Raw genomic sequence first — 57,671 nt, 5'->3', positions numbered from 1 at the left:
GGCGTCGCGCCCGACCGTCTCGGCGCGTTCGGCGGCGGCGCGGCCGGCGCTCCAGAACGAGAACGCGGCGGCGCCGAAGATCATCAACAAGATCAAGGTAGGCATGACAGGGTTCTGGCGACGGTCGGGCGCAAAGCCAAGGGGGTCAACCCGGCGGCGGCCCGAGTTTCAACGAAAGATCGATGGCGCGCACATGTTTGGTCAGCGCGCCGATGGAAATGCAGTCGACGCCGTCCTCGGCGATCGCGCGCAGGCCGGCCAGGTCGACGCCGCCGGAGACTTCCAGCGGGATGCGTCCATCGAACGGAGCGGCGCGGGCGATGCGCACGGCTTCGCGCCGGGTCGGCGCGTCGAAGTCGTCGATCAGGATGCGGTCGCAGCCGGCGCCGAGCGCTTCGCGCAATTGCTCCAGCGATTCGACTTCGACGATCAGCGGCAGTTGCGGATGCTTGGCGCGGGCGCCTGCGATCGCGGCGCTGATCGAGCCGGCCGCGCGGACGTGGTTTTCCTTGAGCATGACCGTGTCGTACAGGCCGATACGGTGGTTGACCCCGCCGCCGACACGCACCGCGTACTTCTGCGCCAGGCGCAGCCCGGGCAGAGTCTTGCGGGTGTCGAGGATGCGCGTGCCGGTGCCGCGCACCGCCTCGACGTAGCTCGCGGTGACCGTGGCCGTGCCCGACAGGGTCTGCATGAAATTGAGCGAGGCGCGTTCGGCGCTGACCAGGGCGCGGGCGCGGCCGTGCAGCAGGGCGAGCACGGTGCCTTTGCTCACGCGCTCGCCTTCGGCCACGCGCCAGTCGATGCGCACGTCCGGGTCGAGGGCGCGATGGCAGGCCTCGAACCAGGGGCGGCCGCAGACGACGGCGTCTTCCTTGCACAGCAGATAGGCGCTGTCGGCGATGTCGGGCAGCAGGTCGGCGGTGACGTCGCCGCTGCCGAGATCCTCGGCCAGCGCGTCGGCGACGTCGGCTTCGATCTCGGCGGCCGGCGGAGGGCTGAGGTCGCGGGCGGGCGCGCTCATGCGGGCGGGAAGCCTTCGACCTGGGCCGTGGCGAGGGCGTTTTCGGCGTCGAGCAGCGGAATGCCGTCGTCGACGATGTAGACGATCTTGCGGTCGCGGGTCACCAGGGCCTCGCGCAGGGGCTCGGACTGGGCGTCGCCGCTGCCGCGGACGATGCCGCCGGCGCCGATGGCGGCGTTCAGGGCCTGCAGGCCGCGGCTCTCGAGGGGGAACAGGGGTTGGCGCGTGGAGGGGCAGACGAGCAGGTCGAGCAGTTTGCGATCCATACGGTGCGGTGCCGATACGACGGGACAGGGCGTTAGAATACGTCTTTGCGCCAAGGCACGCCCCATGTCTCCAGCTTCCGCAACGCCCGTCACCCCTCCTGCGCTCGTCGGCATCGTCATGGGCTCGCGCTCTGACTGGGAAACGATGCAGCACGCTGCCGCCAAGCTGGAAGCGCTCGGCGTTCCGCACGAGGTCCGGGTGGTCTCGGCGCACCGCACGCCCGACGTGCTGTTCGAATATGCCGACACGGCGGCGGCGCGCGGTCTGCGCGCGATCATCGCCGGCGCCGGCGGCGCGGCGCATCTGCCGGGCATGCTGGCGGCCAAGACCGCGGTGCCGGTGCTCGGCGTGCCGGTGCAGTCCAAGGCCCTCAACGGAATGGATTCGCTGCTCTCGATCGTGCAGATGCCGGCCGGCATTCCGGTGGCGACCTTCGCCATCGGCAACGCCGGCGCCGCCAATGCGGCCTTGTTCGCCGCGGCGCTGCTGTCGGCGGAATACCCGGCGATCGGCGCGGCGCTGACCGCGTTCCGCACCCGTCAGACCGACGAGGTGCTCGCCAACGACGATCCGCGCCAATGACCACCGTCGGCATTCTCGGAGGCGGGCAGCTGGCCCGCATGCTCGCGCTTTCCGGCGCGCCCCTGGGGCTGCGTTTTCTGGTGCTCGACAGCGCCGCCGATGCCTGCGCGGGCCAGTTCGCGCCGATGGTGGTCGGCGATTACACCGACCAGGCCGCGCTCGACGAATTCGCCTCGAAGATCGACGTCGCCACGTTCGATTTCGAGAACGTGCCGGCCGAGTCCGCGCACTGGCTGGCCGAACGCAGGCCGGTGTTCCCGAGCCCGCGCGCGCTGGCCGTGGCCCAGGACCGCCTGGCCGAAAAGACCCTGTTTCGCGAACTCGATATCCCGGTGCCGGATTTCGCCGCGATCGATACCCGCGCCGCGCTCGACGAGGCGATCGCGACCATCGGCACGCCGTGCATCCTCAAGACCCGGCGCCTGGGTTACGACGGCAAGGGCCAGTTCCGGATCAAGACGCCGGCCGATGCCGACGCCGCCTGGGCCGCGCTCGGCCCGCAGGCCGACAAGGTCGGCCTGATCCTCGAAGGTTTCGTGCGTTTCGAGCGCGAGTTGTCGGTGGTCGCGGTGCGCGGCCGCGACGGCGAGTTCCGCGCCTGGCCGATCACCGAAAACTGGCATGTCGACGGCGTGCTGTCGGCCAGCCTGGCGCCGGCGCGCACCGACGAGGCGCTCGCTGCGACCGCGATTTCGTATGCGCGCAAGCTCGCCGAGGCGCTGGATTACGTCGGTGTGTTCGCGCTTGAGTTGTTCTGCCGCGACGGCGTGCTGCTGGCCAACGAACTGGCGCCGCGCGTGCACAACTCCGGGCACTGGACCATCGAAGGCAGCGAGACCTCGCAGTTCCAGAACCATCTGCGTGCTGTGCTCGGTCTGCCCTTGGGCGATACGCGCATGCTCGGCGTGGCTTGCATGCTCAACTGGATCGGCGCCATGCCCGATGCCGGGCCGGTGCTGAGCGAGGCCGGCGGGCATTGGCACGATTACGGCAAGTCTTCGCGCGAGGGCCGCAAGGTCGGCCACGCGACGCTGCGCGCCGACAGCGCCGGCGAACTCGCCCTGGCCCTGCAGCGGGTCGGCGAGCGTTTGCAGCGACAGGACCAGGTCGCGCCGGTGATCGAGCGACTGGGGTGATCCCCTTGGCTTGCGCTGGTCCGGCCTGAGCGGGCCAACGAAAACGGCCGGGTTTCCCCGGCCGTTTGGTATTGCGATGAGGCTTGCGCTTACTTCAGGTTGGAAGCGACGAAGTCCCAGTTGACCAGGTTCCAGAACGCCTCGACGTACTTCGGACGGGCGTTGCGGTAGTCGATGTAGTAGGCGTGTTCCCAGACGTCGCAGGTCAGCAGGGCGGTGTCATCGCCGGTCAGCGGGGTCGCCGCGTTGGGCGTGCTGACCAGGGCGAGCGAGCCGTCCGGACGCTGCACCAGCCAGCCCCAGCCCGAGCCGAAGGTGCCGACGGCGGTCTTGGTGAACTCTTCCTTGAACTTGGCGAAGTCGCCGAAGGCCTTGTTGATCAGCTCGGCCAGCTTGCCGGTCGGCTCGCCGCCACCCTTGGGCGACAGGCAGTTCCAGTAGAAGGTGTGGTTCCAGATCTGCGCGGCGTTGTTGAACATGCCGCCCTGCGACTTCTTGATGATCTCTTCCAGCGACAGCGCGGCGAACTCGGTGCCCTCGATCATCTTGTTGAGATTGTCGACGTAGGCCTTGTGGTGCTTGCCGTAGTGGAAGTCGATGGTCTCGGCGGAGATGGTGGGCTCGAGCGCGGTGCGGTCGTAGGGCAGGGCGGGCAATTCGATGGCCATTGGCGGGCTCCTTGCAGAATTCGGGGGGCTGGCTAGCAGGGACGCCGCCGGCGGCAGTCCGTTCCGGGCATGAAACCATTCCCGGACGGACGCGTCGGCGGCGCCATGTAGGCTTACAATTCATATTCTATCCCCACGTTTCGTTGCTGAACCGTCAAAGTCGGCAACAAACCATCGCAGGAGCAGTACCCATGTCCGTTATGGAACGGATCCAGGCCGAAGTCGAAGCCCACCCGATCGTGTTGTTCATGAAGGGCACCGCGCAGTTCCCGATGTGCGGTTTTTCCAGCCGTGCCGTGCAGGCGCTCAAGGCTGCCGGCGCGACCACGCTGCATACGGTCAATGTGCTGGAAGACCCGGAAGTGCGCGCGAATCTGCCGCGTTACTCGAACTGGCCGACCTTCCCGCAGCTCTTCATCCACGGCGAGCTGATCGGCGGTTGCGACATCACCATGGAGCTGTACGAGTCCGGCGAGCTGGCGCGCATGATCAGCGAGACCCAGGCGCAGTGAGTTCGACGGCAGCCACGACGGCGACGACGCAGCAGGCCCTGGCCGGCCGTGTCGTCCTGGTGACCGGGGCGGCCGGCGGACTCGGCGCGGCCGCGGCCGCCGCCTGCGCGAGCGCCGGCGCGACCCTGGTCCTGCTCGGGCGCAAGCTGCCAAAGTTGAACCGGGTCTACGACGCGGTCGCCCAACTCGGCCCGGAGCCGCTGCTGTATCCGCTCGACCTGGAAGGCGCGCAGCCTGACGACTACGCCGAAATGGCCGCGCGCATCGAAAGCGAGCTCGGCCGCCTCGACGGGGTGCTGCATTGCGCCGCCGATTTCCCCGGCCTGACGCCGCTGGCGCAGACCGACCCGGCCGCGTTCGCGCGCGCCGTGCACGTCAATCTCACCGCGCCGTGGTGGCTGTCGCAGGCCTGCTTGCCGCTGATGGCCAAGTCGGCCGATGCGGCGCTGGTGTTCGCGCTCGACGACCCGCAGCGCGTCGGCCAGGCTTATTGGGGCGGCTACGGCGCGGCCCAGCACGGCCTGGCGGCACTGGTCGGCATGTTGCACGCCGAACTGGTCAATTCGAGCATCCGCGTAGCCGGCCTGCGTCCCGGACCGATGCGCACCGGCCTGCGTTCGCGCGCCTATGTCGAAGACAGCGACCGCAGTGCCCGCGATCCCGCGGCCTATGCCTCGGCCTGCGTGACCTTGCTGGCGCCCGAAGGCGCCGTGCATCGCGGCCAGGTCTGGGCGCCGACCCCATGACGGCCAACCGCCCATGACGATTGCCTCGGCCGCGCTGCTGCTGTTCATCATTCTCGACCCGCTCGGGAACATCCCGGTGTTCCTGAGCCTGCTGCGCGGCCTGCCGCCCAAGCGCCAGCGGATCGTGCTTGCGCGCGAGCTGCTGATCGCGCTCGGCGTGCTGATGCTGTTCCTGTGGGGCGGCAAGTACGCCCTGGACCTGATGCACCTGCGCCAGGAGTCGGTCTCGATCGCCGGCGGCATCGTCCTGTTCCTGATCGGCATCCGCATGATCTTCCCACCGCCGGAAGGGCTGATGGGCGAGCTGCCCGACGGCGAGCCCTTCATCGTGCCGATGGCGATCCCGTTGGTGGCCGGCCCCTCGGGCATGGCCGCGGTCATGCTGATGGGCAGCAACGACCCCTCGCGCCTGACCGACTGGAGCCTGGCCCTGCTGATCGCCTGGGGCGCGACCGCGGCGATCCTGTTCTCGGCCACCTTGTTGTACAAGCTGCTCGGCCGCCGCGCCCTGATCGCGATCGAGCGACTGATGGGCATGCTGCTGGTCGCGATCTCGGTGCAGATGGTCCTCGACGGCCTGGGCACCTACCTGCAGATCTCGCCGCCCTGAGGGGCTGGGAGTGAGTGGGGAGGAGTGAGCAGTGAGTGGCTCGGCTCCGTTTCAAGGCTGCCCCGGACCTCAGCAGGCTGAGCCCTGGGGCTACCGCCTTCTCCCTGGCTCTTCACTTCTCACTTCTCACTTCTCACTCCTGCTTTGCCGGACGTGCCCGTTCAGCTTTGACTGCGGTCACCGTGTGACAAGCCATGAACGGCGTCACGTCTCTGTCACACCTCCCCCCTAGCCTGTTAAACTGCTGTTAACCCAGCGGCCACGCGCCGTCCGGGTAGGGGCTAGCCAATCCAACTTAGAGCACGGCAGCGGCGCAGAGCCGCGCCTGCCCAACTCCGCCACGCATTCCACATCCCGAGGTCACCGTAATGACTCATCCGAACCGCGTCCGGTTGTCCAAGCTCACGCTTGGCCTGCTTGCCGTTCTCGCCACTGCGCCGGTCTTCGCGCAGAGCACTTCCGCAGGCCTCGCCGGCCGCGTCCTCGGCGCCGACGGCCAGCCGGTCGCGGGTGCCGAAGTCACCATCACCCACTCCGAGTCGGGCACGGTCAGCCGCGCCACGACCGGCGCCGACGGCCGCTACAACGCGCGCGGTCTGCGCGTCGGCGGTCCGTACACGGTCGTCATCAACAAGGAAGGCTCCGGCACCGCCAGCCAGGACGGCGTGTTCCTGAACCTGGACAAGGTCAACGAAGTCGACGTCGCACTGAACAACCAGGTCACCACCCTGGATGCCGTACAGGCCGTCGCCGCCCTCGGTTCGGAAGTGTTCTCGTCCAACAAGATGGGCGCCGGCTCGATCCTCACCCGCGATCAGCTGGAGTCGATGCCGACCATCAACCGCAACCTGCAGGACTTCGTCCGCCTCGACCCGCGCGTCGTCGTCACCGACAAGTCGCGCAACGAGATCTCGGTCGGCGGCCAGAACCCGCGCTACAACGTGATCCGCGTCGACGGCATCAGCACCAACGACTCCTTCGGCCTTGGCGGCAACGGCCTGCCGACCCCGCGCCAGCCGTTCTCGATGGACGTGATCGACGAAGTGGCGGTCGACGTCGCCAACTACGACGTGACCATCTCCGGCGGCACCGGCGGCGTGATCAACGCCGTGACCAAGTCGGGCACCAACGAATTCCACGGTTCGATCTACGGCGTCTACCGCGACAACGACTGGTCGGGCAAGAACCAGAACGACGTGCGTCCGCAGTTGTTCGACAGCGAAAGCACCTTCGGCGCCACCTTCGGCGGCCCGCTGGTCAAGGACAAGCTGTTCTTCTTCGCCAACTACGAGAAGTACACCGGTAAGGAAGTATTCACCGGCAACTCCAGCTTCGGTCCTGCGGGCTCCGGCGCCAACAACATCGTCAACATCACCCAGGCGCAGATCGACGAGGTGATCTCGGCCTCGAAGAGCCTGTACGGCTTCGACCCGGGCAGCCTGGCACTGCCGGCGCTGGACACCGATACCGAAGAGTACGGCATCAAGTTCGACTGGAACATCAGCGACAAGCACCGCGCCAACTTCCGCTACGCCAAGAGCGAGCAGAGCACCGCCTTCCTGCAGGGCTTCGGCACCAACTCGTTGGCGCTGAACTCGTACCACTACGTCAACGACTTCGAGTTCAAGACCTACACCGCGCAGCTGTTCAGCGACTGGACCGACGTCTTCTCGACCGAAGCCAAGGTCTCGTACCGCGACTACTCGGCCGTGCGCAGCCCGCGCTTCGACCTGCCGGCCATCGCCATCCGTTTCGGCAGCAACACACTGAACCTGGGTACCGAAGAGAACACCCACGTCAACGTCCTCGAGACCAAGACCTGGAACGGTTTCTTCGCCGGTAACCTGTTCCTCGGCGACCACACCGTCAAGTTCGGCGCCGACTACGAGTCGAACGAGGTCTACAACCTGTTCGGCCGTCGCGTGAACGGCGTCTACACCTTCAACAGCGTCGCCGATTACAAGGCCCGTCGTTCCAGCCGCTACCAGCTGTTCTACCCGCGCGGCGGCGACCTCGACAACATGGCCGCGACCTTCACTCAGAAGAACGTCGGCGTGTTCCTGCAGGACACCTGGGCGGTCAACGACAAGTTGAGCCTGACCTTCGGCCTGCGCTACGACCGCGCCATCGTCGACGACCGCCCGGTCTTCAACCCGGCGGCTTCGGCGTTGTTCGGCACCCGCAACGACAACAACATCGACGGCACCGACCTGATCGCGCCGCGCTTCGGCTTCAACTACACCTTCGACAGCGAGCGTCCGACCCAGCTGCGCGGCGGCATCGGCCTGTTCCGCGGCGGCACCCCGACCGTGTGGCTGGCCAACCCGTACTCGAACAACGGCGTGTCGTACACCGACTACGTGTTCACCAACGGCATCAACGATTTCAGCCCGAACCCGGACGCCCAGCTGGGCCTGGTCAACGCCGCCGGCGGCGCCGCCGGCGCGACCCAGTCGGTCGACTTCATCGAAAAGGACATGAGCCTGCCGTCGGTATGGAAGGCCAACCTGGCGTTCGATACCGAACTGCCGTGGTACGGCATCGTCGCCGCCGCCGAAGCGGTGGTGACCTCGGTCAACGACGCGCTGTACTACCAGCAGCTCAACCTGGGCGGCGTCACCAAGGTCGGCCAGGACGGCCGCAACATCTATTGGGACGCGAACGGCCTGGCCGCGGCCAGCTGGAACGCCGACGGCACCGCCTGCCTGCGCGAAACCGGCCTGAACGGTTCGGCCTGCACCAACAGCCGCACCAATGCCCGCGCGCGGCGTGCGACGGCTTATAACGACGCGATCATCGCCCGCCAGACCGGCAAGGGCGAAAGCCAGCAGTTCACCCTGTCGTTGAACAAGCCGTTCAACAACAGCGACTGGAGCTGGAGCGTCGCCTACACCTACACGCATGCCGACGAAGTCAGCCCGCTGACCAGCTCGACCTCGAGCTCGCAGCTCGGCAACGTCGCCGTGTTCCAGGCCAACGAAGAAGTCAGCGCGCGTTCCAGCTACGAAGTCCGCGACCGCTTCACCGCTTCGCTGAACTGGAAGCACGCCTTCTTCGGCGACAACAACACCATCGTCTCGCTGTTCTACGAAGGCCGTTCGGGTCGTCCGTACAGCTATGCGTTCGACAACGACGCCAACGGCGACGGCCGCTTCAACGACCTGATGTACATCCCGAAGGGCCCGGGCGACGTCCTGTTCCGCAATGCCGCCGAAGAGGCAGCGTTCTGGCAGTTCTACAACAGCGACGAGTACCTGCGCAGCCACGGCGGCCAGGTCGCCCAGCGCAACGCAGTGCGCGGCAAGTGGGTCAACCAGTTCGACCTGCACATCGCCCAGGAATTCCCGGGCTTCTGGGAAGGCCACAAGGCCGAGCTCGCGCTCGACATCCTCAACGTCGGCAACCTGTTGAACAAGGACTGGGGACAGATCGAAGAGGTCGCGTTCCCGGGCATGCGCGGTATCGTCGATTACGGCGGTATCGACCCGGCGACCGGCAAGTACATCTACCGCTTCACCAAGCCCGATCCGGAACAGATCTACGACGAGAAGGGCATCTCGCGCTGGGCGGCTCAGCTGAGCTTCCACTACCGCTTCTGATTCTTGCGGTATCTGGCGACAACGGAAACGGCCGGGGGCGACCCCGGCCGTTTCCTTTTTATGGGGCCGCAGCATTCGCGGCCGGACAGGGTGGGGCGGCACGGCCGCGGACCGGTCCGGCGGACGGGGCGGCCGCCGCAGCCCGACCCCGAACTGCTAGAGTCCTTTCCCACTAATCGATGAAAAAAGCAGAGAAAAACGCAATGACCGCAACCCCCATAGCGGCCGTCCTGCCGACGGTCAACGCCCGCATCTATCCCAAGGGCGGGCTCGATGTCCTGTCCCGCGACGAGGTCGCGCGCCTGCGCGACGCCTCCACCGGCATGCACGACCTGCTGCGCCGTTGCGCCCTGGCGGTGCTGACCAGCGGCAGCGCCTCCGACGATCCGCGCGCCGCGCGTGAGCTGTATCCCGATTTCGATATCGAAGTGCACCAGCAGGACCGCGGCGTGCGCATCGACCTGCGCCATGCGCCGGCGATGGCCTTCGTCGACGGCGAGATCATCCGCGGCGTCGCCGAACTGCTGTTCGCCGTGGTCCGCGACCTGGCCTATACCGCCATGGAGCTCGACAAGGGCGGTGGCCGCGACCTCGACAGCAGCGACGGCCTCACCGACTCGGTGTTCGGCCTGCTGCGCAACGCGCGCATCCTGCACCCGGCCGACCCTAACCTGGTCGTGTGCTGGGGCGGCCACTCGATCTCGCGCGACGAATACATCTACACCAAGCAAGTCGGCTACGAGCTTGGCCTGCGCGGCCTGGATATCTGCACCGGCTGCGGCCCGGGCGCGATGAAGGGGCCGATGAAGGGCGCCACCATCGCCCACGCCAAGCAGCGCAAGCGCCGCGTGCGCTACATCGGCATCACCGAGCCGGGCATCATCGCCGCCGAGTCGCCGAACCCGATCGTCAACCACCTGGTGATCATGCCGGACATCGAGAAGCGCCTGGAGGCCTTCGTCCGCATGGGCCACGGCATCATCGTGTTCCCGGGCGGCGTCGGCACGGCCGAGGAAATCCTGTACCTGCTGGGCATCCTGCTGCGCGAGGAAAACGCCGAGCTGCCGTTCCCGCTGATCCTCACCGGCCCGACCGCCTCGGCCCCGTATTTCGAGCAGATCGACCGTTTCCTGCGCCTGACCCTGGGCGAGGCGGCGACCTCGCGCTACGAGATCATCGTCGGCGACCCCGAGCGCGTGGCCAAGCGCATGGCCGCCGGCATCCGCCGGGTCCGCGAGAACCGCATCGAGCACAAGGATTCGTTCTTCTTCAACTGGTCGATCGACATCCCGCTGACCTTCCAGAAGCCGTTCATTCCGACCCACGAGGCGATGGCGGCGCTGGACCTGCACCACGGCCGCAAGCCGCACGAACTGGCGGCCGACCTGCGCAGAGCGTTTTCGGGCATCGTCGCCGGCAACGTCAAGGAGGACGGCATGCGCCGCATCGAGGAATTCGGCCCGTTCGAGATCCACGGCGACCACGACATGATGCAGTCGCTGGATGCCTTGCTGCGGGCCTTCGTCGAGCAGCGCCGGATGAAGATCGCCGGTGAATACCGCCCCTGCTACCGCGTCGTGACCTGAGTTAATTTCGCTCCGAAGTGTTGACGAAGGGCGGGGCATTGAGCATCATATGCAGCCCCGCCCGAATAGCTCAGCCGGTTAGAGCACTTGACTGTTAATCAGGGGGTCGTTGGTTCGAGTCCAACTTCGGGCGCCAAATACCGGAAGGCCTCGCAGAAATGCGAGGCCTTTTTTTGTTGGTTCGCTTCCTGTGCGGTTCTCCAGGAAAGCCCGGCGTTCAGCGAGCCTGTCGACGAATGCGCCGAAGCTCGGCTCGCAAGTCATCTCGCGACGATCGCGATGGAGTGAGCGCAGATTCGGCGCGTATGCCTCGATGCCTGAGCATGCGATAGACGGCGGAGTGCAGTGTCGCTTCGCCCGTGGGCCGATGCGCTCGGCAAACCGCGCGGTGGTCCGGAAGGAGTCGCCGACCGCTCCGGATGCCGGTCGCACGAAGGGATAAGGCAGGGGCGGCTGTGTCGGCCAACCCTAGGGACCCAGCCGCCACACCGTCCCAAGGCGCTGGCCGAGCCGCCCGGCCCGGCTCGGCCCGTCCGGATTTCGCGCATCGGCTGCCGGGAAGCCGCTTGCGGCGTGACGCAGGTCGGGATATTTCCAGCCCCGAAACCACTGGCCAACCCAGCCCGACCGCTCGTCGGTAGTGTGCCATTTGGGGCCAGGAGCCGCTGTTAGCATCCCTCATGTCCTCTGGGGAAGAGAACCGCTCATGCCAATGCGTCGGGCTGCCGGCTTCACACTGATCGAGCTCATGGTCACGATCGGGATCGCTGCGATCCTGTTGGCCCTGGCGCTGCCTACGTTTACCGAATCGATCCGCTCCAACCGCGTGTCGACGGCGACCAACCAGATGCTGGCGACGATCAATCTTGCCCGCGCGGAGGCTGTGCGCAGCAAGAGTCAATCCTGGGTTTGCCCGAGCAACGACACCAGGACCGATTGCGGGACGAGCTGGGCCGACGGCATGCTGGTGTGGACCGACGAGGACGGCAACGGCGCGCGCACCACGGCGGAAATCAAGCGCGTGATCGAGCCGCAGGAAGGAATCGCTCTCAGCATGGGCACCATCAGCGCGATCGGTTTCGACGACCGCGGGCGCGCGATCGAAAAGAAGCCCACCGGCGCGGTTGTTTCCAATTTTGCTTTCAGCATGAAGGCGGCCACCTGCAAGGTCGGCGCCGGCAACGTGCGTTCGTTCGACATCAACCGCATCGGCCGCGTCAGCGTGACCAAGGGGTATTGCCCATGAGCCGTCGACTTTCGCCCGGCATGACGTCCGTGAGGGCGCAGCGCGGCCTCAGTCTGATCGAGGTCCTGATCGCAGTACTTGTGCTGGGATTGGGCTTGCTCGGCCTGGCGATGCTGCAAACGACCAATCTGCGCCTATCGCAGAGCGCAAACCAGCGCACCATCGCGACCAACCTCTCCAGCGATCTGCTCGACGATATCCGTTCGAACCGCCTGCTGGCGGCCAAATACAGCGGGACCTACCTCGCTTCGTCGGCGACCGCGAACGCGAGTTGCGCCAAAATCAATAAGGTGACGCCGGACGACCGCAAGGCGGCCTTCACTTGCCGGATGCGCGAGGCCTTGGGCGAGAGCGGCAAGGCGGTCGTTCAAGTCAACCCCGACAAGACCGTCAGCATCTTAATAACTTGGGACGACGACAAGCGTTGGAGAGGCGTCAGCGGCACTGGAACCGAATTCCTGATGGAGAGCGCACTGTGAGCCGTCGACCGCAACTGGGTTTGTCGCTGATCGAGCTGATGGTGGCTTTGCTGCTGAGCGGCCTGCTGATGCTAGGTCTGGTGGAGATCTTCTCGGCCTCTCGCGCCTCCTACCAGATGGCGCAGGGCCTGGCACGAGCCCAGGAAAGCTCGCGTTTCGCGATCGATGCGCTGCAGCGCGATGCGCGCATGAGCGGGCATTTCGGCTGTGTCTCCGATCAGGCGCACTTCTATGCCGGAAACGGGATGTTTGGGGAACTGTTCCTCAGCGATCGCAGCAATTACACGACTGTCCCCGTCGATCGCCTGCCGCTGCGTTTCGATTACTCGGTACGTGGGTACGAAGCTGCCAATAGTGGGCCCACGGATACCTTGAATCTGTCGGCTAACCCGGTCGAAGGCAGCGCTGGTGACTGGGTGCCCACAGTGGAGAGTCAGTTTTTTGCCGCCTTGAACCCGAAGCCGATCCGCGGCAGCGATATCCTGGTGCTGCGTTTCTTGTCGCCCGAGAGCGCCGAGGTCACGGGCTTTACCACCGGTAATCCCGCGACCATCCGAGTCAATTCGACACAATGGGGCGTGCTGACGAAGGCCGTCGAAAATCCCGGTTTGTTCGGCATCGCAGACTGTCGGTCGGTGGTGCTGTTCCAAGCCAGTGCGCTCGCCGACGTTACCGGCGCCAAGGTCGTTACCGTGGGCAGCAGCGGCGTCAATCAAATCAGTTTCGACGGGTCGGATACGTTCGCTTCCGGCCAGGCGCGTCTGTATCGCGCCGAGAGCCTCGTCTACTACATCGGCTTGAAGGTTCGGCCCGATGGTATGAAGGAACCGACCTTGTTCCGGGCCCGCTTCAACGCGGCCCCGGGTGCCGCGGCGGTATCGCTGGACGGCGGTATCGCGGAGGAAATCGTCGAGAGCGTCGAGAACATGCAGTTGCTGTTTGCGCAGGACGCGATTACCGATCCGGCGCAGCCTCCGACCGGCGTCATCGACGGCGTCCGTACGGCGGCGGGACTCTTGCCGGCCAGCGACAGCAGCGGCGGCTGGCAGCGTGTCGGCGGGATGCAGGTCGGCCTGTTGATCCGCAGCACCGACCCGGCTTCGGCGCAGCAACGCACGACCGCGCCGCGCTCGCTCGGTACCCAGCTGACATTGCCGAACGACCAGCGCTACCGCACCGTGTACGAAACCAATATCGCCTTGCGCAATCGGCTGTACGGAAATTGAGGCCCGCCATGAATACGATCCGTCCTCGACCGTTTACCGGGGCCCGCACTCAGCGGGGCGCGGTGCTGTACGTAGCCTTGATCATGCTGATCCTGCTCGCGTTGATCGGCATCACCGCAATGCAGGTTACCGGACTGCAGGAGCGCATGACCGCCAGCTATCGCTCGACCAATATGGCGTTCCAGAACGCCGAGGGCCGTGCGCGCGGCAAAGAGAGCGACCTGCAGCGCCAGGTGCAGAGCGGCGGCGGCGAGTCCATCGAGTTGGACGAATCGGTCTGCACCGCCGGCTTCGACCCCTCGGCGTGGGCGGAGACGCTCAAGTACGCCAACCCGCTGCCGGCCAAGCTCAGCTATACCCGTCGCATCGACGAGTGCGTCTCCGGCGGCACCGGCATCGGCATGGGCACCGCACCGATCAGCGAAAATACCAATCTGATTTTCCAAGTCACGGCCTACGCCGTGGATCGCGGCGCTAATCCGGGTTCGGACGCCGTCATCGACACCATTTTCGTGCCCTGAGGGTATCGCCATGACTTCCCCGCGCGTATACATCGCCGTTCCGCTCGTGCTGGCGCTTGCCGGCGGCGGCTACTGGCTCTACAACGCCAACGCCATCCAGGCCGGCGGCTCGCTGGCACAGGTGCCGTTGAATTCTTCGATCACGGTGCCGCCGGCCTTCATCATGGCGGTCGACGATTCGGGCTCGATGAGGTTCCAGACCCTGTTCCCGGGCAAGGACGGCGCGGCGTTCTGGGAGAACGATGCGGCGGCGACCAACGGCTATTTCATCGGCACCGGGGCCAGCGCCCGCCCGCGCACTCAGAGCGATAGCTTCGACCTCGACAATTTCCACCACAACATCCCGTCGGCCGGCTACCGCATCGGTACCGCCGAACGCCGCGCGATCGCGCCGATCGATAACTTCGGTTTTGCACGTTCGCCGGACGTCAATCCTGCCTACTTCAATCCGCTGGTGACCTATACGCCTTGGAAGCGGCCAAACGGCGCCAATGAGATCGTCGACTATCCGCAGGCCAGTACGGCCGCTACCCGTGTCGATCCCGACCTCGCCAGCCCGACGATCAGTCTTGCCTCGAATTGGCGTTCGAACGCGACCCGCGACGATTACTTCTATATTCCGCGAGGCACGACCTTGCCTACTGGCACGGTCTATCGGACCTGGCAGGACAATAACTGCGGCGGGCTGACCGGCGGAGGGGCGTGGCGCACGTTGAATTCGGCGTTGACCATGACCGGCAACTGCGAAGTTGCGATGGAGTATTACCCGGCGGTGGTTTATCTCAAGTCTGCTACGGCCGGTGCCGCGTGGGGTTATACCGGCGCTGCTCCAGAGGCGGTGAATGCTTGCGGTAGTGGGTGCAGCCTGTACCGCTATAAGATCCATAAAGATAATTTCTCTTCTCAGACCAAGTTCGACGCGGCGCTGCAGAACTTCGCCAATTGGTTCAGTTTCTACGGCAACCGCAATCGCGCGATGAAAGCCGCAATGACGCAATCTCTCGAGAGGACCGAGAAGATGCGCGTCGGCATGTTCACGATCAACAGCGATCTGGATACGCGAAACTATCCGAAAGTCACCATGCGCGATATGTCGGTCGCGACGGATAAGGCGGCGCTCTATACGACCGATTTGTTGACCTTGAAGGCGGACGGTAATACGCCGAACCGTTGGGCTGTCCAGCATATCGGCGAGCAATTCATGCGCGGAAAGGAGCGGGACCCGCAAGACCCGGACAATCCCCTCAAGGACAAGGCTCCGATCAGGTTCGGCTGCCAGATCAATGCTGGCATGCTGTTCACCGACGGCTACAGCAACGACGGCGGCCCGAGCGTAGGTAGTCTGGATGCCGATATGCCGGCGCCGCTCGCCGACGGCCACGCCGATACGCTGGCGGATATCGCGGCCAAGTATTACAAAGCAAGGTTGCGCAGCGATTTGGGCTTGGGCATGGTGCCGGTGCCTGAGGCCTGCAAGACCACGCCGAACGATCCCAAGCTCGATTGTCGTACCGATCCCCACATGAATTTCTATGGGATCACGCTTGGCGCCAAGGGCGACATCTACGGGAAGACCTACAACCCGGTCACGAACACGCCGGATCCGTACACGCCGGCCGGATACCCTGCCTGGCGCGCCTATCAGAACGACGCCCCGAGCACCGTGGACGAGATCTGGCATGCGACGATGAACGCGCGTGGCAAATTTATCAATGCCAGCACCCCCGCCGACATTACCTCGGCCATGCGCGAGATCCTGGCTTCGGTCGGCGGCGGCGCGACGCCTTCGGGCACGATCGGTCTGAGCGGTTCCCGTGTCGGTAGCAATACCTTATCGGTCGAACCGACTTATGAGTCGGCGAACAGCGGCACCGACTGGTTCAGCCGCTTGACCGCGTATACCGCGCAGAACAATCCCATCACCGGCACCATCACCTTCACCACCAAGTGGGAAGCTGCCAGTCAGATCAATTCGGCGGGTCGTACGGTCAGGTTCGGAACGACCGCGGGCGGCAACGTCAAGCCGACCGTAGTCGATTTCGCCGCGTCCGCATTGGGCGCTACCGATGCCGCGGTACAGACCGCGTTGTGCGCCGATGCATTGCAGAATTGTGCGGGCAAGTTCAACCGTATCGTCGGCGGCGTGACCGGCGCCGAGGCGGTGGCCTACCTGCGCGGCGACAGGGCCAATGACGGCGGCAAGTTGCGCAAGCGTACGACCCTGCTCGGCGACATCGTCAATTCGACTCCGATTATCTCCGCGAAGGGCGACGATTACGGTTATCGCGGCTTGCGCAGCGCGGACGGTGCGACCGGCGACGTGCTGAACTACGCCAATTATTTGACGACCAAGCGCACCAGCACTCGCGAGCCGTTCGTCTATGTCGGCGCGAACGACGGCATGTTCCACGCTTTCGACGGTTCCAACGGTAAGGAGGCTTTCGCCTACATCCCGGCTACGTCGGTGGGCCATATGGGCAATCTGTTGTTCCCTTATGTCGCCGCGGACCGTAACGACCAGGTGTTCCAGCACCGTTACTACGTCGACGGCCTGGTGACGGTATCCGACGCGCACGACGGCAGTGCCTGGAAGACCGTGGTGGCAGCCAGTGTCGGCGCCGGTGGCCGTGGCGTGTTCGCACTGGATGTGACGAACCAGACCTCCTTGAACGTGCTGTGGGAGATCAACGACAAGGTTAGCGACGCCAACGGCGGCAAGGACATCGGCAGCGTGCTCGGCAAGATCGCGATCGTGCCGGTCAAGGAAGCCGGCGGTGCGATCAAGTGGAAGGCGATCTTCGGCAACGGTTACGACAGCGTCAACGGCAAGGCCGTGCTGTTCCTGGTCGACATCGCCGACGGCAAGGTGACCCGGATCACCGCCACCGAGACCAGCGGTACCCTGCCGACCCGGACTAAGAATGGTCTCGGCAATGTCGTCGTGATCGACCGCTATCAAGGTACCGGTACCACTCAGGTTCGCGACGGTTTCGCAGACACCGTGTATGCCGGCGATCTCAACGGTGCGGTCTGGAAGTTCGACCTGCGCGACAATTCGGTCGCCCTCGGCGGCAAGCCGCTGTTCATCGCGCGCTACAAGGACGACTATGCCTTGCGCCAGCCGATCCTCGGCGGCCTCGAAGTCACCACGGTCGGCAACGACGTCATGGTGCTGTTCGGTACCGGCAGCTTCTCGTTCAGCGACGACCCCAGCGACAAGGCGATGCAGAGCGTTTACGGCATTATCGACCGGGGCGCGGTCGTCGCCGGCCGCAGCGAATTGCAGGCGCAGTTCATCAAAGAGGAGAGGGACTCCTCTGGTGCGATGCTGCGCTATATGACGGACAGTCGTCTGGATGCCACCAAGAAGGGGTGGTACATCAATCTCGGCGTGGACAGCGCGGGCACCGGCAATCCGGTCGCGAAAGGCGAGCGCTTCATTGGCAATCCACGCCTGCAGAACGGCATCTTGTTCTTCCCGACCTACGATCCGAACAGCGCCGACGGTTGTTCGACCGACGGCAACAACTGGCTGTACGGCTTGGATGCACTCAGCGGCGCGGGCGGTTTGGCCAATGCGCGCGTCGGCTCGGCGACTGGCAATCGTTTCGGCGACAAGGTCGGCGCGGTCAAGCTGAAGGGCCAGGCGAGCGGCAAGGGTTCGGCGCCGGTCAAGGACATCGCAGTGGTGGCGACGCCTAAGACCGATATCCTGCCGGTTACTGCGACCGACGAGCAGATCGCTCAAGCGGTTGCTTCGAAGTGCTCGGTGATGGTGCAGACCTCCGGGTCACAGCCTATCTATCTGCCCCGACCCTGCGGCCGCCAGTCCTGGCGCCAGATCCGATAACGAGGAACCGACATGAAGCAGCAGTTTGCGAAAGCGGCACAGCGCCTGCAGCGGGGTTTCACGCTGATCGAGTTGATGGTCGTGGTGGCCATCGTCGCCATCCTGGCCGGCATCGCGGTGCCGGCCTATCAGGACAGCGTGCGCAAGAGCCGTCGCGGCCAAGCCAAGGCCGACTTGGCCGAAGCGGCTCAGGCAATGGAACGTTTCTACACGATGCGAAATACCTATGTCGGAGCGGATTTGGCCGTGATCGGCGCACCGACCAAGTCTCCACAAGGGGCGGATACGCCCCAATACACGATTTCTTTGAACGGGGCGCCCAGCGCCAGTGCATTCAGCTTACAGGCCGTGCCGAGCGCCAGTACCGGCCAGGACAAGGACAAGTGCGGCACACTCGGGCTTACCAATACCGGTGTGAAAACGCCAAACGATGCTCCGCGGAAAGAATGCTGGAACCTGAATTGATCTTCGAGTGCCGGTAGTTCGGACGCCCTCGAAGGCCCGCTCCTGGAGCGGGCCTTCGCCGTTGGGGGCACCGGTCGCACCCGCTGCGACCGACTTGGCTAAACTGGACGACTCGCAACGCTCGGGTCGCATGATGGACGACAGTCAGCAGTCCCCCGGTTTCCAGCTGGTCGCGCCTTATTCGCCCGCGGGCGATCAGCCGCAGGCCATCGAGCGCCTGATCCAGGGGTTCGACAACGGCCTGGCCCAGCAGACCCTGCTCGGCGTGACCGGCTCGGGCAAGACCTATACGGTCGCCAACGTGATCCAGGCGGTGCAGAAGCCGACCCTGGTCATGGCCCCGAACAAGACCCTCGCCGCGCAGCTGTACGGCGAGTTCAAGGCGTTCTTTCCGCACAACGCGGTCGAGTACTTCGTCAGCTACTACGATTACTACCAGCCCGAGGCCTACGTGCCCTCGAGCGACACCTTCATCGAGAAGGACAGCTCGGTCAACGAGCACATCGAGCAGATGCGTCTGTCGGCGACCAAGGCCCTGCTCGAGCGGCGCGACGCGATCATCGTCTGCACCGTGTCGGCGATCTACGGCCTCGGCGACCCGAACGAATACTTCCGCATGGTCCTGCACATGGTCCGTGGCGAGCGTATCGACCAGCGCGAGCTGATCCGTCGCCTCACCGAAATGCAGTACACCCGCAACGACACCGAGTTGCGCCGTGCGACCTACCGCGTGCGCGGCGAGGTCATCGACGTGCACCCGGCCGAAAGCGACTCGGAGGCCCTGCGGGTCGAGCTGTTCGACGGCGAGATCGAGAACCTGACCCTATTCGACCCGCTGACCGGCGAAACCTTGAGCAAGGTCCCGCGGTACACGATCTATCCCGGCTCGCATTACGTGACGACGCGGCGCACGGTGCTCGATGCGATCGAAACGATCAAGGACGAGCTGCGCGAACGGCTGGAGCTGCTCTACGCCCAGAACCGGTTGGTCGAAGCCCAGCGCTTGGCCCAGCGCACCCAGTTCGACCTGGAGATGCTGGCCGAGGTCGGCTATTGCAACGGCATCGAGAACTACTCGCGGCACTTGAGCGGGCACATGCCGGGCGAACCGCCGCCGTGCCTGTTCGATTATCTGCCGCCGGACGCTCTGCTGGTCATCGACGAGTCCCACGTGACCATTCCGCAGATCGGCGCGATGTATAAAGGCGACCGCTCGCGCAAGGAAACCCTGGTCGAGTTCGGTTTCCGCCTGCCGTCGGCGCTCGACAATCGGCCCTTGAAGTTCGAAGAGTGGGAAGGCCGCTCGCCGCGCTCGATCTTCGTCTCGGCGACGCCGGGGCCGTACGAGCTGCGCAAGTCGGAAGGGCAGGTGACCGAACTGGTCGTGCGCCCGACCGGCTTGATCGATCCCCAGGTCGAGATCCGCCCGGTCGCGACCCAGGTCGACGACGTGCTCGGCGAGATTCGCGAGCGGGTCGCGATGGGCGACCGCGTGCTGATCACCACCCTGACCAAGCGGATGTCGGAGAACCTCACCGAGTATCTCGCCGAGCACGGGGTCAAGGTGCGCTACCTGCATTCGGATATCGACACCGTCGAGCGCGTCGAGATCATCCGCGACCTGCGCCTGGGCAAGTTCGACGTGCTGGTCGGCATCAACCTGCTGCGCGAGGGCTTGGACATGCCCGAGGTATCGCTGGTAGCGATCCTCGACGCGGACAAGGAAGGCTTCCTGCGTTCGGCCGGTTCGCTGATCCAGACCATCGGCCGCGCCGCGCGCAACCTGCGCGGCAAGGCGATCCTGTACGCCGATCGCGTCACCAACTCGATGCAGAAGGCGATCGAGGAGACCGACCGCCGTCGCCACAAGCAGGTCGAGTACAACACCGAGCACGGCATCACCCCAAAGTCGGTCAGCAGGACCATCGTCGACGTCATGGAAGGCGCGCGCGTCGATCCGGACGGCCTCAAAGCCCGCGGCAAGGGGCGCAAGGTCGCCGACGAGGCCGCCGATTACGCCGCGCTCAGCCCGTCCCAGTTCGCCGCCCGGATCAAGGCCCTGGAGCAGCAGATGTACCAGCACGCCCGCGATCTGGAGTTCGAGGAGGCCGCGGCGGTGCGCGACCAGTTGCGCCGGCTCAAGGACGCCGGGTTCGCGGCATGAGGGCGGCCTGCTCGGCCGAAACGAAAAACGGTTGCTCGCCGTCGCAGGCTGGGCTACACTGCGCGCCCCTCGCCGGGGAGTTTGCAGAAGGTTTCGGGCAATACGGCGACGGGCGGTTAGCTCAGCGGTAGAGCACTACCTTGACATGGTAGGGGTCACAGGTTCGAACCCTGTACCGCCCACCAATTCGGTGACGAAAGGCCCGGCGCAAGCCGGGCCTTTCTGTTTTTGGGCGCGGCCGGGCGTGCGGCGATAGGATGTGTGCGCCACGCATTGCCGCGTGGCTCATGGGGAATCCGGCCGGCCGGTCTGGCCGTGGCAATCGCGAAACTCGGGAGCTCCGGCGCGGTCCGGGGCGGGGCTGGTCATGGCGAATTCGACGAACTGATGGGTATGAGAGCGGATCGCCATCCGGGTCCGGGCATGCCGGCCTATCGTCCGGAAATCGATGGTCTGCGTGCGATCGCGGTGATCGGCGTAGTGCTCTATCACGCCGGGGTGCCGCTGCTCGACAACGGCTTCGTCGGAGTCGATATCTTTTTCGCGATATCGGGTTACCTGATCACCCGCCTGTTGTTGCGCGAATGGGACGAGCGGAAGCGCCTGGACTTTCTCGGATTCTATGCGCGCAGAGCGCGGCGGCTGCTGCCGGCGCTGATCGTCGTATGCATCGCGACCGTCGTCGCGACGGCGCTGTATGTGCCATCTCCGGACGATCAGCGCACCGTGGCGCAATCGGGCGCGGCCAGCTTGCTCTTCGTCGGGAATTTCTTCTTCCAGTCGCGAACCGGCGGCTACTTCGACGCCGACTCCGGCGCCATGCCTTTGCTGCATTTGTGGTCGCTGGGCGTGGAGGAGCAGTTCTACCTGCTTTGGCCGCTGCTGTTGCTGGGCCTGCTGCGGCTGCGGCGGCCGTGGATGATCGCACTGACCTTGTGCCTGGCGACGGCCTCCTTGGTCGCGGCCGAGCGCCTCATCGGCGCCGGCAACGACGCGGCCTTCTATCAGATGCCGACGCGATTCTGGGAGCTGGCGGCCGGCGGTCTGGTCGCGATGTCGCCGATGCGAACGGGCAGGGGAGCGCTGCTTGCCTGTTACGCGGGCGTGGCCCTGGCGGTGATCTCGTTGTTCGTGGCGTTTCTGCCGGGGCGCTTCCCTGGGCTCGGCGCGCTGCCCGCCGTCGCCGGCGCAGCCTTGATCCTGTGGAGCATCCATGTCGATGGCCGTTTGGGGGCTGCGGGTGCCCTGTTGCGCGCACGCCCGATGGTATTCGTCGGCTTGATCTCGTATTCGCTGTACCTGTGGCATTGGCCGTTGTTGGCGATCGCCAAGGCTGGAAGCATCGGAGCGATGTCGCCCGAGCTGAAGGCAGGGCTGGTCTTCGCCGCCATCGTCTTGGCCTGGCTCAGTTATCGCTGGATCGAACGGCCCTTTCGCGGCATGGTCGGCGCCGGCCCGGTCCGGACGATTAGTGCAGGTACTGCGATATCGGCCGCGCTCGCCATGGGGCTATTAGGGTTAGTCGGCTATATCGATAACGGCAAGGGCGCCGGTGCGCGCGCGTCGCGCGACCGCCCCGAGAATATGGCGACTTGCCATGCCAGCAGTTCGTCGCCGGTGCCGGCGGCTCCCGATCCGGTGTGCGCCTCGTCCGGCGAGGCGATCGATACGGTGATATGGGGCGATTCTCATGCCTTGGCATGGCAGCCGTTCGCCTGGGAGATCGCCGATCGCGCCGCCATCAACATCACTCGCGATTCTTGCGGTCCGGCATTGGGGTTCGCCGGCGTCAAGGGATACGAGTCGAAGGCGCCGGCTTGCGAGGCCTCGAATCGAATGGCGCTGGCGTATCTCGGGCGGTCCCGGCCGCACACGTTGATCGTCGCCGCGCGATGGTCGTCGTTCCTCGGCGATGCGCGCGCGGCGGAATTCGAGAGCGCGTTCATGAAAACCATGGCGATCGCGAGCGGGCTGGCCGAGCGCGTTTTGATCATGGGCCCGACTCCCGAGCTCGCCGCACGCGCGCAGCAGTGCATCGATCTCGGCAAGCTGCAATCCTGCGCCGAACCCAGGGCGCACTATGCGGCGCGCACCAAGCGGTCGCGCAGGTTGCTCTATGCCGTGGCGGCGACTTACCCGAACGTGCAGGTGGTCGACCCGGAGGCCTACTTCTGCAGCGCAGAGTCCTGCGGCGTCCTGCGAGACGGGTTCTCGCTGTATTGGGACGACGACCATATTTCCTCCACGGCGGCACGCCGCTTCGCGGAGCAGTGGCAGGATTCCCGGCGTTGATTCACCGGCGCCGGCCCGGCTGGGCTCGGATCTGCTGAGCCGGCCGGCCTGTCGCCGTTGACTTGGCTGCCCGCGTCCCCAACTATTGCTGTCTGGATCGGCACTGGGCCGTTCCCGAACCCGAGGTGGCCCGCGCGAACCGCCGGCCTAGCGTGCGACATGGACACTACCCGCGCCCATCGCTGAATCGCCCGAGGCCCCGCAGATGCAGGCGCCTTCGTGGCGCTTTTTTCTTGCCGCCGGCTTGTCGGCGTCTCCACTGGCGCTGCCCGATCCGGGGTTGCCCGTCGGGCGATCCCACCGGTTTCGCCGCTCCCCGCTGTTTGTTTCGCACCGACTCCCGATTCCGGGTCGCTGCCGCCGCCGCAGATCCGCCCTCGCAAGGGGCGCTGCCGGCTGGGGCGGTCACTCACCAACGCTCGAGCCTACGAAGACCCCGCCATGATCGCCATTACGCTCCCCGACGGCAGCCGCCGCGAATTCGAACATCCCGTGTCCGTCATGGACGTCGCCGCCTCGATCGGCGCCGGCCTGGCCAAGGCCACCGTGGCCGGCGAGGTCGACGGCAAGTTGGTCGACGCCAGCGACCGCATCGATCACGACGCCAAGCTGCGCATCATCACCCCCAAGGACCCGGAAGGCGTCGAGATCATCCGCCATTCCTGCGCCCACCTGGTCGGGCACGCGGTCAAGCAGCTGTACCCGACCGCCAAGATGGTGATCGGCCCGGTCATCGACGAAGGCTTCTATTACGACATCTGGTACGAGCGTCCGTTCACGCCCGAGGACCTGGCCGCGATCGAGCAGCGCATGGTCCAGCTGATCGACAAGGATTACGACGTGATCAAGAAGGTCACGCCGCGCGAGGAGGTCATCTCGGTGTTCCAGTCGCGCGGCGAGGACTACAAGCTGCGCCTGGTCGAGGACATGCCCGACGAGCAGGCGATGGGCCTGTACTACCACGAGGAATACGTCGACATGTGCCGCGGCCCGCACGTGCCGAACACGCGTTTCCTCAAGGCCTTCAAGCTGACCCGCATTTCCGGCGCGTACTGGCGCGGCGACTCCAAGAACGAGCAGTTGCAGCGCGTCTACGGCACTGCCTGGGCCGACAAGAAGCAGCTGGCGGCCTACATCCAGCGTATCGAGGAAGCCGAGAAGCGCGACCACCGCCGCATCGGCAAGCAGCAGGACCTGTTCCACCTGCAGGAAGAGGCGCCGGGCCTGGTGTTCTGGCACCCGAAGGGCTGGTCGATCTGGCAGGTCGTCGAGCAGTACATGCGCCGCGTCTACCGCGACAGCGGCTACGGCGAAGTGCGTTGCCCGCAGATCCTCGACGTGTCGCTGTGGCAGAAGTCCGGCCACTGGGACAACTACAAGGAGAACATGTTCTTCACCGAGTCGGAGAAGCGCACCTACGCGGTCAAGCCGATGAACTGCCCGGGCCACGTCCAGGTGTTCAACCAGGGCCTGCACAGCTACCGCGACCTGCCGATCCGCTACGGCGAGTTCGGCTCCTGCCATCGCAACGAGCCCTCCGGCGCGCTGCACGGCATCCTGCGCGTGCGCGGCTTCACCCAGGACGACGGCCACGTGTTCTGCCTGGAAGACCAGATCGAGTCCGAGGTCACCGCGTTCCACCGCCAGGCCCTGGCGGTGTACGGCGATTTCGGCTTCGAGGACATCCAGATCAAGATCGCCCTGCGCCCGGACTCGCGCCTGGGCGACGACGCCACCTGGGACAAGGCCGAGGCGGCCCTGCGCAGCGCCCTGGGCGCCTGCGGGGTCGAATGGCAGGAACTGCTGGGCGAGGGCGCCTTCTACGGCCCCAAGATCGAATACCACCTCAAGGACGCGATCGGCCGGACCTGGCAGCTGGGCACGATGCAGGTCGACTTCATGATGCCGGGCCGGCTGGGCGCGGAATACGTCGACGAGAACAGCCAGCGCCGCACCCCGGTCATGCTGCACCGGGCCATCGTCGGCTCGATGGAGCGTTTCATCGGCATCCTGATCGAGCACCACGCCGGCCAGTTCCCGGCCTGGCTGGCCCCGGTTCAGGCCACCGTGATGAACATCACCGACGCCCAGGCCGATTATGTGGACGAAGTCCGGAAACTCCTTGCAAATCAAGGGTTCCGGGTCCAGTCGGATTTGCGGAACGAAAAGATCGGCTATAAGATTCGCGAGCACACGCTGCAGCGCGTGCCGTACCTGCTTGTGGCCGGCGACCGCGAGAAGGACAATGGCATGATTGCGGTGCGTACGCGGGGTGGGGAGGACCTGGGGACGATGACCGTCGCCGAGTTCGCTTCGCGTTTGAACGGCGAGAACGTCGGCTAACCGCGCGCAGCTCGTACAGATCCCGTCCCGGTCCGAGCCCGGGACGGCCCGATGCGCAAACAGCGTATCCACTTTGGAGATTGCAACAATCAGTACCCCCGAGAAGCCGAATCGTAAGAACAACGAGATCCGCGTACCGCGCGTACGCGTGATCGGCAGCGATGGCGAAATGATCGGCGTGCTTACGCGCGACGAAGCCTTGCGCATGGCCGAGGACGAGGCGCTGGATCTTGTCGAGATTCAGCCGAATGCCGATCCGCCGGTCTGCCGCATCATGGACTTCGGCAAGTACAAGTTCGAACTGCAGAAGAAGGCCAATGCGGCCAAAAAGAAGCAGAAGCAGGTCGAAATCAAGGAACTCAAGTTCCGTCCGGTGACCGACGAAGGCGACTACCAGATCAAGCTGCGCAACATGCGCCGTTTTCTGGAAGAGGGCGACAAGGTCAAGGTCAACATCCGTTTCCGTGGCCGCGAGATGAGCCATCAGGAACTCGGTCGCGAGATGGCGGCCCGGATCGAGGCCGACCTGGGCGAGGACATCGTCGTCGAGTCGCGTCCGCGACTGGAAGGGCGGCAGATGGTCATGATGATCGCGCCGAAGAAAAAGCAGTAAGCCTGCACAGGGCCGCGAAAGCGGCCCTTCTTCGTAGCGCCGCGAACCGGCGCTGCGAACCGTGTCGATCGCCCCCGCACAGCGGCTGCGGCGCTCGCCGCACGACGGCCCGCATCGACGGCCGCATCGAAGATCGGGCCGCGGGCCGGCGCGGAGGTTTCGCGCATTCGGCCCTGGCCGGGCCCCGTCCCGGCCCTGTGGCCAGGCATCGCCGGCCTGCCGGCCCGGCCGCGAACCGAGCCTCGTAAGCCGCTGATTTGCGTAAGCTTCCGGCCTCGCGCATACTATGCGGCCCGGTTCGCCGGGGTTGTTGTATGCAGCATCACGGACCTGTCGTAGATTCGTTTCAGATCAACGACTTACAAGCCGGCAAGGGCAGGACGGAAAGAGTGGCCAGCGCATTGCGCGCATCGGTGCCACCGCCCAGGCCAGTGACATAAACCTCCGAAAGGACATCGCAATGCCCAAGATCAAGACCAATCGGGCGGCAGCCAAGCGCTTCCGGAAGACCGCTTCCGGCAAGTACAAGTGCGGCCACGCCAACAAGAGCCACATCCTCACCAAGAAAGCGACCAAGCGTAAGCGCAACCTGCGGCAGACGAACCACGTTCGTGCCGAGGACGCTGGCCGTCTGGACCGCATGCTTCCGTATTTGTGAGGAGAATAGAAAATGGCACGAGTTAAGCGTGGTGTAACGGCACGAGCCCGTCACAAGAAAATCCTGAAGCAGGCCAAGGGCTACTACAACGCCCGCCGCAAGGTCTTCCGCGTCGCCAAGCAGGCGGTCACGAAGGCTCTGCAGTACGCCTACATCGGTCGTAAGCAGAAGAAGCGCAATTTCCGTTCGCTGTGGATCACCCGCATCAATGCGGCGGCCCGCATCAACGGCTTGAGCTACAGCCGTTTCATCAACGGCATGCTGAAGGCCGGCATCACCCTCGACCGTAAGGTGCTGGCGGATATCGCCGTGCACGACGCGAAGGGTTTTGCGGCGCTGGCCGAAAAGGCGAAGAGCGCGCTCGCGGCGTAACCTGCTTCATTCCCCGTCCGAGCCGAGTGCCGATGCACGAGGTTCGCGACGTGGGCACAAGGTTAAGGCATGGGGAAGGGCGCAAGTCCTTCCCCATTGTCGTTTCTGGGCCCCGTTCCCAGGCCCTGCTTTCGGATCCATCGTCGGATTCCGCGGCGGGTTTCCGGCGGGGTCGTTCGATCCGGTCGCTACCGCGGTTTGTTCGCGGCAACGGCAGGCTGCTGTACCGCTCGTCGCTCGGTCAAAGCCGAATCCATCCGTTCTTGCGGTCGCCGCGCTTCGGTTCCCGACAGCGCCACCGCCAGCGGGGTCCGGTTGTTCGCCGCAGCGACGGTCCGAGGACGATGCCCGGCGACATCCGCGTCGGGCGCTAAGAGATTGGAAAGGCGATGAGTGGAATCGAAGCACTGACCCGACAGGCGCTGGACGAGATCGCCGCGGCGGCGTCTTCCGATGCGATCGAAGCGCTGCGCGTTTCGCTGCTCGGCAAGTCCGGCAGCGTCACCGCCCAGCTCAAGCAGCTCGGCACCCTGCCGGCCGAAGAACGCAAGGCTGCCGGCGAAGCGATCAACAAGGCGCGCGACGCGCTGACCGCCGCGTTGGGCGAGCGCAAGATCGCGCTCGACGATGCCGCGCTCGATGCGCGGCTGGCGTCGGAAACCATCGACGTGACCCTGCCCGGCGTCGACGCCGCGCGCGGCGGCCTGCACCCGGTCAGCCGCACCATGGAGCGCATGGCGGACATCTTCGGCCGCCTCGGTTTCGAGCTCGCCGACGGTCCCGAGATCGAGGACGACTGGCATAACTTCGAAGCCCTGAACTTCCCGCCGCATCACCCGGCGCGGGCGATGCACGACACGTTCTATTTCGCACCCGACGAGGCCGGCGTCGCGCGCCTGTTGCGCACCCATACCTCGGGCATGCAGGTGCGCTACATGCTGCAGAACAAACCGCCGCTGCGCATGATCGCGCTCGGCAAGGTGTATCGCAGCGACAGCGACCAGACCCACACGCCGATGTTCCACCAGTGCGAAGGCCTGTTGATCGACGAACACTCCAGCTTCGCCGACCTCAAGGGCACCCTGGCCGAATTCGTGCGCGCGTTCTTCGAGCGCGATTTCGAGATGCGCTTCCGCCCGAGCTATTTCCCCTTCACCGAGCCCTCGGCCGAAGTCGACATCGCCTGGCAGCAGCCCGACGGCAGCACCCGCTGGCTGGAAGTGCTGGGCTGCGGCATGGTCCATCCGAACGTGCTGCGCAATGTCGGCATCGACCCGGAGCGCTACACCGGCTATGCCTTCGGCATGGGCGTGGAGCGCCTGACCATGCTGCGCTACGGCGTCGACGACCTGCGCAGTTTCTTCGAGAACGATGTCAGGTTTCTCAAGCAGTTTGCTTGAGGCGGGAATCGGGAATGGGGAATAGGGAATCGTAAGAGCGAGAGCTCCGATTCCCACACTCCCACCCCGACCCGCGTAGCGCCGTCCGATTCCCCATTCCCTATTCCCGATTCCCGGCCTCCCATGAAATTCTCCGAAAACTGGCTGCGCCAGCATGTGCCGACCACCGCCACGCGTGAGCAGCTCGCTGCGACGTTGACCGCGATCGGCCTCGAAGTCGAAGAAGTCGTCGCCCTGGGCGAATCGCTGGACGGCGTGGTCGTCGCCCGCATCGTCAGCGCCGAGAAGCATCCCGAAGCCGACCGCCTGCAGGTCTGCCAGGTCGATACCGGCCACGGCATCGTGCAGATCGTCTGCGGCGCGCCCAATGCGCGCGCCGGCCTGATCGCGCCCTTGGCCACGGTGGGCGCCTCGCTGCCCGGCGGCCTGGCGATCAAGGCGGCCAAGCTGCGCGGCGTCGAGTCCTTCGGCATGTTGTGTTCGGCCAAGGAACTCGGCGTCGACCCGGATGCTTCGGGCCTGCTCGAACTGCCGTCCGACGCCCCGGTCGGCACGCCGCTGGCGCAATATCTCGCGCTGCCCGATGCCAGCATCGAGATCAAGCTGACCCCGAACCGCGCCGATTGCTTCAGCGTGCGCGGCATCGCTTACGACGTCGCCGCGGCCACCAGCAGTGCGGTGAGCCCGTTGCAGGTCGCGCCGATCGAGGCCGCCATCGCCGCGAGCCTGCAGGTCGAGCTCGACGCCGGCGCCGACGTGCCGCGCTATTGCGGCCGCGTGATCGAAGGCCTCGACGCGACCACGCCGACCCCGGTGTGGATGGCCGAGCGCCTGCGCCGCAGCGGCGTGCGTCCGGTCTCGCTGCTGGTCGACGTCACCCAGTACGTGATGCTCGAAATCGGCCAGCCCATGCATGCCTTCGACCGCGACACCCTGCAGGGGCCGGTCGGCGTGCGCCATGCCCGTGCCGGCGAGACCACCCAGTTGCTCAACGGCCAGACCGTGAGCCTCGACGAGTCGTTCCTGGCGATCACCGACGGCAGCGGCGACGCGCAGCGCGTAATCGCCCTCGGCGGCATCATGGGCGGCTTCGACAGCCGGGTCACCGATGCGACCCGCAACGTGTTCCTGGAGGCCGCGCATTTCGCCCCGGCCGCGATCATTGGCCGCGGCCGCAAGCTCGGCCTGCACACCGATGCCGGCCACCGCTTCGAGCGCGGCGTCGATCCCGAGTTGCCGCGCATCGCCATCGAATACGCGACCCGTCTGATCCTCGACATCGCCGGCGGCACCCCGGGGCCGCTGAGCGAGTCGGCGCTGCCGGAGCATTTGCCGCATCCGCAACCGGTCAGGCTGCGACGCGCGCGCCTGGCGCGTGTGCTGGGGCTGACCGTGGCCGACGCCGAAGTCGAGCGCATCCTCGGTGCGCTCGGCCTGACCGTCGAAGCCAGCGACGACGGCTGGCGGGTGACGCCGCCGAGCCGACGCTTCGATATCGCGATCGAGGAAGACCTGATCGAGGAAATCGCCCGCATCCACGGTTACGACCGGATCCCGACCACCTTGCCGGCCGGTTCCGCGCGCCTGGTCGCTCCGAGCGAGACCCGCGTCGATGCCGCGACCGTGCGCCGCCAGTTGGCCGCGCGCGATTATCTGGAAGCAGTCAACTACGCCTTCGTCGACGCCGCCTGGCTGGCGCTGTGGCAGGCCGGCGAGGGCGCGGTGCCGCTGGCCAACCCGCTCAGCGCCGAACTCGGCGTGATGCGCACCCTGCTGCTGCCGGGGCTGGTCGCAGCCCTGGCCCGCAACGCCTCGCGCCAGCAGGCGCGCGTGCGCCTGTTCGAGCTCGGCAACGTGTTCCGTGCCAATCCGGCCGCTTCGCCGCTGGAAACCCAGCGCATCGCCGCGGCGGTCTGCGGCGATGTCCAGGCCGAGCAATGGGGCGCCAGCGCGCGCCCGGTCGGTTTCCACGACCTGCGCGGCGACCTCGACAGCCTGGCCGCCGCCGCCGGTGCGCGCCTGGACTACCGTCCGTCGCAGCAGCCCTGGGCCCACCCGGGCCGCTCGGCCGATGTCTACCGGGTCGACGGCGGCGCCGAGCGCCGCCTGGGCTGGATCGGCCAGCTGCATCCGCGTCTGCTCAAGGCACTGGACCTCGACCAGGACGTGGTCGCGTTCGAGCTGGACCTGGCGCCGCTGGTCGAGCGCGCCATCCCCAGGGCCGCGGCGCTGTCCAAGTACCCCTCGGTGCGCCGCGATCGGGCCTTCATCGTCGCCGAATCGGTGGCGTGGTCGGCCATCCAGGCCACCGTTCAGGCGGCCGCCGGCCCCAGCCTGCGCGAGCTGGTCCTGTTCGACCGCTACCAGGGCAAGGGCGTGGAAACCGGATTCAAGAGTCTCGCTATGGGCTTGATTCTGCAGGATGAATCGCGCACCCTGACCGATCGGGATGTGGACGCGGTCGTGGCCGAAGTGACGGCAGCGGTGGAACGCGAACACGGCGCCCGGTTGCGCACGTGAGTACTCGCGAGGCGTGTGGCGATTGCGGCCCCGGTCCCAGCCCGGGCGTCGCGCAGAGGACAAAATGGCACTAACGAAAGCGGAAATGGCGGAGCGGTTGTTCGACGAAGTCGGGCTGAACAAGCGCGAGGCCAAGGAGTTCGTCGACGCATTCTTCGATGCGTTGCGCGAGGCTCTGGAGCAGGGACGGCAGGTCAAGCTGTCGGGGTTCGGCAATTTCGATCTGCGCCGCAAGAACCAGCGGCCCGGTCGCAACCCGAAGACCGGCGAGGAGATCCCGATTTCGGCGCGTACGGTGGTGACCTTCCGTCCGGGCCAGAAACTGAAGGAACGCGTCGAAGCGTACAGCGGAGGCGAGCATGCTTGACCCGGGCAGTAACCGAGAACTTCCGCCGATCCCGGCGAAGCGCTACTTCACCATCGGTGAGGTCAGCGAGCTGTGCGACGTCAAGCCGCACGTGCTGCGTTACTGGGAGACCGAGTTTCCCACGCTCAATCCGGTCAAGCGCCGCGGCAACCGCCGCTACTACCAGCGCCACGAGGTGTTGATGGTGCGCCAGATCCGCGGCCTGCTGTACGAGCAGGGCTATACGATCGGCGGCGCGCGCCTGCGCCTGGAAGGCGACTCGGCGAAAGACGAATCGGCGCTGAGCTCGCAGATCGTCAAGCAAGTGCGCATGGAGCTGGAAGAAGTCCTGCAACTGCTGCGCCGCTGAAGGGCCGCCGGGATTCGGGCATCGGGAGTGGGGGATCGGACGCGGCACCGCGGTCCATCGATTCTCCACTCCCGATTCCCCATTGCCGGCGGCAACGGCTATACTTGCCGCCCGTTCGCAAGAGCGGATTTCGCGAGAACGGATTTCGCGGGAAAAGATCTAGCAACACGTCGGGGCGTAGCGCAGCCTGGTAGCGCATCTGCCTGGGGGGCAGAGGGTCGTCGGTTCAAATCCGGCCGTCCCGACCACTAGATTCTAAAGACCGGCTGCCTCACGCAGGGCGCGCGGTCCTCCATCCCAGCGGGATGGACGCTGCCGATATTCATCGGCGTTCGAGGCCAAGGCCTTTCCCAGACTCAACGTCCTGCCGGGTAACGATGCCGGAGCTATCGCATGTCCGCGCTCCGCCGTATGGCGAATGCGGCCGAGCGCACGCGTTTTGTGCCGGGGTATGGGCGGGTGACGGTCGAGCCTGGGTTGAACTCCTGGCCAGCCGCCCTTCGAGCGGATTCCCTACGCGTCGCAGGACTCGCGCACGAGGCAGGCGCTGGGAGGTCGGCTTCTGTCCCTCGTGGGCGAGCAGCGCTTTTGCGACCAACAGGCGGCCTGCCTGGACCGGGTCTTGGCGGACGGTCGAGAGTGTGGGGCGGGTGTAGGTGGAGATCTCGACGTCGTCGTAGCCGACCACCGCCACATCCTCGGGAATGCGCAGGCCGTGGCGCTTCAGCCTGCGCATCGCGCCGATCGCGAGCATGTCGCTGGCGGCATTGGCCGGCATCGAGCGAGCGCGCCGGCGGCCGGGCGCGGCGTGCCGGGCATGCTGGGTCAGGCTGATCATCATCAGGCGGGTTTCGGCATTCACGCGCGCGCCGCCGTTCGAAGTGCGCGAAACCGTCGAAATCGAAACACCGGCCTTCTTGGCGATGTCTTCCAGGCGCAATTTCTTGTCCCCTGGCGCGGCATCGTCGGAGTGATTCAAGGACGGAGTCTGCGGCGCGGAGAGGGCAGCGCGGCGGTTCGACGGCAGCGATCGCAGTCCGGCGACTGCGTTGTACCGCGCCCACGAACGAAGCGACGGGCCGTGGCCGCATTCGCGCGTCCGTCGGCTGCGTCAAAGTGTGTGTTTGCGCAAGCGGATTGTGCGCTTGCAGCAATTCGCCGCCGTGTGCCGGTGAGCGTGGCCGTCCTTTGCCCGACAAGCTCCGGCCGTTGTGGCAGCGGATGCAAGCACGAGTGCGCCCGCATCCGCCGCAGATGCCGGGCCCCGATTCGACGCTTGCGCGAATTGCCAGACGGACCACGACTGGGGGCCAAACGTTTGATTCGGCATAAGAAACCAAGGGCGATGCGGGATTCCTGCAGCGCTGTGCTGCTGCGCGAGCGCGGATCGATCTTGGCCAGTCTCAGCCGTTACGAATGCAATCGCATGGTTTCTCGCGGGTCGGCGCATCGATCTAAGGAATGTGCTTAGTTTTAAGGTGTTTTGTCATGGAAGAACACACTGGTTTGCAGCAATTGCATGGCACAAATTTTCTGCACTAGTGTCCGCTATGACAGCGCTGTCATGTCGGCGGCGGGAGGTGACACCGATGAGCGAGACACCGAAGTTGGCGGCCTTGGCCGCTGCCTGCCTGCTGGGCATCGCATCCATGAGTCAGCGGGCGCACGCGCAGAACGCGCCCGTCGAGGCCGCTGCCGGCAAAGCGACCGAACCGAATGCGGTTCCGGAGGTCACCGACCTGGACAGGATCGAAGTGGTCGGTATCCGCGGCAGCCTGGAGCGTTCGTCCGATCGCAAGAAGGAAGAAAAATCCATCAGCGACACGATTAGCGCCGAAGACGTCGGCAAGTTTCCCGACGCCAACATCGCCGATGCGCTGCAACGCGTGACCGGCGTGCAGATCACCCGCACCTCCGGCGGCGAAGGCCGTTTCGTTTCGATCCGCGGCTTGAACAGTCAGTTCAACCTGGCCACCTTCAACGGCCGCGTCCTCGCCACCGACAACGCCGGTCGCGATTTCAGTTTCGACGTGATGCCGGCGGAAGCCTTGAGCCGGGTGACGGTCTACAAGTCGCCGACCGCATCGCAGATCGAAGGCAGCATCGGCGGACTGGTCGAGCTGTCGACTTTCGACCCGATGTCGCGGCCGGGGTTGCACTTCAACGGCTCGTTCAGCGGTCTGTACGACGAGGCCTCGTCGGATACGACTCCGCGCCTGGGTTTCGTCGCCAGCAACACCTTGAAGGACAACACCGTCGGCGTCTTCGGCGGGCTGTACTACTACAAGCGCAAGTGGCGCTCGGACACGTTCGAGAGTTTCGCGCGCAGCACCGAGACCACCGATTCCAACGGCGACGGCGTGCGCAACGATCGGGTCGACGGGCGCGGCGCGTTCCCCGGGATCATTTCCTATCAGGTCAAGACCGGCGACCGAGAGCGCCTGAGCTGGGTTGGGGGGCTGACCTGGGAGCCGAACGATCGCCTGAAGAGCACCGTCGATGCGTTCTATTCGCGCTACGACACGCCCGAGACCAGTTACTCCTACAACGTCAATTTCTACAGCAACGACGGTTGGGGACGCTTCGCCAATGCGACCCTGGCGCCGTGGAACGGCGGCGGCGTCAATCGCTATCTGATCACTTCCTTCGATCTCGACAACACCCCGCTCGAGATCGGCACCGACAGCAAGGAGCGCAAGGTCGACCTGTACCAGCTGGGCTGGAACACCCGCTTCCATGCGACCGACAAGCTGACCGCCGTGTTCGACCTGGCCTACTCGGTCGCGGACCGCCCGAACAGCGGCAAGAGCTATTTCACCGTCGCCGGCGTCAATGGCGGCCGCTATCGTTACGAGGCGACCAGCCCGGTGCCGAGCGTGACTTGCGTATTGCCGGACGCGCGCAGCTGCCTGGACGTCGGCAACGACGAAATTGGCCTGCACTTCATGGAGCCGAAGGGCGAGTCGACCCGCGACGAGGCGTTCTCGACGCGCGTGGATCTCGACTACACCACTTATTTCGGCGATGTGATGGCGGTCCTGGAAGGCGGCTTGTTCTACTCGAGCCGGCAGAAGGACAAGCAGTACTACGCTTCGCCGAGCGGCTGCGGTTATTGCGGCTTCGGCGATACCCTCGGCGAAGCCGGTATCGACGCCGTCGTGCCGTTCCCGGACGGCGGATACCGCGCCGGCCTGGTGGGCGGGCGCAACCGGTGGCCGGCCCTGGACGCGAACGCCTTGTTCGCGGCGGCGATCAAGTTGCGAGGGCAGGACTACTTCAACGCGACCATCGCCCCGCGCTTGCAGCAGCGTTCGTCGTCGCAGATCGAAGAGGATCAATACGGTACCTATCTGCAGGCCAATTTCAGCGGCGACCGCTGGGACGGCAACGTCGGCGTGCGTTATGTGCGTACCGACCTGGTCTCGAAGGGGCATACCCAGGAACTGCTGGCCTTGGTGCCGATCCCGAACAGCACCAACTACACGCCGACCTTCTCGGACGTGCGCCCGGTCGACGTCGATCACAACTACGACGACTGGCTGCCGTCGGCCAATTTCACTTATCGCTTCAACGACCACCTGCAATTGCGCGCCGCCGCTTCCCGCGCCATCACCCGGCCGACCTTCCTGCAACTCGGCGTGGACGTGAACTACGAGATCAACAGCTATCCGCCGCGGGTGACCCGCAACGGCAACCCGAAGCTGGAGGCGATCCGCTCCGATGCCTTCGACCTCTCGCTGGAGTGGTACGGCGACGAGGGCGCGGCGGCTTCGGTCGCGGCGTTCTACAAGAACATCGACGGCTTCATCACCTCCGGCCTGTTCCCGGAAACGATCCTGGGCCAGACCTTCCAGGTGACCGCGCCGCTCAACGGCGACACGGCCAAACTCAAGGGCCTGGAAGCGGCCTACCAGTACATGTTCCCCAGCGGTTTTGGCGGGCAGATCAACTACACCTACGTCGACAGCAAGGCCGAGGTGACGATCAACGGCGCGCGCAAGACCACCACGCTGGACGGCGTGTCGAGGAATACCCTCAACCTGCAGGCCATCTACGAGAAGGGGCCGATCGCGGCGCGGCTGTCGTACTCGTACCGCGACAAGTACGTCGCCTGCTCGGTGTGCGGGCCGGTCAACACGCCGGCCACCACCGCCGCCTCGGGCTTCCTGGACTTCAGCGGCAGCTATCAGTTCAATGATGCGGTCACCGCTTTCCTGCAGATCTACAACATCACCGAGGAAGAGGAGCACGCCTACGCGATGGACAAGCGCTTTACCACCTTCTACGAGCCCTATGCGCGGCGTTTCGAGCTGGGCGTGCGAGTTGCCTTTTGACCGTCGAGTGGAGTTTTCCGATGAAAACCGTGTTCGTTTCATTCTGGCGGCAGCGTTGCGCGATGGCGGCTGCGCTGTCGTTGTTTGGAGGCTTGTTGGCGCCCTTCGAGCCCGCGCGCGCAGCGACCGTCGCCGAGGCGCAATCGCCCGACGGCAGTCTGAAGGTCAGCGTCGTCGTCGAAGACGAGGGCAAACTCAGTTATCGCGTCGACCGCAAGGGTGTCGCGTTGATCGGCGACTCGCGTCTGGGCATGTTGCTCGGCAGCGGGCGTCTGGAGCGGAACCTCGCCTTCGTGAGTAAAAGCACGAGCCCGCACGACGACACCTGGGAGCAGCCCTGGGGCGAGCGTCAGTTCGTGCGCAACCGCTACAACGAACTGCGCGTCGCGATCGGCGAAACCCTGGGGGCGAAACGCAGGTTCGATGTGGTTTTCCGCTTGTACGAAGACGGACTGGGGTTTCGTTACGAGTTCCCCGAGCAGGGGCCGGAGCCGGTCGTGATCGAGGAGGAACTGACCGAGTTCAACCTGGCTCAAGCAGGCACCGCCTGGTGGATCCCCGCGGGCGAATGGAATCGCGAGGAGTACCTGTATCACCGCACGCCCATCGAGGCGGTCGGCTTCGCCCAGACCCCGATCACGGCGAAGTTGGCCGACGCGACCCATGTCTCGATCCACGAGGCGGCCCTGGTCGACTACTCGGGCATGAACCTGGTACGGGTGGACGGTCGCCGGCTCAAGAGCGTGCTGACACCGGGCGAAGGTGTGGGCAAAGTCGTGCGCCTGGCCCCGTTCCATACCCCGTGGCGTACGCTCCAGGTGGCCGACGATGCCGGTGGCCTGGCGATGTCGAGCCTGATCCTCAACCTCAACGAGCCGAACAAGCTCGGCGACGTGTCCTGGTTCAAGCCGATGAAGTACGCCGGGGTCTGGTGGGAGATGCATCTCGACAGCAAGACCTGGTCCTCCGGGCTGCGCCATGGCGCGACCGACGAGAACGTGATCCGCCATATCGATTTCGCCGCGAAGAACGGCTTCAAGGGCGTGCTGGTGGAAGGTTGGAATCTGGGCTGGGACGGGCACTGGTTCGGCGACGGCGGCGAGTTCGATTTCACCCGTTCCTATCCCGACTTCGATCTGCCCAAGCTCAGCGCGTACGCGAAGTCCAAGGGCGTGCAGCTGATCGGCCATCACGAAACCGCCGGTAACGTCGCCCGTTACGAATCGCAGTTGGAGGCGGCGCTGGCCTTGTATCAGCGCATGGGCGTGAACGCGGTCAAGACCGGCTATGTCGCCGATGCCGGCGATATCCAACTGCGCGGCGCCGATGGCCGCTTGCATCGCGCCTGGCACGAAGGCCAGGACATGGCGCGCCACCATCTGAAGGTCGTATCGGAAGCGGCCAGGCACCAGATTGCAATCAACGCGCACGAACCGATCAAGAGCACCGGCCTGCGCAGGACCTACCCAAACTGGATTTCCAACGAAGGCGCGCGCGGCATGGAGTACAACGCCTGGGGCAAGCCGCCGAATCCCCCCGAGCACGAAGCCAATCTGGTGTTCACCCGGCTGCTCGCCGGGCCGATGGATTTCACCCCGGGCATCCTCAGCCTGACCGGCGCCAAGGGCATGCCGATCCAGAGCACCCTGGCCAAGCAACTGGCGCTGTACGTCGTGCTGTACAGCCCGATCCAGATGGTGCCGGACTTGCCCGAGCACTATGAGCGTTATCCGGAGGCGTTCCAGTTCATCAAGGACGTGGCGGTGGATTGGTCGGATACGCGCGTGCTCAACGGCGAAGTAGGCGACTACGCGACCGTGGCGCGCAAGCAACGCGGAGGCGACGACTGGTTCCTCGGCAGCATTTCCGACGAGAACGCGCGGACCTTGAAGGTGCCGCTGGACTTCCTCGATGCCGGCAAGACCTATCGCGCCGAGATCTACCGCGACGGCGCCGATGCCGACTGGAAGGGCGAGCGTTTTTCGTTCGCGCGCGAGAGCCGGGACGTGCGTCGGGGCGAGGTGCTGTCGATCCGCCTGGCGCCGGGCGGCGGGCAGGCCATCCGTTTCACACCGGCCGGCGGGCGCTGATGTCCCCGAATATCCTGCTGGCCGATATCGGTGGAACCAATGCCCGATTCGCGCTGTGCGATGCGGACCGATCGGCGGCCGTGCGGCTCGAAAGCGTGCGCGAGTATGCGGTCGTCGACTTTCCTTCGCTCGGCCACGCGGCCCAGCACTATCTGGCGCAGATCGAGGCGAGCGCCGGCAGCGGCGTGTTCGCGGTCGCCGGCCGCGTCGCCGGGCAAGAGGCGCGCATCACCAACCATCCCTGGGTGATTTCCACCGAACGCACCCGGGCGATGCTGGGCTTCGAGCGTTTGTCGTTGATCAACGATTTCACCGCGCAGGCGATGGCGATCCGGTTGTTCCAGCCCGAGGACGTGGTCAGCGTCGGTGGTGCCGATTGGCGGCCCGACGAGCCGCGACAGGCGCGCAACTACGCCGTGCTCGGGCCGGGCACCGGGCTCGGCGTGGGTGGGTTGATCGTGCGCGAGGGATGCTGTCACCCGCTCGAGACCGAAGGCGGCCACATCAGCTTCGCGCCGGGAACGCCGGAGGAAATCCAGATCCTCAAATATCTGTCTAAGGAGTTCGGTCGGGTGTCGAACGAAAGGCTGATCTCGGGCCCAGGCCTGGTCAACATTCATCGCGCCCTGAGCCAGATCGCCAAGACCGATCCCGGTCCGCTGCAGCCGTGCGACATCACCGCGATGGCGGCCGAGGGCGATGCGCGCTGTCTGCGCGCAATCGACATCTTCTGCGCGGTGTTCGGCGCCGTTGCCGGCGACCTGGTGCTGACCCTGGGCGCCTGGGACGGCGTGTTCCTGGCCGGAGGGCTGGTGCCGAAGATGCTGCACTCGTTGCAACGCTCCGGGTTCAGGCAACGCTTCGAGCACAAGGGGCGCTTCTCGCCGGTCATGGCGGCCGTGCCGGTGCTGGCGATCACCCACCCGCATGCCGGCTTGCTCGGTGCGGCGAGTTACGCCCGCCATGCGCTGCCGGACGAGTATCGGGCGGCGAGTTAGGCGGACGGGCGCTGCCGGACGAGTATCGGGCGGCGAGTTAGGCGGACGGGCGCGGAACGAGCCGCATCGCCGCGCGCGAGCGATAATGCAGGCCGTCGCGATTCGCCGGCGCGGTTGTGCAGAGGGCCGAATGCCTGTCGCTTATCTCCGTAACCTGACCGGCAAGGAACGCCGTCCGGGCGCCGACCGCCACCTCGCGTATTACCTGGCCTTCGTCGCCGGCGCGGTCAACGCCGGCGGTTTTCTGGCGGTGAAGCAATACACCTCGCACATGTCCGGCATCCTGTCGGCGATGGCCGACGACCTCGCGCTCGGCAGCCTGGGCCTGATGCTCGACGGCCTCGGCGCCTTGCTGTCTTTCCTCGCCGGCGCCGCGTGTTCGGCGATCCTGATCAATTGGGCGCGCCGACGCCGGCTACACAGTGAGTTCGCTCTGCCGTTGTTGATCGAGGCCGGCCTCTTGCTCGCGTTCGGTCTGCTGGGCGCCAGCCTGCAAGGGCGGCAACTGTTGTTCGTGTCGGTCACGGTGATGGTGCTGTGTTTCATCATGGGCCTGCAGAACGCGATGATCACCAAACTGTCGCGCGCCGAAATCCGCACGACCCACGTCACCGGCATGATCACCGACCTCGGCATCGAGCTCGGCAAGCTCGCCTATTGGAATCGCACCCCCGACAGCGAAAGCGTGCCGCGGGTGGCGGCGAATCCCCGCAAGCTCAGGACCTTGGCCATTCTGGTCGCCGCGTTCTTCGTCGGCGGCGTGACCGGGGCGGTCGGGTTCGGCCGGATCGGTTTCAGCGCCACGATCCCGCTCGCCGCCCTGCTGATGACCTTGGCCCTGGTGCCGGTGCTGGACGACGTGCGCTCGCGTCGTTGAGCGAGGCGTCCGGCGGGTTGCCGGCCTGTCGTCCTGGCGCCGCGGCCAGGGCTTGTCATTAAAATTGAACGATGTATAAAATTGTCCTTAGTTCACCAAGGTCAAGGCCATGCCCGTTCCCAGACTGCAGCCCGAACCCGTGCGCGAACCTGCAGCGGAGCCCGGCCGCCGCGAGCGCAAGCGCAACCAGACCCTCGACCATCTCGCCGCGACCGCGTTCGGTTTGTTCGAGGCGCGCGGCTTCGAAGCGGTGACGATGGAGCAGATCGCCGACGCCGCCGACGTGGCCAAGGGCACGCTTTACAACCACTTTCCGGTCAAAGAGGCCTTGCTGGCGCATCAGTTCCATGGCGAGCTGGCCTCGGCCATGGGCGCCATGGAGGGGCCGAGCGACAGCGTCCGCGAGCCCGCCGGCTTCGTTTCGCGCCTGTCGCGCTGGCTGGAGGCCTCGGCGCAGTGGTACCAGGGGCGGCGCGCGTATCTGCCGCATTACCTGCGCTTCCGTTTCCGGCAGGTCGACGCCGCGGCGCGTGCGCGCGACGACGAGGGCGAACGCAGCGGCATGGAGCGTTTGTTCGAGGCCTTGATCGCCGCCGGGCAGGGCCGCGGCGAACTGCGCGACGATTTGTCGCCGGCGCACCTGGCGAGCTTGCTGCAGCATCTGCATCTCGCCGCGCTGATGCGCTGGCTGGCGAGCGCGGACGGCGATCTGGAAAACGAATTCGCCGCGATCGTCGATGTCTTCGTGCATGGTGCGAGCCGTCCGGTCGGCGTGCGGAAATCGCGATGAGCGCCGCGTTGCTGGACTGGCCGGCCGCGGCCGAGGCCGGGCCTGCGCAGGCCGGCGGCAAAGGCTGGCAACTCGGCCGGATGGCGACGTTGGGATTGCCGGTGCCGGAGGGCCTGGTGATCGCTGCCGCGGCCAGCCGCGAACGGGCCGAGGACGGCTCGGTGCCGCCGGAATTGCTGGCATCCATTCTTGAGGAAATACACGCCCGCGGTTGGGGCGAGCGCGCACTCGCGGTGCGTTCGTCGGCGCCGCAGGAGGATTCGGCGCGCGCTTCGTTCGCCGGCCTGCATCGCTCCTGCCTCAACGTCCGCGGCGCGCAGGCGCTCGCCACCGCGATCGTCTCGGTATGGGATTCGGCGCGCGAGCCTGCAGCGGTCGCTTATCGCGAACGTTTCGGCTTCGCGGCCGACGACACGGCGATGGCGGTGGTGATCATGCCGCTGTTGCCTGCGGTCGCTTCCGGGGTGGTCTTCACCTGCGACCCGCTGTCCGGCCGCGACGACCGCGTGCTGATCAATGCGCATTGGGGGCTCGGCGAGGCCCTGGTCGGCGGTCATGCCGACGTCGACGAATACCGCCTGCAAGTGCGGCGCATCGACGACGGCCTGGAGCCGATCGAGCAACGCATCGGCGCCAAGCGCCAACAAACGCGCGAACGCGCCGACGGCGGCACGGAACTGGCCGAGACCCCGCGCGAGTTGGCCCAGCGCGCGGTGCTGACCGCGGCGGGCGCCCTGGAGATCGCCGCGCTTGCACGCGATGCCGCGGCAGCGCTGGATTTCGCCCGGCCGCGCTTCGACGTCGAGTGGGTCTGGGATGGCGAACGTTTCTGGATCGTGCAGGCACGACCGGTCACAGCGAGCGCGCGCCATACCTATCCGGCGCTGTCGCAGCAGCCGAGCCTGTGGACGCGCGGCAACACCAAGGAAATCCTGCCCGAGCCGCTGTCGGCGATGGACTGGTCGTTGTATGCGATCGCTGCCGATCGCATGTTGACGCTCGGTTACGAACTCGGCGGTTATCGGGTACTGCCCGGCGTCGCCCACGCCAGCCTGCATCACGGCCGGGTCTATCTGGAGGCGTCGTTGATCCAATGGGAGGGCCATGACGCCTACGGCATCGCGCCCGCGGCGATCAACGCCTTGCTCGGCGGCAGCCAGGGGACGATTGCGGTGCCGGCGCCGTCGTGGCGCGCACGCGCGCAACGCGGCGGACGTTTGTTGCGCTTCATGCGGCGCTCGCTGAAGAAACGCCGCGACGCGGCGGCGGACCTGGCCCGTGCGCGCGAGCAGGCGCGCGCCTGGCGCGAACAGGACTTGTCGCAGGGCAATCGCGGGCTCGCCGCGCTATTGCGCCACCAGGTCGCGCAGGTGCGCGCCTCGGACGAACTGTTCTTCCTGCAAGGTTCGGCGGGCGGCACCTTGACCACCCTCGTCGACCTGGTCGACAAACGTTGTCCCGGCGAAGGGCAGGCGCTGACGGCGGCGTTGATGGCCGGCGGCGAGGCGAGCGTGACCGCGCAACAAGGCTACGACCTGATCGCGTTGGCGCAGGTCGCGGCCGGAGACGAAGCCGCATTGGCGTGGCTGCGCGGCGCTGGGCGCGACAGTGGGCAGTGGTCGGTGCAGTTGCCGGAGAACAGCGCATTCCGCCGCGAATTCGCCGGCTTTCTCGAACGCTACGGCCACCGCGCGGTGGCCGAGAGTTATCTGCGCCAGCCGCGTTGGCGCGAGCAACCGGATTATCTGCTCGACATGGTGGCGTCCCTGGTCGGACGCGACGCCGAGGCCTTGCGACAGCGCCAGCGCGAGATTTCGGCGCAGGCCTGGCAGCGTCTGAGCGCGTGCACACCGGCCTGGCTGCGGCCGTTGATCCGTCACCTGTTGCGCAGCGCCATCGTCGATTGCAACCAGCGCGAGGCCGCACGCAGCGCCTTGATGGCTTACTTCGAGGCGATACGCCGTCTCGCCATGAAGCTGGGCGAGCGCCTGTGCAGCGACGGTGGTTTCGGACAGGCCGACGAAGTCTTCGATCTGACCGCCGAGGAGCTGTGCGCCGTAGCCGAAGGCCGGCTCGGCCTACGTCATGCCAAGGCCCGCGCCGACGAACGTCGTGCGATGCGCCTGCGCTGGGCAGCGACGGCCGAACCCGAAGTGGTGGTCGAACACGGCGAATTCGCGGCGATTGCGGCGCAGAGCACTGCGAGGGCGGTGTACGAGGCGGAGGACGGGGCCTGGTTCGGCACGCCGATCGGCGCCGGGCGCGCCAGCGGGCGGGCGCGCATCGTCCGCGACCCGCGCGAGGCGGGTGCGCTCGAAACCGGCGATGTGCTGATCGCGCCCAGTACCGATCCGGCCTGGACGCCGTTGTTCCTCAAGGCCGGCGCGCTGGTGATGGAGACCGGCGGCTACTTGTCCCACGGCGCGATCGTCGCGCGCGAGTTCGGCATTCCGGCGGTAGCGAACCTGCCCGGCATTCTCGGCGAGCTGAGCGAAGGCGAGCGCATCGAAGTCGACGGCCATCGAGGCCGGGTGCGCCGCCTGCGCGATTGACCGCGTAGGCGGCGCAAGGGTTCGATTGCTGCCGCTCAGGGATCTTCGACGGTATAGCCCTGTTCGCGCAGACGGTCGAGCAGGCCGCCGCGTTCGAGCAGGTCCGACACCGGCAAGGTCGCGAAGGTGCTGCGGTTCTTCGCCAGCGAGTCTTGCGCGCGTTCGAGCCAGGTCGCGGTGACGCGCTCGCGCAGATCGCCGAACCCCAGGCGTTTGGCGACGCCGGTGGTGGCCAGGGCTTCCAGGCAGGTGCGGTATTGATCGCCTTGCGGCAGGGTGCGCAGGCTGGCGATGTCGCCGACCGCCCAGGCGTTGCCGCGTGCGCGCATCGACTCCAGGTCGCCTTCGATGCGCGACAAGGTCTTGGCGAAGCACTCGCGGTCGTCGAGCGCGCTGGCCGAGAACTCCTTGAGCGCAGCCTTCGGGTCTTCGATCTTGACCGTGACCCGGGCCTCGACGATCGGCACGCCATGTTGCTTCGCTGTCTTCTCGACCACCGGCTGGACCACGCCTTTGAGCGTCATCCCGGACTGGCGGATCGCCGCTTCGTAGAGTTCCTGCGCGGCGAAGATCGGCCGCCATTTCTCGACGCCGCCGTCGCGGCCGATGTAGCGCGCCTTGAGCGTCAGCCAGCGCGCATAGAGGTCGGCCGGGACGATTTCCTGCAAGGTCTTGCCGTCGGGATTCTTGCGCGCCTTCAGCGCGGTCGGGATCAGCATCATCGTGCGCAGCATGCCGAGCTCGGTGCCGAAGTTGACCGAGGGCGGGGCGATCACTTCCTCCGACTCGGCGATCGCCGCTTCGACATCGCGCGACAGCCAGGTCATGTCCTTCGGCAGCGGGCTCAGGGTGCCGAGGATCCAAAGCACGTGGCCGCCGCGCACGACCTTCCACATGCCCGGCCCGGGCTGCTCGCCGGTGACGACCAGGGTGTCGAGATCGCGGATGTCGCCGGCCGGCGGCGCGGCCTGCTGGGCGTGGGCAGCGGGCTGGGCGAGGGCGGTGGAGGCCAACAGCAGTACGGCAAAAAGGGCACGACGCATCCGTGACGCTCCTGAGCGGGGGATGGGACTCAGCGGAAGCCGGGATCGTAGCCGGTCCCGGGGGCGGACTGTGGGTCAGAGTTGTATTGGACTTGTACGGACTGTGCGCCGGTGCGCGACTGCGCCGGTTCGCAAGCTCGGTCGAGCGACCGCTCGGCCACGGCGCGGCCATGACTTGGTCACGACTTGCCAGCACGGCGGGGTGGAGCGCCCGGCAGGATGCGGCGCGATGCGAGTGGTTTGCAAATGAGAACCATTGCCAATTAGACTGGCAGCTCGCCCCATTACAAGCACGCTCCGAGCACGCTTCGCCATCCATCCGGCCGGAGTGCCGCGGGGACCGGCCAGGCCATGATCCGCGTATGACCCAGACCTTCGCTCCTGCGGCTTCCGTGCCCGCCCGCAAGCCACGCCCGACCTTGTCGTGGCGCTATCGCGGCGAAGTCGCGGTGCGCGCATTCGCCGCCTTCGCGATCGGCTACGCCGTCGCCTACGCCTCGACCGCCTTCCTGACCCTGGTGTTGCCGCTGGGGCGTAACGATCGGGTCGTTACCGCAAGCCTGCTGTGTTTCTTCGTCTGGTGCGGCGTCGCGATGTACGCCTTCGCCGCGCGCACGCCCTGGCGTGCGTGCTGGGCGCCGGCGCTATGGGCGATCGCCTTGTACGGCATCGCCGCGTTGTTCCCCGAATTCGGTGCCCGACCGTGAGCCCGCGCGCATGAAGAACACCTTCTCGCAGGCGATGGCCTGGCTGCATACCTGGGCCGGTCTGGTGATCGGCTGGCTGCTGTTCGTGATTTTCGTCGGCGGCACCATCGCCTGCTTCGACAAAGAACTGACGCACTGGATGCAGCCGGCGCTGCACGGCAAGACCCCGGTCGCGAACATCGACCTGAGCCGGACTATCGAAGGCCTGCAGGGCATCGCCAAGCCGCATCCGCACGCCTATTACGTGACCTTGCCGAGCGAGCGCAGCCCGGCGCTGCAATCGGCGGTGTATTACGACGCCGGCCCGCACGACGCGATCAGCATCGACACCAGCACCGGCCAGGCGATACCGGAAACCGCCGGCGGCGAGTTCTTCTTCACCTTGCACTACAACCTGCATTCGGAAACCTGGGGCATGTACATCGTCGGCATCGCCGGCATGTTCATGCTGATCGCGATCCTGACCGGCATCGTGATCCACAAGCGCATCTTCAAGGATTTTTTCACCTTCCGCCCCGCCAGCGGCGGACAGCGCGCCTGGCTCGACGGCCACAACCTCACCGGCGTGCTCGGCCTGCCGTTCCATCTGATGATCGCCTACACCGGCGTGGCGATCTTCGTCGCCAACTACATGCCGGCCGGGCTGCTCGCGGCCTACGACGGCGACGTCGAGAAGTTCTATGTCGAAGCCAGCGACAGTTACGAGCGCCCGGAAACGCACCAGCCGCTGAAGTCGATCTATCCGATCGACAAGTTGATCGCCGACGCGCGCGAACGCCTGGGCCAGCCGATCTCCTGGGTCAGCGTGCACCACCCGGACGACACCAGCGCGACGATCTCGTTCGGCGGCGATCACAGCCGTGCGGTGGCGTGGAATTTCGACCAGGTCTTTTACGACGCCAACGACGGCAAGCTGTTGCACGAGTCGGGCGCGTTCAAGTCCGGCTATAAGACCTATACCTTCCTCGGCGGCCTGCACATGGCGCAGTGGGGCGGTAGCGCCTTGCGTTGGCTGTACTTCGTGCTCGGCCTGGCCGGTTGCGTGATGATCGCCAGCGGTATGCAAGTCTGGGTCGCCAAGCGCGCGAAGAAGGTCGCCGAAGCCGGCGGCTGGTCGGGCTATGGGCTGGTGCAGGCGCTGAATCTCGGCGTGGTCGGCGGCATGCCGCTGGCGAGCGCGGCGATGTTGATCGCCAATCGCTTGATCCCGGCCACGACGGCGGAACGCGCAAGCTGGGAGATCGGCGTGTTCTGCGCGGTCTGGATCCTGGCCTCGTTGTACGCCGCGATCCCGGCGGTGCGCAGCCGTGGCTGGGGCCATTTCTTCGCCCTCAACGCCGTCGCCTGCGCGCTGATTCCGCTGGTCAACCTGGCGACGTCGCCACGGAGCCATGTGTTCGCGACGATCGCGCGCGGCGACTGGGCCCTGGCCGGCGTCGACCTGACCGCGCTCGGTTTGTGCCTCGGTTTCGCCTGGCTCGCCCGGCATTCGTTCGCCAAGGCGCGCCAGCCGGCGCCGGCGCGTCCGGGGCGCGGCCGCGCGGCGCGTGGCGATGCCGTGGTCGACGAAACGGCCGTGGCCGATCACTGAGGAGCGTCGCATGCTGTGGTTGGGTTTCAGTCTCGGTGTCGCGGCCTGGTGTCTGCTCAGTCTCGGACTCGAGAAGCATCACCGGCAGTTGTTCGCGCGTGCGTTCGACCCGCGCCGCGGCCGTTGGCTGCGCGCGGCCGGTTGGTGTTTGCTCGTGCTCGACTTCGCCCTGTTCGTTACCGGCTGGGGCTGGTCGCAGGGGCCGGTATTCTGGTGCGCGGCGCTGATGCTGTCGGCGCTGGCCTGGACCTTGTTGATGACGCTCGCGCCGCGCGCGAGCACCCGCATCGCCATCGCCAGCGTGCTCAGCGCGCTGGTGCTGATGCCGGTTTGGATGGGGTAGGTCGGCTGCGGTCGACTACTTTGCCGGATGATCCTGGCAGCACTGTGAATACCGGGCACGGCGTGCCGAAGCGGCGGCGTGCGGGGACATACAGTTCAATCGAAGGCCCGTGTACGACGACGTTGTGAACTCGGTGCTCGAACTGCGGCGGCCCGGGATAAGTCGATGGCATGGGGAAATCGATCTTGATCAGGACCGGAATCTTGCTCAAGTCGTCGAAGCCGACGTACTCGAACGAATAACGCAATTCGACCTCGCCCGATAACGAACTGCGTGCGGGAATGACCTCGCCGTCGGTGCGCATCGGGTCGTCGATGATCCTTATGACAGGCAGGCGCTTCGCAGCTTGTCCACGCTGTACTTCATAGCCGCGGATGCGAATGTGGTTCGCATTCGTGGACCAGGGCAAGCCGCCCGGCATCACTTGGATATCGTTCTTGCCTGGGTTGCTCAGGGTGACCTGAAGCGAATAGGGCGCATCGCAGGAATGCGAGACGCGCGCGTACAAATGGTCGTAATCGGATGTCGCGCCCGAGGCCGATGAGGTGCAGACAGCTGCGAGGCTCACCAGAGACAAGCCAGCTTTAGCGCTACGCACCAAGCTGGCTCTGTTCGACGCGATCACCCGATCGCCGTCTGCACTGGTGCCGCGCTCATCTGCGGCCAGCGGCGCAGGATCGAGGCGCGGATCGAGGCCGCATCCAGTCCCGCTTCGGCGAGCAGTTGCTCGCGGCTGGCGTGGTGCTGGAATTCGTCGGGCAGGCCCAGGTGGAGGATCGGCAGGACGATGCCTTCGGCTGCGAGCAATTCGGCCACGCCGCTGCCGGCGCCGCCGGCGACCACGTTGTCCTCGAGGGTGACGAAGCCTTCGTGGGTCTTGGCCAGTTCCAGGATCAGGGCGCGGTCGAGCGGTTTGACGAAGCGCATGTTGACCACGGTCAGGCCGAGTTCGGCGCCGACCTGTTCGGCCGCTGGCACGATCGCGCCGAACGCGAGCAGGGCGACGCGCGAGCCGCTGCGGCGCAGGTCGGCCTTGCCGATCGGCAAGGTGTCGAGGCTCGGCTGGATCGCCACGCCGGGGCCGGTGCCGCGCGGATAACGCACCGCCGCCGGGCCTTCGTAACGATGCCCGGTGCTGAGCATCTTGCGGCACTCGTCTTCGTCGGCCGGCGCCATCACCACCATGTTCGGCACGCAGCGCAGGTAGGACAGGTCGAGGTTGCCGGCGTGGGTCGCGCCGTCCGGCCCGACCACGCCGCCGCGGTCGATCGCGAACAGCACGTCGAGGTTCTGGATGGCGACGTCGTGCACCAATTGGTCGTAGCCGCGCTGCAGGAAGGTGGAGTAGATCGCCACCACCGGCTTGGCGCCTTCGCAGGCCATGCCGGCCGCCAGCGTCACCGCGTGCTGCTCGGCGATGGCGACGTCGAAGTAACGCTTCGGATATTCCTTGCTGAAGCGCACCAGGCCGGAGCCTTCGCGCATCGCCGGAGTGATGCCGAGCAGGCGTTCGTCGGCGGCGGCCATGTCGCACAGCCACTCGCTGAAAATATCGGTATAGCTCGGCTTCTTCGCGCCGGGCTTGCTGATCAGGCCCTTCTCGGGGTCGAACGGGCCGACCGCGTGATAGCCGATCTGATCGTCCTCGGCGAGTTCGTAGCCCTTGCCCTTGGTGGTGATGATGTGGAGCAGCTGCGGGCCCTTGAGGCCCTTGAGCGTCTTCATCGCGTGCAGCAGCGCGGGCAGGTCGTGGCCGTCGATCGGGCCGGTGTAGTGGAAGCCGACTTCCTCGAAGAAGGTCGAGGGCACGAACATGCCCTTCCAGTGCTCTTCCCAGCGGCGCACGAACTTCGCGGCCGGCTTGCGCTTGTCGCCGAGCAGCTTCTTGCCGCCTTCGCGGATCGCGTTGAGGGTGCGGCTGCTGGTGAGGCGGCCGAGCATCTTGGTGACGCCGCCGACGTTCTCGGAGATCGACATCTGGTTGTCGTTGAGGATCACCAGCATGTTCGGCTCGGGATCTTCCAGGCCGCCGGCGTGGGCCAGCGCCTCGAAGGCCATGCCGGCGGTCATCGCGCCGTCGCCGATCACCGCCACGACCTTGCGCTCGTCGCCGGCGTGCTGCAGCGCGAGCGCCATGCCGAGCGCGGCCGAGATCGAGGTCGAACTGTGGCCGACGCCGAAGGTGTCGTAATCGGATTCGTCACGCTTCGGAAACGGCGCCACGCCATCCTTCTGCTTGACGGTGTGGATCTCGTCGCGACGGCCGGTGAGGATCTTGTGCGGGTAGCACTGGTGGCCGACGTCCCACACCAGTCGGTCGACCGGGGTTTCGTACAGCCAGTGCAAGGCCACGGTGAGTTCGATCACGCCGAGCCCGGCGCCGAAATGGCCGCCCACCAGCGCGACTTGTTCGATCAGGTAGGCGCGCAGTTCCTCGGCGATCGCCGGGAGCTCCTCTTCGGGGAACCGGCGCAGGTCGGCGGGGACCTGAATACGGGAAAGACGCGGGTAGCGCTGCGAATCGATCATTACGACCATCTGTCTTCAGCTAGTCGGTCATTGTCCCGCCCCCGCGTGAGGCGAGCAAGAAGTCCGGCCGCTTCATGTTCAGACAGCAGGCACGGCAAGGCGCCGTGCCGGGGAAAAACCGGACGCCGCGGCGGATTGCCGCAGGCGCGGCTCAGCGGCCGCGCAAACGCCCGAACAGGCCGCCGCTGGACTTGGCCGGCTCGACCGGAGTCGGGTCGCCCTCGGGCTCGGCGAAACCGGTGGCGAGGCTGGCGTTGATGAAATCGGCGACTTCGGCTTCGGTGACGCCGCTGGCTTCGGCGATCTCGGCCACGGTCGCGAGCGCCTTCATCATCACCGTGGCGATGCGGAAGTGCTTGGGATACTCGCGTTCGGTCTGCGGCCACTTGGTCATGCGGTAGCGGCGCTGCGGGTCGTAGCCCGGGGCGAGGCGGCCCTGGCCGGCGAGCAGGTTGCCGAACCAGACCAGGCGCGTCAGCGGCATCGGGGCGCCGAGTTCGTTAGCGGCGGTCTCCCACTGCGCGGCTGGCACGACTTCGAAATCGGAGGCGGCGAAACCGCGGTCGAACCAGTCGGCCAGCGGCTTGAGTGCGGCCGGGCCGTGGTACTTGCGCTGGTCGGCGTCGATCAACAAGCGATCGTTGCCCTGGGCCACGCGCAACAGGCCGCGCAGGCGGCCGGGCACCAGCCAGTCGAGCAGGCCGTCGCCGCGTGCGGTGATGGTCGGGCCGGTCGGAGTGAGCGTGGTCGCAGGCATAGCGCTCGCGGCGATGCTGATTGCGTCGGTCACTGGCGCCGGTACGGCCGCCGGAGCCACGGCAGGAATCGGCGTGGGCGCCAGAGCAGGTTCCGCCGGCGCAGGTGCATTCGTCGCGGCCGGGGCGGGTGTGGCTTGCTGCGCCGCCGCCTTGGCCGCCGCCGCGTTGGCTTGGGCGCGGTCGGTCTGCAGCAGTTCGACGACGACCTCGGGCAGAGCCGCGGTCGGGTCGGTCAGCGGCTGTTTCGGGATCTCGACCGTCGCCGGTGCGGGTGCCGGGGAGGGCGTCGGCAGGGCCTGGCCGGACTGCAAGGCGATCTCGCCGAGCAGCTTGGAGATCGAATCGCTGGTGAAGGGATGCGACAGCAGGAAATCGGCCTGGGTGCGTTGCGCCGCGGTCAGGGCGATCACCGACTTGCCGGTCGCATGCAGGCGCAGCCAACTCATCGGGCCGTACATGCTGTCCATGTCGACGACGACGAAGTGGGCCTGTTGTTCGGGCAGCAGAGTCCAGTGACCGCCGAGTTGGGCATTGGCGACCTTGAAGGCCGTCTGCAAGGCGGACTCCGTCGCCGGGTCCATGCCGGTCAGACCGAGGGTCAAAGGCATCTGTGAGGTGTCCACGAAATCGATTGCGACGAGTGTCCGGGACGACTGGATTGTCGTCAACGCGCGCTATACGTCGTTTATGACCCTTATTCGGCACCCCGGCCGGGGCTATTGCCTCAATACTGCGACGGGGTTCACGCCTTCATGCGTTCAGGCGGGCGTTCTTCGGCAGTTGGTTTTTCAGGAACGTCATCTGGTCGGCCAGGATGTTGCGGTTGGACAGGATCAGATGCTCGACCCAGCTCGGGCGATACGGCACCGCGAGCAGCGGCATACTGGCCTGCTGTGGGGTGCGGTTGCCCTTGCGCGAGTTGCATTGGAAGCAAGCGGCGACCACGTTCTCCCAGATGTCGCGACCGCCCTTGGACACCGGGACGACGTGGTCGCGGGTCAGGTGCGGGCGGTGGAAGTCGTGGCCGCAGTACATGCACAGGTGGCTGTCGCGCGCGAACAGCGCGGCGTTGGTCAGGGCCGGGGTCGGGTCGAGCGCGCTCGGACGGGCGTGGCCGCGCGCGGCGACGATCGGATGCAGTTCGAGCACGCTGCGTTCGCCGGTCAGGCGGTTGGTGCCGCCGTGCACTTCCAGGCAGGGGTCGCCCAAGGTCCAGGCGACCGCGCCGCGCACGTACAGACAACTGGCTTCCTGCCAGTTCATCCAGTCGAGCACGCGGCCATGCGCATCGAGCGACAGCAGCCGCACGGAGTTGAGTCGTTCGAGAGCGTTGCGCGGAACCGCGCGGGGACCGGCCCAAGGCGAGTAAGGATCGGGGACGCCGGTGGCATCCGGCTCACGCTGAAGCATTTCAGCGTGGGTTCCGGTTCGGACCAGGCGGATCTTCGCTCTATCGGTCTCCATCGGGAATCCAGCTTATACCCGTTTGATGACGATTTTGGTAGTTGCGATGGCGAAGGGTCGCGCGCCCGGTCCGAAGGGGCGGCCTGGTCTGGATCGAATGCCGTAGAAACTACGGTTCCGCCGGAGCCGGCCGGCGGAACCGCATCGTCGGGGCGACGCCTCAGACGTCGAACGCTTCTGCGTCCAGGCCGGTGAGGGTCTCGACGCTGGCGCCGATGGCGATCGCGTGGGCCTGGCTGCGCGGCAACAGGCGGGCGAAGTAGAAGCGCGCGGTTTCGCGCTTGCCGGTCTTGAAGCGCGCCGATTGCGAGGAGGCCTCGCTCGCGGCGACGCTGCGCGCCCACCAGTAGGCCAGCGAGAGATAGCCCGAGTACATCAGGTAGTCGTAGGCGGCCGCGCCGACCTCGTCGGGGTTGGCGGCGGCGCGCTTGCCGACGGCCATCGTCAGCTGCTGCCACTCGCCGGCCTTGGCGCGCAGCGGGCCGATGAATTCGGCGATCGCGGCATTGCCTTCGTTGTCGGCGCAGAAGCGTTCGATCTTCTCCAGCATCACGCGCAAGCCGGCGCCCTGTAGCTGCATGACCTTGCGGCCGAGCAGGTCGAGCGCCTGGATGCCGGTGGTGCCTTCGTACAAGGTGGTGATGCGGGCGTCGCGGGCGAGCTGTTCCATGCCGTGCTCGGCGATGTAGCCGTGGCCGCCGAAGCACTGCAGCGCGTGGTAGGTGCATTCCACGCCCCACTCGGTGAGGCAGGCCTTGACGATCGGGGTCATGAAGCCGATCAGCGCATCGGCTTCGGCGCGTTCTTTCTCGTCGCCGCTGGCGTGGGCGATGTCGACCTGCAGTGCGGCGGCGTAACCCATCACCCGGCCGCCTTCCACCAGCGCCTTGCAGGTCAGCAGCATGCGGCGCACGTCGGGGTGGACGATGATCGGATCGGCCGGCAGCTCCGGAAACTTCGCGCCCGACAGCGCACGCATCTGCAGGCGGTCGCGCGAGTAGCGCAACGCGTTCTGCAGGGCGCGGTCGGACAGGCCCAGGCCTTGCAGGCCGACGGCGAGGCGGGCGGTATTCATCATGGTGAACATCGCCATCAGGCCCTTGTGCGGCTGGCCGATCAGATAGCCCTGGGCGCCGTCGAAATTCATCACGCAGGTGGCCGAGCCGTGGATGCCCATCTTGTGTTCGAGGCTGCCGCAACGCACCGCGTTGGCCTCGCCGATGCTGCCGTCGCGCGCGACCTTGATCTTCGGCACGATGAACAAGGAAATGCCCTTGCTGCCGGCCGGTGCGTCGGGCAGGCGCGCCAGCACCAGGTGGATGATGTTGTCGGTGAGGTCGTGCTCGCCGGCGGTGATGAAGATCTTGGTGCCGCTGATCGAATAGCTGCCGTCGGCCTGCGGTTCGGCCTTGGTCTTGAGCAGGCCCAGGTCGGTGCCGCAGTGCGGCTCGGTCAGGCACATGGTGCCGGTCCAACGGCCTTCGACCAGCGGCTTGAGGAAGACTTCCTGCTGCCACTCCTCGCCGTGGTGCAGCAAGGCTTCGGTGGCGCCGTGCGAGAGCAGGGGGAAGTTGCCCCAGGCCAGGTTGGCCGCGTCGATCATTTCCTTGAGCGGCACGCCGGCCGCGTGCGGCAGGCCCTGGCCGCCGAACTTGATCTCGGCGGTGAGGCCGGACCAGCCGCCTTCGACGAACTGGGTATAGGCCTGCTTGAAGCCCGGCGGCGTGGTGACCGCGCCGGTGGCCTTGTCGTGGCTGCAGCCGATCTGGTCGCCGATGGCGTTGAGCGGAGCGAGCACGGTTTCGTTGAAGCGCGCGCCTTCCTCGAGCACGGCGTCGAGCACGTCGCGGGTGGCGTCGGTGTAACCCAGGCGTTGGAACTGCGCTTCGGCGCCGAGGACGTCGAACAGGACGAAACGCATGTCGGCGAGGGGGGCTTTATAGGTGCTCATAGGCTCGGGAATGGGGAATAGGGAAAGGGGAATCGAAACGGCAAGGACGCGGCGAGAGCGACGGATTCGGGCAGGGAAACAGGAGCGGCGGATTCAACCGATTCCCTATTCCCCATTCCCGACTCCCGAATTCAGCGCATCACCCCGGGCAAGCCCGGGGCCGGGCTCAGCGCGCTGCTGCGCTCGATGGTGAAGATGCGTTGCTTGGCTTCGTCGGGGGTCGCGGCGATGTCGCCCTTGAGGCTGTAGGCCAGGCTGCGGCCGCCGGACAGGGCGTCGGCGATGGCGATCTTGGCCGCACCCGACGGGGTCAGGCTGACGGTGACCACGTCGGCCGATTCCGGGCCGATCGAAACCGCCGGCTGGGCCTGGAGCTGGCCGGCGATGTCCTCGCCGAGCTTGAGCTGCAGGTCGAAACGGTCGAAGCGCATGGGGATGCTGCTGAAGTTCTCGATCCGCACCTCGACCGCCCAACTGCCGTTGGCGCGCACGGTCAGTTGCTGGATGCGGGCGGCGGGCTCGGAGACGCGGCGGACCTGTCCGCCGCCGCAACTGGCGAGCAAGGCGGCGGCGAGCGCCAGGCCGAACAGACGCATCCAGGACCCTGCTTTCATGCCGCCGCTCCGTCGTGATGAGAACCGCGAGGATACTACGGCGAATGGTGGCGTCGTCAGGGTGGTGGTGCCGGCGGACGGAATGTCGACGGAGCGCTGCGGTAACGCCCGGCGCCGGGGCTCAGCGGGCTGCGCGGGATTCGCCGTGCGCGGGCGATGCGGTCGCGACCGGCTCGAGGGGCTGGCCCGCGGTTGCGCGCAGCATGCCGCCACGCTGGGCGGGCGGGGATTGGGGATTCGGCGCCGGGCGCGCGTCGCGGCCACCCGCCAGCGGCGAGAGGTTGGGCGAGGGATCGGGCGAGGCCAAGGGCGAGGGGGTAAGCGGGGAAGAAGGCGCCGCCGCCTGGGCCAGCAAAGCCAGCACCGAGACGGCGGCCAGTACGAGGAGATAGCGAGGCAGCTCGTGGAGCATGTCCTGGACCACCGATGCTGCCTTCATGCACGAATCCCACGTAGACCACGCGGCACAAACCGACTGGCCGTCCTGGCCCTCGGTGCGAACTCCGTTTCGCCGTGCATGCCCACTTCCCCAACACTTGCAAAGAATAGCCCCGACTCCGCTGGCTCACCTGCTCAAGGTGACGGCCTTAATCCGTTGCTGAGCGGCATCCGTGTCATCGCATCGACCGTGCTGCCGGGGCAAGTACAGATTGGACCGAGGCGCGGTCCGGCGCAGTAGGTCGAACGCGCGGCACCGTGTAGGATTTTTCTGACCCCGGTCACGTTCGGCTGCAGGCGGCCTCGGGCGAGGGCGGCGAGGGCGGGCTGCGGAGGCGCGGATGCGAATCATCGTGGGCGGCGTCGCCGGGCGCCGGTTGGCGCTGCAGCGCCTAAACGTCGGTGCGCTGCCGTCCGCTCGTGGCCGGCGGCATGTGCGAGGACCTGTTCGCAACGGGTGCATGCGTTCGCTCGCGCCCATCCGCGCGTTCGATCGAACGCCGCTTAAGCGCGATGCGAAGCCGCGCGTCCGCCGACTTCACAACATCAGGGCTTCGGATCTTCCGGCATCGTCCCGGCTTCGCGCATGTCGCGTTGCGCCTGCTTGATCGCCTTGACGTCGAGCGGAAGGATGCGGCCGATGAAGCAGGGCATCTTGATCGACTGTCGGCCGAGCACGGTGACCTTGTCGAAGCGCGAATGCACGCGGCCCATCTGATTGCTCACGCTGATCGCCGAGGCGAAGTCGAGGTCCGGGCAACGGCCTTGCAGTTCGAGCAGATAGGCCTGGTTGGGTTTGGTCCACACCGCGAGCGCGCTGTCGCCGAGCGGGGTCCAGCCGTCGATGCTGCCGAAGTACTGGAAGCTGTCGACGGGCGCGGCGGCATGCGCGCGATACAGCGCCAGGCGCTGCGCATCGTCCATCTTGGGATTGCTCGCGCAGGCGCTCAGCAAGAGCAGGGCGAGAGCGGCCGGAACAAGGCGTTTCATGATCCACTCCTCGGCGGCGCGGGCCGCCATTGCGGGCTAGGCCGACATGATGCGCCGGCCGTGGCGGAGCGTCGCATCGAGCTCGTGGTTCGTTCAGCGCCGATGAGGCTTGCCAGATTCCATCGGCATCCGTATCATCCCGCTCCTCTCACGGCGCACCGTGAAAGAACGGCCGGGTAGCTCAGTTGGTAGAGCAGGGGATTGAAAATCCCCGTGTCGGGGGTTCGATTCCCTCCCCGGCCACCATTTGCATCAAGGGCTTAGCGTTCGCGCTAGGCCCTTGGTTTTTGTGGCGCGGCCATGCTCGTGCCGGCGTCGAACGCGACGGTTCTTTCGATGCGCGCAGCGCCTTTCGCCGGATGCTTCGGCGACAGGTGCCGACAGCGAACGCCGACTCGCGACCGCAAGCCGCCAGACTCCATCAAGGCGCGTCGGCCGATGCCCGGCGTGTTCCGTCTATCCGGTCCTTCATCGCGCAGATCGAAGCGGACCCGGACAGAGCGCCCGGCCGAGCCCGGTATTGGCCGGCAACGGTCGCATGACGAACTCTGGGCAAGCCGCTCGGCATCACGATGTGCCGATCGACTAAAGGACTGGGTGCGAGATGCTCGAAGAATTTCTCGGCGGCGGCGTAGCCATGATCGTTTTCGCCGTGATTCTCAGGTTTTTCTTCGGCCATGGCGGCGCATCGAGCTTCGATTCGCTCGCCGACGCTCACGAGGACGCGGGCTATGCAGACAATGCGAAGAAACTGCGGGATACCGCGGCGTCTTATCGCACTCGTGTCGATCGCTACTTCTACCTTTTGTTGATCATCGGTTTGGCGATGATCCTCGTATCGCTGATCGGTCGGCCATGAGGGCCGGCAGCGGCCACGGGACCCGGCCTCGTGCGCCGTTCAACTGGATTCGACCGTCCTGTCCTGCCGCGGAAAGGACATGATTCGGCGACGGCTGCGAGGCGAGGTGTCTGTGCAAAAACCTCGGCCTGTAGCGACGATGGCCTTGCCCTTACGGTGGGTAGGGGAAATCCGACCCTTCGGTGCGGTGCCCGCCGACTGCGCAGCGCCGGCCAAATCGCCAAGCTGGCCAGGCTGGCAACGTGTGGCCCTCCCTCGGTAGTTGTTTCCACACGGCAGGGGCCTTCAGGGAACGAAGGCCCGCCAGCAACATGACGGCGACTGCTCGAAAGGCTGTGGCGGCTTGAGCGCCAGCGGCACGCCTCGTTCTTCGGGTCGCTCGACGCCTGCGCGGGGATTCACTTGCGTAGACGCGCCCGCTATGGGCGCATCATCGCTGTCGCTGGCCGAAGGCGCAGAGACGAAACGCGAAAAGCGAAAACGAAAAACGAAACGCGGAAAGTCGCGGCGCTTCGCCTTTCGTCTCTGGCCGCAGGCCGTCGCCTCAGTTCACCGTGCAGCTCAAGGTCACCGTAATGCTGGCGCCGTTCGCCAAGGTGCCGAGGGTTACCCCAGTGTCGAGCGTCGACAGGGTGATCGGGGTAAGCGGGCAGGCGCTGCCGCTGCAAGTCGGCGGGGTCGTGCAACTCAAATTGCTGTGGTTCGCGATGGGGTCGCGCAGGATCGCGCCGGTGACTGCGTCGGGGCCGTTGTTGGTAACCACGATCGAATACAGGGTCGTTGCGCCACGGACTACGCTGTCGCCGCTCTGATCGTTGGGGCCGGAGCCCGGGGTATTGGTCTTGGTGATCACCAGATCGGCTAGCGGCGCGCGCGTGTTGGAGAGCGTGCAGGTCAGGTCGTCGCCGGCCACCGGCGTGAGGCTGAAGCTGCTGCCGTTGCCGCTCGGCGTTTGTCCGCCGGCGCGGGCGTTGGTGCAGGTATAGCTGGTCGTGTAGTTGGCCAGGTTCGCACCGGCGGCGCCGGTTTCGGACAGGGTGTAGGCCGAGCCGATGCTGCCGGTCGTGAGCAAGGCCTCGCCGGTCGCGGTGTTGCCGGTGCCGGTGGTCGTCGCCGTGGCCGGGCCGCCGGTGCCGGCGATGCTCAGC

General features: G+C 66.3%; 47 protein-coding genes, 4 tRNA genes and 1 pseudogene (1 of these 52 running past the window's edge). 37 read left to right on the top strand and 15 right to left on the bottom strand.

Annotated features, from left to right (window positions below):
• The 3 genes in view from EX88_RS0102340 to EX88_RS0102330 are tightly spaced (at most 40 nt apart) and all read right to left on the bottom strand, a layout consistent with a single transcriptional unit that may run on beyond the window.
• Window positions 1-105, bottom strand: partial view of a DUF3301 domain-containing protein gene (locus EX88_RS0102340; RefSeq protein ID WP_031370407.1) — the beginning only. It extends 219 nt beyond the left edge of the window; the window shows 105 of its 324 coding nt (coding positions 1-105); its start codon is at window positions 103-105; the stop codon falls past the left edge of the window.
• Window positions 106-145: 40 nt separating this feature from the next.
• Window positions 146-1,024 (bottom strand): carboxylating nicotinate-nucleotide diphosphorylase, encoded by an 879-nt coding sequence (gene nadC / locus EX88_RS0102335; protein WP_031370406.1) that lies wholly within the window; start codon window positions 1,022-1,024, stop codon window positions 146-148.
• On the bottom strand, window positions 1,021-1,290 hold the full coding sequence (locus EX88_RS0102330) for a Trm112 family protein (protein WP_031370405.1): 270 nt from the start codon (window positions 1,288-1,290) through the stop codon (window positions 1,021-1,023). Before EX88_RS0102330 ends, nadC begins: the two co-directional genes overlap by 4 nt.
• A gap of 64 nt (window positions 1,291-1,354) precedes the next feature.
• Here EX88_RS0102330 and purE point away from each other — a divergent pair, with 64 nt between their 5' ends.
• Window positions 1,355-1,873: a 5-(carboxyamino)imidazole ribonucleotide mutase gene (gene purE / locus EX88_RS0102325; RefSeq protein WP_031370404.1), complete on the top strand. Its 519-nt coding sequence runs from the start codon at window positions 1,355-1,357 to the stop codon at window positions 1,871-1,873.
• Window positions 1,870-3,009, top strand: coding sequence for a 5-(carboxyamino)imidazole ribonucleotide synthase (locus EX88_RS0102320; RefSeq protein ID WP_031370403.1), 1,140 nt, complete (start codon window positions 1,870-1,872; stop codon window positions 3,007-3,009). The genes purE and EX88_RS0102320 overlap by 4 nt, the downstream gene beginning before the upstream one ends.
• Before the next feature lie 89 nt (window positions 3,010-3,098).
• Here EX88_RS0102320 and EX88_RS0102315 read toward each other — a convergent pair whose 3' ends face one another.
• On the bottom strand, window positions 3,099-3,677 hold the full coding sequence (locus EX88_RS0102315) for a superoxide dismutase (RefSeq protein WP_031370402.1): 579 nt from the start codon (window positions 3,675-3,677) through the stop codon (window positions 3,099-3,101).
• A gap of 191 nt (window positions 3,678-3,868) precedes the next feature.
• Between EX88_RS0102315 and grxD the strand changes: the two genes are divergently transcribed.
• The 24 genes from grxD to EX88_RS0102195 all read left to right on the top strand — a co-directional run bounded on the left by grxD (window position 3,869) and on the right by EX88_RS0102195 (window position 31,843).
• Window positions 3,869-4,189: a Grx4 family monothiol glutaredoxin gene (grxD, locus tag EX88_RS0102310; protein ID WP_031370401.1), complete on the top strand. Its 321-nt coding sequence runs from the start codon at window positions 3,869-3,871 to the stop codon at window positions 4,187-4,189.
• Complete coding sequence (locus EX88_RS0102305) at window positions 4,186-4,935, top strand: SDR family NAD(P)-dependent oxidoreductase (protein WP_031370400.1); 750 nt, start codon at window positions 4,186-4,188, stop codon at window positions 4,933-4,935. The genes grxD and EX88_RS0102305 overlap by 4 nt, the downstream gene beginning before the upstream one ends.
• Window positions 4,936-4,948: 13 nt before the next feature.
• Entirely contained in the window at window positions 4,949-5,545 is a 597-nt protein-coding gene (locus EX88_RS0102300; protein WP_031370399.1) for a YhgN family NAAT transporter, read from the top strand.
• A gap of 368 nt (window positions 5,546-5,913) precedes the next feature.
• A complete protein-coding gene (locus tag EX88_RS0102295) occupies window positions 5,914-9,144 on the top strand; it encodes a TonB-dependent receptor (protein ID WP_031370398.1) in 3,231 nt (1,076 codons plus the stop codon).
• A 203-nt stretch (window positions 9,145-9,347) separates the two neighbouring features.
• Complete coding sequence (ppnN, locus tag EX88_RS0102290; RefSeq protein ID WP_031370397.1) at window positions 9,348-10,730, top strand: nucleotide 5'-monophosphate nucleosidase PpnN; 1,383 nt, start codon at window positions 9,348-9,350, stop codon at window positions 10,728-10,730.
• A 59-nt stretch (window positions 10,731-10,789) separates the two neighbouring features.
• Window positions 10,790-10,866: transfer RNA gene (locus EX88_RS0102285), tRNA-Asn, on the top strand.
• Window positions 10,867-11,442: 576 nt separating this feature from the next.
• Window positions 11,443-11,976 carry a GspH/FimT family pseudopilin gene (locus tag EX88_RS24245; RefSeq protein WP_161786065.1) on the top strand — a complete coding sequence of 178 codons (534 nt, stop codon included), beginning with the start codon at window positions 11,443-11,445 and terminating at the stop codon, window positions 11,974-11,976.
• A 20-nt stretch (window positions 11,977-11,996) separates the two neighbouring features.
• Window positions 11,997-12,455: a type IV pilus modification protein PilV gene (gene pilV, locus EX88_RS0102275; RefSeq protein ID WP_031370395.1), complete on the top strand. Its 459-nt coding sequence runs from the start codon at window positions 11,997-11,999 to the stop codon at window positions 12,453-12,455.
• Window positions 12,452-13,681 carry a PilW family protein gene (locus tag EX88_RS0102270; protein WP_031370394.1) on the top strand — a complete coding sequence of 410 codons (1,230 nt, stop codon included), beginning with the start codon at window positions 12,452-12,454 and terminating at the stop codon, window positions 13,679-13,681. Before pilV ends, EX88_RS0102270 begins: the two co-directional genes overlap by 4 nt.
• A gap of 8 nt (window positions 13,682-13,689) precedes the next feature.
• Complete coding sequence (locus tag EX88_RS0102265) at window positions 13,690-14,202, top strand: pilus assembly PilX family protein (protein ID WP_031370393.1); 513 nt, start codon at window positions 13,690-13,692, stop codon at window positions 14,200-14,202.
• Window positions 14,203-14,212: 10 nt separating this feature from the next.
• A complete protein-coding gene (locus EX88_RS0102260) occupies window positions 14,213-18,052 on the top strand; it encodes a pilus assembly protein (RefSeq protein ID WP_031370392.1) in 3,840 nt (1,279 codons plus the stop codon).
• Between the two features lie 12 nt (window positions 18,053-18,064).
• Window positions 18,065-18,517 carry a type IV pilin protein gene (locus tag EX88_RS0102255; protein WP_031370391.1) on the top strand — a complete coding sequence of 151 codons (453 nt, stop codon included), beginning with the start codon at window positions 18,065-18,067 and terminating at the stop codon, window positions 18,515-18,517.
• Between the two features lie 133 nt (window positions 18,518-18,650).
• Window positions 18,651-20,681, top strand: a complete 2,031-nt coding sequence (uvrB, locus tag EX88_RS0102250; RefSeq protein WP_031370390.1) for an excinuclease ABC subunit UvrB — start codon at window positions 18,651-18,653, stop codon at window positions 20,679-20,681.
• A 110-nt stretch (window positions 20,682-20,791) separates the two neighbouring features.
• Window positions 20,792-20,866 (top strand) — tRNA-Val (locus tag EX88_RS0102245).
• 238 nt (window positions 20,867-21,104) lie between these two features.
• Complete coding sequence (locus EX88_RS0102240; protein ID WP_031370389.1) at window positions 21,105-22,973, top strand: acyltransferase family protein; 1,869 nt, start codon at window positions 21,105-21,107, stop codon at window positions 22,971-22,973.
• Between the two features lie 441 nt (window positions 22,974-23,414).
• On the top strand, window positions 23,415-25,316 hold the full coding sequence (gene thrS, locus EX88_RS0102235) for a threonine--tRNA ligase (protein ID WP_031370388.1): 1,902 nt from the start codon (window positions 23,415-23,417) through the stop codon (window positions 25,314-25,316).
• A gap of 79 nt (window positions 25,317-25,395) precedes the next feature.
• Window positions 25,396-25,929, top strand: a complete 534-nt coding sequence (infC, locus tag EX88_RS0102230; RefSeq protein ID WP_200875790.1) for a translation initiation factor IF-3 — start codon at window positions 25,396-25,398, stop codon at window positions 25,927-25,929.
• 460 nt (window positions 25,930-26,389) lie between these two features.
• Window positions 26,390-26,587 (top strand): 50S ribosomal protein L35, encoded by a 198-nt coding sequence (gene rpmI, locus EX88_RS0102225; protein ID WP_027083463.1) that lies wholly within the window; start codon window positions 26,390-26,392, stop codon window positions 26,585-26,587.
• Between the two features lie 12 nt (window positions 26,588-26,599).
• Complete coding sequence (gene rplT / locus EX88_RS0102220; RefSeq protein WP_031370386.1) at window positions 26,600-26,959, top strand: 50S ribosomal protein L20; 360 nt, start codon at window positions 26,600-26,602, stop codon at window positions 26,957-26,959.
• Window positions 26,960-27,348: 389 nt separating this feature from the next.
• A complete protein-coding gene (gene pheS / locus EX88_RS0102215) occupies window positions 27,349-28,359 on the top strand; it encodes a phenylalanine--tRNA ligase subunit alpha (protein ID WP_031370385.1) in 1,011 nt (336 codons plus the stop codon).
• Window positions 28,360-28,482: 123 nt separating this feature from the next.
• Window positions 28,483-30,879: a phenylalanine--tRNA ligase subunit beta gene (gene pheT / locus EX88_RS0102210; protein ID WP_031370384.1), complete on the top strand. Its 2,397-nt coding sequence runs from the start codon at window positions 28,483-28,485 to the stop codon at window positions 30,877-30,879.
• A 64-nt stretch (window positions 30,880-30,943) separates the two neighbouring features.
• On the top strand, window positions 30,944-31,246 hold the full coding sequence (locus tag EX88_RS0102205; protein WP_031370383.1) for an integration host factor subunit alpha: 303 nt from the start codon (window positions 30,944-30,946) through the stop codon (window positions 31,244-31,246).
• Entirely contained in the window at window positions 31,239-31,595 is a 357-nt protein-coding gene (locus tag EX88_RS0102200) for a MerR family transcriptional regulator (RefSeq protein ID WP_031370382.1), read from the top strand. The genes EX88_RS0102205 and EX88_RS0102200 overlap by 8 nt, the downstream gene beginning before the upstream one ends.
• 171 nt (window positions 31,596-31,766) lie before the next feature.
• Window positions 31,767-31,843: transfer RNA gene (locus tag EX88_RS0102195), tRNA-Pro, on the top strand.
• A gap of 74 nt (window positions 31,844-31,917) precedes the next feature.
• Here EX88_RS0102195 and EX88_RS25025 read toward each other — a convergent pair.
• Window positions 31,918-32,574, bottom strand: coding sequence for a LacI family DNA-binding transcriptional regulator (locus EX88_RS25025; protein ID WP_161786064.1), 657 nt, complete (start codon window positions 32,572-32,574; stop codon window positions 31,918-31,920).
• 610 nt (window positions 32,575-33,184) lie between these two features.
• On the opposite strand from EX88_RS25025, the gene EX88_RS0102185 reads away from it, so the two are divergent.
• From EX88_RS0102185 to EX88_RS0102160, 6 genes and pseudogenes are all read left to right on the top strand, one after another.
• On the top strand, window positions 33,185-35,929 hold the full coding sequence (locus EX88_RS0102185) for a TonB-dependent receptor (RefSeq protein WP_031370380.1): 2,745 nt from the start codon (window positions 33,185-33,187) through the stop codon (window positions 35,927-35,929).
• Window positions 35,930-35,949: 20 nt separating this feature from the next.
• Complete coding sequence (locus tag EX88_RS0102180) at window positions 35,950-38,019, top strand: glycoside hydrolase family 97 protein (RefSeq protein WP_161786063.1); 2,070 nt, start codon at window positions 35,950-35,952, stop codon at window positions 38,017-38,019.
• On the top strand, window positions 38,019-39,017 hold the full coding sequence (gene glk / locus EX88_RS0102175; RefSeq protein WP_152566058.1) for a glucokinase: 999 nt from the start codon (window positions 38,019-38,021) through the stop codon (window positions 39,015-39,017). The genes EX88_RS0102180 and glk overlap by 1 nt, the downstream gene beginning before the upstream one ends.
• 130 nt (window positions 39,018-39,147) lie before the next feature.
• Window positions 39,148-39,888: pseudogene (locus tag EX88_RS0102170) on the top strand (YoaK family protein); the annotation flags it as partial.
• A 115-nt stretch (window positions 39,889-40,003) separates the two neighbouring features.
• Window positions 40,004-40,684 (top strand): TetR/AcrR family transcriptional regulator, encoded by a 681-nt coding sequence (locus EX88_RS0102165; RefSeq protein WP_051884325.1) that lies wholly within the window; start codon window positions 40,004-40,006, stop codon window positions 40,682-40,684.
• Window positions 40,681-43,236 (top strand): PEP/pyruvate-binding domain-containing protein, encoded by a 2,556-nt coding sequence (locus tag EX88_RS0102160; RefSeq protein WP_031370375.1) that lies wholly within the window; start codon window positions 40,681-40,683, stop codon window positions 43,234-43,236. The genes EX88_RS0102165 and EX88_RS0102160 overlap by 4 nt, the downstream gene beginning before the upstream one ends.
• A 35-nt stretch (window positions 43,237-43,271) precedes the next feature.
• On the opposite strand, the gene EX88_RS0102155 is transcribed toward EX88_RS0102160, so the two are convergent.
• Window positions 43,272-44,279, bottom strand: coding sequence for a TraB/GumN family protein (locus EX88_RS0102155; RefSeq protein ID WP_031370374.1), 1,008 nt, complete (start codon window positions 44,277-44,279; stop codon window positions 43,272-43,274).
• Window positions 44,280-44,641: 362 nt separating this feature from the next.
• On the opposite strand from EX88_RS0102155, the gene EX88_RS0102150 reads away from it, so the two are divergent.
• The 3 genes from EX88_RS0102150 to EX88_RS0102140 are packed head-to-tail and all read left to right on the top strand — an operon-like array spanning window position 44,642 to window position 46,920.
• On the top strand, window positions 44,642-44,986 hold the full coding sequence (locus EX88_RS0102150; protein WP_200875789.1) for a hypothetical protein: 345 nt from the start codon (window positions 44,642-44,644) through the stop codon (window positions 44,984-44,986).
• Between the two features lie 10 nt (window positions 44,987-44,996).
• Window positions 44,997-46,577: a PepSY-associated TM helix domain-containing protein gene (locus EX88_RS0102145; protein WP_051884324.1), complete on the top strand. Its 1,581-nt coding sequence runs from the start codon at window positions 44,997-44,999 to the stop codon at window positions 46,575-46,577.
• A gap of 10 nt (window positions 46,578-46,587) precedes the next feature.
• Window positions 46,588-46,920 (top strand): DUF3325 domain-containing protein, encoded by a 333-nt coding sequence (locus tag EX88_RS0102140; protein WP_031370371.1) that lies wholly within the window; start codon window positions 46,588-46,590, stop codon window positions 46,918-46,920.
• Here EX88_RS0102140 and EX88_RS25665 read toward each other — a convergent pair.
• The 8 genes from EX88_RS25665 to EX88_RS0102100 form a co-directional block, all read right to left on the bottom strand.
• Window positions 46,883-47,488, bottom strand: coding sequence for a hypothetical protein (locus EX88_RS25665; protein ID WP_152566057.1), 606 nt, complete (start codon window positions 47,486-47,488; stop codon window positions 46,883-46,885). The genes EX88_RS0102140 and EX88_RS25665 overlap by 38 nt on opposite strands.
• A 53-nt stretch (window positions 47,489-47,541) precedes the next feature.
• Window positions 47,542-49,449, bottom strand: coding sequence for a 1-deoxy-D-xylulose-5-phosphate synthase (dxs, locus tag EX88_RS0102130; protein WP_031370370.1), 1,908 nt, complete (start codon window positions 49,447-49,449; stop codon window positions 47,542-47,544).
• Window positions 49,450-49,600: 151 nt separating this feature from the next.
• Window positions 49,601-50,815: a hypothetical protein gene (locus EX88_RS26410; protein WP_031370369.1), complete on the bottom strand. Its 1,215-nt coding sequence runs from the start codon at window positions 50,813-50,815 to the stop codon at window positions 49,601-49,603.
• Between the two features lie 142 nt (window positions 50,816-50,957).
• Entirely contained in the window at window positions 50,958-51,671 is a 714-nt protein-coding gene (locus EX88_RS0102120) for an HNH endonuclease (protein ID WP_081930556.1), read from the bottom strand.
• 160 nt (window positions 51,672-51,831) lie between these two features.
• Window positions 51,832-53,622 (bottom strand): acyl-CoA dehydrogenase C-terminal domain-containing protein, encoded by a 1,791-nt coding sequence (locus EX88_RS0102115; RefSeq protein ID WP_031370367.1) that lies wholly within the window; start codon window positions 53,620-53,622, stop codon window positions 51,832-51,834.
• A gap of 131 nt (window positions 53,623-53,753) precedes the next feature.
• Entirely contained in the window at window positions 53,754-54,236 is a 483-nt protein-coding gene (locus tag EX88_RS0102110; protein WP_031370366.1) for an LEA type 2 family protein, read from the bottom strand.
• 121 nt (window positions 54,237-54,357) lie between these two features.
• Entirely contained in the window at window positions 54,358-54,675 is a 318-nt protein-coding gene (locus EX88_RS0102105) for a hypothetical protein (RefSeq protein WP_031370365.1), read from the bottom strand.
• 545 nt (window positions 54,676-55,220) lie between these two features.
• A complete protein-coding gene (locus EX88_RS0102100; RefSeq protein WP_031370364.1) occupies window positions 55,221-55,664 on the bottom strand; it encodes a DUF6491 family protein in 444 nt (147 codons plus the stop codon).
• Between the two features lie 170 nt (window positions 55,665-55,834).
• Here EX88_RS0102100 and EX88_RS0102095 point away from each other — a divergent pair.
• Window positions 55,835-55,910 (top strand) — tRNA-Phe (locus tag EX88_RS0102095).
• A 358-nt stretch (window positions 55,911-56,268) separates the two neighbouring features.
• On the top strand, window positions 56,269-56,523 hold the full coding sequence (locus EX88_RS0102090) for a hypothetical protein (protein WP_031370363.1): 255 nt from the start codon (window positions 56,269-56,271) through the stop codon (window positions 56,521-56,523).
• 544 nt (window positions 56,524-57,067) lie between these two features.
• On the opposite strand, the gene EX88_RS0102085 is transcribed toward EX88_RS0102090, so the two are convergent.
• Window positions 57,068-57,671, bottom strand: a 604-nt coding sequence (locus EX88_RS0102085) for a prealbumin-like fold domain-containing protein (protein WP_031370362.1), incomplete at its 5' end; no start/stop codon positions are given.

The sequence above is a fragment of the Lysobacter antibioticus genome (assembly GCF_000731095.1).
In the GTDB taxonomy this organism is placed as follows: Bacteria; Pseudomonadota; Gammaproteobacteria; order Xanthomonadales; family Xanthomonadaceae; genus Lysobacter; species Lysobacter antibioticus_B.
Note: the sequence above shows the minus strand (reverse complement) of the source record. Positions and strands in the feature narration are given on the sequence as shown.

What these genes read in the sequence shown, in the direction of transcription:
- EX88_RS0102145 (WP_051884324.1), top strand. Translation starts at nt 44,997, where the DNA reads ATGAAGAACACCTTCTCGCAGGCGATGGCCTGGCTGCATACCTGGGCC.
- glk (WP_152566058.1), top strand. Translation starts at nt 38,019, where the DNA reads ATGTCCCCGAATATCCTGCTGGCCGATATCGGTGGAACCAATGCCCGA.
- EX88_RS0102155 (WP_031370374.1), bottom strand. Translation starts at nt 44,279, where the DNA reads ATGCGTCGTGCCCTTTTTGCCGTACTGCTGTTGGCCTCCACCGCCCTC.
- EX88_RS0102160 (WP_031370375.1), top strand. Translation starts at nt 40,681, where the DNA reads ATGAGCGCCGCGTTGCTGGACTGGCCGGCCGCGGCCGAGGCCGGGCCT.
- EX88_RS0102185 (WP_031370380.1), top strand. Translation starts at nt 33,185, where the DNA reads ATGAGCGAGACACCGAAGTTGGCGGCCTTGGCCGCTGCCTGCCTGCTG.
- EX88_RS0102260 (WP_031370392.1), top strand. Translation starts at nt 14,213, where the DNA reads ATGACTTCCCCGCGCGTATACATCGCCGTTCCGCTCGTGCTGGCGCTT.
- grxD (WP_031370401.1), top strand. Translation starts at nt 3,869, where the DNA reads ATGTCCGTTATGGAACGGATCCAGGCCGAAGTCGAAGCCCACCCGATC.
- EX88_RS0102090 (WP_031370363.1), top strand. Translation starts at nt 56,269, where the DNA reads ATGCTCGAAGAATTTCTCGGCGGCGGCGTAGCCATGATCGTTTTCGCC.
- EX88_RS0102140 (WP_031370371.1), top strand. Translation starts at nt 46,588, where the DNA reads ATGCTGTGGTTGGGTTTCAGTCTCGGTGTCGCGGCCTGGTGTCTGCTC.
- nadC (WP_031370406.1), bottom strand. Translation starts at nt 1,024, where the DNA reads ATGAGCGCGCCCGCCCGCGACCTCAGCCCTCCGCCGGCCGCCGAGATC.
- EX88_RS24245 (WP_161786065.1), top strand. Translation starts at nt 11,443, where the DNA reads ATGCGTCGGGCTGCCGGCTTCACACTGATCGAGCTCATGGTCACGATC.
- EX88_RS0102300 (WP_031370399.1), top strand. Translation starts at nt 4,949, where the DNA reads ATGACGATTGCCTCGGCCGCGCTGCTGCTGTTCATCATTCTCGACCCG.
- EX88_RS0102165 (WP_051884325.1), top strand. Translation starts at nt 40,004, where the DNA reads ATGCCCGTTCCCAGACTGCAGCCCGAACCCGTGCGCGAACCTGCAGCG.
- thrS (WP_031370388.1), top strand. Translation starts at nt 23,415, where the DNA reads ATGATCGCCATTACGCTCCCCGACGGCAGCCGCCGCGAATTCGAACAT.
- EX88_RS0102115 (WP_031370367.1), bottom strand. Translation starts at nt 53,622, where the DNA reads ATGAGCACCTATAAAGCCCCCCTCGCCGACATGCGTTTCGTCCTGTTC.
- EX88_RS0102330 (WP_031370405.1), bottom strand. Translation starts at nt 1,290, where the DNA reads ATGGATCGCAAACTGCTCGACCTGCTCGTCTGCCCCTCCACGCGCCAA.
- EX88_RS0102120 (WP_081930556.1), bottom strand. Translation starts at nt 51,671, where the DNA reads ATGGAGACCGATAGAGCGAAGATCCGCCTGGTCCGAACCGGAACCCAC.
- EX88_RS0102200 (WP_031370382.1), top strand. Translation starts at nt 31,239, where the DNA reads ATGCTTGACCCGGGCAGTAACCGAGAACTTCCGCCGATCCCGGCGAAG.
- EX88_RS0102110 (WP_031370366.1), bottom strand. Translation starts at nt 54,236, where the DNA reads ATGAAAGCAGGGTCCTGGATGCGTCTGTTCGGCCTGGCGCTCGCCGCC.
- EX88_RS0102205 (WP_031370383.1), top strand. Translation starts at nt 30,944, where the DNA reads ATGGCACTAACGAAAGCGGAAATGGCGGAGCGGTTGTTCGACGAAGTC.
- uvrB (WP_031370390.1), top strand. Translation starts at nt 18,651, where the DNA reads ATGGACGACAGTCAGCAGTCCCCCGGTTTCCAGCTGGTCGCGCCTTAT.
- EX88_RS0102255 (WP_031370391.1), top strand. Translation starts at nt 18,065, where the DNA reads ATGAAGCAGCAGTTTGCGAAAGCGGCACAGCGCCTGCAGCGGGGTTTC.
- dxs (WP_031370370.1), bottom strand. Translation starts at nt 49,449, where the DNA reads ATGATCGATTCGCAGCGCTACCCGCGTCTTTCCCGTATTCAGGTCCCC.
- purE (WP_031370404.1), top strand. Translation starts at nt 1,355, where the DNA reads ATGTCTCCAGCTTCCGCAACGCCCGTCACCCCTCCTGCGCTCGTCGGC.
- EX88_RS26410 (WP_031370369.1), bottom strand. Translation starts at nt 50,815, where the DNA reads ATGCCTTTGACCCTCGGTCTGACCGGCATGGACCCGGCGACGGAGTCC.
- EX88_RS0102105 (WP_031370365.1), bottom strand. Translation starts at nt 54,675, where the DNA reads ATGAAGGCAGCATCGGTGGTCCAGGACATGCTCCACGAGCTGCCTCGC.
- EX88_RS0102150 (WP_200875789.1), top strand. Translation starts at nt 44,642, where the DNA reads ATGACCCAGACCTTCGCTCCTGCGGCTTCCGTGCCCGCCCGCAAGCCA.
- pheS (WP_031370385.1), top strand. Translation starts at nt 27,349, where the DNA reads ATGAGTGGAATCGAAGCACTGACCCGACAGGCGCTGGACGAGATCGCC.
- rplT (WP_031370386.1), top strand. Translation starts at nt 26,600, where the DNA reads ATGGCACGAGTTAAGCGTGGTGTAACGGCACGAGCCCGTCACAAGAAA.
- rpmI (WP_027083463.1), top strand. Translation starts at nt 26,390, where the DNA reads ATGCCCAAGATCAAGACCAATCGGGCGGCAGCCAAGCGCTTCCGGAAG.
- pilV (WP_031370395.1), top strand. Translation starts at nt 11,997, where the DNA reads ATGACGTCCGTGAGGGCGCAGCGCGGCCTCAGTCTGATCGAGGTCCTG.
- EX88_RS0102240 (WP_031370389.1), top strand. Translation starts at nt 21,105, where the DNA reads ATGCCGGCCTATCGTCCGGAAATCGATGGTCTGCGTGCGATCGCGGTG.
- EX88_RS0102100 (WP_031370364.1), bottom strand. Translation starts at nt 55,664, where the DNA reads ATGAAACGCCTTGTTCCGGCCGCTCTCGCCCTGCTCTTGCTGAGCGCC.
- EX88_RS0102320 (WP_031370403.1), top strand. Translation starts at nt 1,870, where the DNA reads ATGACCACCGTCGGCATTCTCGGAGGCGGGCAGCTGGCCCGCATGCTC.
- EX88_RS0102265 (WP_031370393.1), top strand. Translation starts at nt 13,690, where the DNA reads ATGAATACGATCCGTCCTCGACCGTTTACCGGGGCCCGCACTCAGCGG.
- EX88_RS0102295 (WP_031370398.1), top strand. Translation starts at nt 5,914, where the DNA reads ATGACTCATCCGAACCGCGTCCGGTTGTCCAAGCTCACGCTTGGCCTG.
- ppnN (WP_031370397.1), top strand. Translation starts at nt 9,348, where the DNA reads ATGACCGCAACCCCCATAGCGGCCGTCCTGCCGACGGTCAACGCCCGC.
- EX88_RS0102315 (WP_031370402.1), bottom strand. Translation starts at nt 3,677, where the DNA reads ATGGCCATCGAATTGCCCGCCCTGCCCTACGACCGCACCGCGCTCGAG.
- pheT (WP_031370384.1), top strand. Translation starts at nt 28,483, where the DNA reads ATGAAATTCTCCGAAAACTGGCTGCGCCAGCATGTGCCGACCACCGCC.
- EX88_RS0102180 (WP_161786063.1), top strand. Translation starts at nt 35,950, where the DNA reads ATGAAAACCGTGTTCGTTTCATTCTGGCGGCAGCGTTGCGCGATGGCG.